Source organism: Rhizobium sp. MHM7A, assembly GCF_005862215.1.
Taxonomy (GTDB): Bacteria; Pseudomonadota; Alphaproteobacteria; order Rhizobiales; family Rhizobiaceae; genus Rhizobium; species Rhizobium bangladeshense.
Genome location: NZ_VCHT01000017.1, coordinates 113,956 through 164,893, shown reverse-complemented (window position 1 = coordinate 164,893; position 50,938 = coordinate 113,956). Strand labels below are relative to the sequence as shown.

The 50,938-nt window shown below is 60.4% G+C and carries 46 protein-coding genes and 1 pseudogene (1 of these 47 cut by a window edge); 16 read left to right on the top strand and 31 right to left on the bottom strand.

Annotation, left to right across the window (positions count from 1 at the left end):
• Positions 1–478: 478 nt before the first annotated feature.
• The 3 genes from nuoH to FFR93_RS34760 are packed head-to-tail and all read left to right on the top strand — an operon-like array spanning position 479 to position 2,543.
• Entirely contained in the window at positions 479–1,480 is a 1,002-nt protein-coding gene (gene nuoH / locus FFR93_RS34770) for an NADH-quinone oxidoreductase subunit NuoH (protein ID WP_064706077.1), read from the top strand.
• Between the two features lie 10 nt (positions 1,481–1,490).
• Positions 1,491–2,057: an NADH-quinone oxidoreductase subunit I gene (locus tag FFR93_RS34765; RefSeq protein ID WP_064706076.1), complete on the top strand. Its 567-nt coding sequence runs from the start codon at positions 1,491–1,493 to the stop codon at positions 2,055–2,057.
• Positions 2,058–2,102: 45 nt separating this feature from the next.
• Complete coding sequence (locus FFR93_RS34760) at positions 2,103–2,543, top strand: CBS domain-containing protein (protein WP_064706075.1); 441 nt, start codon at positions 2,103–2,105, stop codon at positions 2,541–2,543.
• A gap of 74 nt (positions 2,544–2,617) precedes the next feature.
• Here FFR93_RS34760 and nuoG read toward each other — a convergent pair whose 3' ends face one another.
• From nuoG to FFR93_RS34685, 15 genes are all read right to left on the bottom strand, one after another.
• On the bottom strand, positions 2,618–5,197 hold the full coding sequence (gene nuoG, locus FFR93_RS34755; protein WP_138396510.1) for an NADH-quinone oxidoreductase subunit NuoG: 2,580 nt from the start codon (positions 5,195–5,197) through the stop codon (positions 2,618–2,620).
• Positions 5,198–5,230: 33 nt separating this feature from the next.
• Entirely contained in the window at positions 5,231–6,496 is a 1,266-nt protein-coding gene (nuoF, locus tag FFR93_RS34750) for an NADH-quinone oxidoreductase subunit NuoF (RefSeq protein WP_064693253.1), read from the bottom strand.
• A gap of 4 nt (positions 6,497–6,500) precedes the next feature.
• Positions 6,501–7,010 carry an NADH-quinone oxidoreductase subunit NuoE gene (gene nuoE, locus FFR93_RS34745; RefSeq protein ID WP_064693254.1) on the bottom strand — a complete coding sequence of 170 codons (510 nt, stop codon included), beginning with the start codon at positions 7,008–7,010 and terminating at the stop codon, positions 6,501–6,503.
• Between the two features lie 16 nt (positions 7,011–7,026).
• Entirely contained in the window at positions 7,027–8,241 is a 1,215-nt protein-coding gene (gene nuoD, locus FFR93_RS34740) for an NADH dehydrogenase (quinone) subunit D (protein ID WP_064693255.1), read from the bottom strand.
• 29 nt (positions 8,242–8,270) lie between these two features.
• Positions 8,271–8,807 (bottom strand): NADH-quinone oxidoreductase subunit C, encoded by a 537-nt coding sequence (locus FFR93_RS34735; RefSeq protein ID WP_138396509.1) that lies wholly within the window; start codon positions 8,805–8,807, stop codon positions 8,271–8,273.
• Positions 8,804–9,307, bottom strand: coding sequence for an NADH-quinone oxidoreductase subunit B (locus FFR93_RS34730; protein WP_064693257.1), 504 nt, complete (start codon positions 9,305–9,307; stop codon positions 8,804–8,806). Before FFR93_RS34730 ends, FFR93_RS34735 begins: the two co-directional genes overlap by 4 nt.
• Positions 9,295–9,660 (bottom strand): NADH-quinone oxidoreductase subunit A, encoded by a 366-nt coding sequence (locus FFR93_RS34725; RefSeq protein ID WP_064693258.1) that lies wholly within the window; start codon positions 9,658–9,660, stop codon positions 9,295–9,297. Before FFR93_RS34725 ends, FFR93_RS34730 begins: the two co-directional genes overlap by 13 nt.
• A gap of 128 nt (positions 9,661–9,788) precedes the next feature.
• A complete protein-coding gene (locus FFR93_RS34720; protein WP_138396508.1) occupies positions 9,789–11,228 on the bottom strand; it encodes an NADH-quinone oxidoreductase subunit N in 1,440 nt (479 codons plus the stop codon).
• Positions 11,225–12,700 (bottom strand): NADH-quinone oxidoreductase subunit M, encoded by a 1,476-nt coding sequence (locus FFR93_RS34715; RefSeq protein WP_138396507.1) that lies wholly within the window; start codon positions 12,698–12,700, stop codon positions 11,225–11,227. The genes FFR93_RS34720 and FFR93_RS34715 overlap by 4 nt, the downstream gene beginning before the upstream one ends.
• Positions 12,701–12,708: 8 nt before the next feature.
• Positions 12,709–14,484 (bottom strand): Na(+)/H(+) antiporter subunit D, encoded by a 1,776-nt coding sequence (locus tag FFR93_RS34710; protein WP_138396506.1) that lies wholly within the window; start codon positions 14,482–14,484, stop codon positions 12,709–12,711.
• A complete protein-coding gene (locus FFR93_RS34705; RefSeq protein WP_138396505.1) occupies positions 14,477–14,731 on the bottom strand; it encodes a hypothetical protein in 255 nt (84 codons plus the stop codon). Before FFR93_RS34705 ends, FFR93_RS34710 begins: the two co-directional genes overlap by 8 nt.
• Positions 14,728–16,191 carry a monovalent cation/H+ antiporter subunit D family protein gene (locus FFR93_RS34700; RefSeq protein WP_138396504.1) on the bottom strand — a complete coding sequence of 488 codons (1,464 nt, stop codon included), beginning with the start codon at positions 16,189–16,191 and terminating at the stop codon, positions 14,728–14,730. The genes FFR93_RS34705 and FFR93_RS34700 overlap by 4 nt, the downstream gene beginning before the upstream one ends.
• A gap of 5 nt (positions 16,192–16,196) precedes the next feature.
• Positions 16,197–16,499 carry an NADH-quinone oxidoreductase subunit NuoK gene (gene nuoK / locus FFR93_RS34695; protein WP_064693264.1) on the bottom strand — a complete coding sequence of 101 codons (303 nt, stop codon included), beginning with the start codon at positions 16,497–16,499 and terminating at the stop codon, positions 16,197–16,199.
• Entirely contained in the window at positions 16,499–16,999 is a 501-nt protein-coding gene (locus FFR93_RS34690) for an NADH-quinone oxidoreductase subunit J (RefSeq protein ID WP_064693265.1), read from the bottom strand. The genes nuoK and FFR93_RS34690 overlap by 1 nt, the downstream gene beginning before the upstream one ends.
• Positions 17,000–17,520: 521 nt before the next feature.
• Complete coding sequence (locus FFR93_RS34685; protein WP_138396503.1) at positions 17,521–19,839, bottom strand: membrane-bound PQQ-dependent dehydrogenase, glucose/quinate/shikimate family; 2,319 nt, start codon at positions 19,837–19,839, stop codon at positions 17,521–17,523.
• Between the two features lie 249 nt (positions 19,840–20,088).
• Between FFR93_RS34685 and FFR93_RS34680 the strand changes: the two genes are divergently transcribed.
• Positions 20,089–21,198, top strand: coding sequence for an acyltransferase (locus tag FFR93_RS34680; protein ID WP_064706174.1), 1,110 nt, complete (start codon positions 20,089–20,091; stop codon positions 21,196–21,198).
• A 352-nt stretch (positions 21,199–21,550) separates the two neighbouring features.
• Here the strand turns inward: FFR93_RS34680 and FFR93_RS34675 are convergent, their stop codons facing one another.
• The 3 genes from FFR93_RS34675 to FFR93_RS34670 are packed head-to-tail and all read right to left on the bottom strand — an operon-like array spanning position 21,551 to position 23,674.
• Positions 21,551–22,573, bottom strand: coding sequence for a glycosyltransferase family 2 protein (locus FFR93_RS34675; protein WP_064706059.1), 1,023 nt, complete (start codon positions 22,571–22,573; stop codon positions 21,551–21,553).
• Positions 22,570–22,731: a hypothetical protein gene (locus tag FFR93_RS41110; RefSeq protein WP_171049305.1), complete on the bottom strand. Its 162-nt coding sequence runs from the start codon at positions 22,729–22,731 to the stop codon at positions 22,570–22,572. The genes FFR93_RS34675 and FFR93_RS41110 overlap by 4 nt, the downstream gene beginning before the upstream one ends.
• 31 nt (positions 22,732–22,762) lie before the next feature.
• Positions 22,763–23,674 carry a glycosyltransferase gene (locus FFR93_RS34670; protein ID WP_138396502.1) on the bottom strand — a complete coding sequence of 304 codons (912 nt, stop codon included), beginning with the start codon at positions 23,672–23,674 and terminating at the stop codon, positions 22,763–22,765.
• Positions 23,675–23,982: 308 nt separating this feature from the next.
• Here FFR93_RS34670 and FFR93_RS34665 point away from each other — a divergent pair, with 308 nt between their 5' ends.
• Complete coding sequence (locus FFR93_RS34665) at positions 23,983–24,282, top strand: hypothetical protein (protein WP_064706056.1); 300 nt, start codon at positions 23,983–23,985, stop codon at positions 24,280–24,282.
• Positions 24,283–24,470: 188 nt separating this feature from the next.
• Here the strand turns inward: FFR93_RS34665 and FFR93_RS34660 are convergent, their stop codons facing one another.
• The 5 genes from FFR93_RS34660 to FFR93_RS34640 form a co-directional block, all read right to left on the bottom strand.
• On the bottom strand, positions 24,471–25,937 hold the full coding sequence (locus FFR93_RS34660; RefSeq protein ID WP_138396501.1) for a hypothetical protein: 1,467 nt from the start codon (positions 25,935–25,937) through the stop codon (positions 24,471–24,473).
• A 122-nt stretch (positions 25,938–26,059) separates the two neighbouring features.
• A complete protein-coding gene (locus FFR93_RS34655) occupies positions 26,060–27,439 on the bottom strand; it encodes a polysaccharide biosynthesis/export family protein (protein ID WP_138396500.1) in 1,380 nt (459 codons plus the stop codon).
• 4 nt (positions 27,440–27,443) lie between these two features.
• Positions 27,444–28,466 (bottom strand): glycosyltransferase, encoded by a 1,023-nt coding sequence (locus FFR93_RS34650; RefSeq protein ID WP_138396499.1) that lies wholly within the window; start codon positions 28,464–28,466, stop codon positions 27,444–27,446.
• The gene (locus FFR93_RS34645; RefSeq protein ID WP_138396498.1) at positions 28,463–30,211 is read right to left on the bottom strand and encodes a tyrosine-protein kinase domain-containing protein; all 1,749 of its coding nucleotides are present in this window, start codon (positions 30,209–30,211) and stop codon (positions 28,463–28,465) included. The genes FFR93_RS34650 and FFR93_RS34645 overlap by 4 nt, the downstream gene beginning before the upstream one ends.
• Positions 30,212–30,329: 118 nt before the next feature.
• Complete coding sequence (locus FFR93_RS34640; RefSeq protein ID WP_138396497.1) at positions 30,330–31,040, bottom strand: sugar transferase; 711 nt, start codon at positions 31,038–31,040, stop codon at positions 30,330–30,332.
• Positions 31,041–31,498: 458 nt separating this feature from the next.
• Between FFR93_RS34640 and FFR93_RS34635 the strand changes: the two genes are divergently transcribed.
• The 5 genes and pseudogenes from FFR93_RS34635 to FFR93_RS34615 all read left to right on the top strand — a co-directional run bounded on the left by FFR93_RS34635 (position 31,499) and on the right by FFR93_RS34615 (position 37,257).
• Entirely contained in the window at positions 31,499–32,236 is a 738-nt protein-coding gene (locus FFR93_RS34635; protein WP_064706051.1) for a Crp/Fnr family transcriptional regulator, read from the top strand.
• Positions 32,233–33,581 (top strand): annotated as a pseudogene (locus FFR93_RS34630) (glycosyltransferase family 4 protein). Before FFR93_RS34635 ends, FFR93_RS34630 begins: the two are co-directional and overlap by 4 nt.
• On the top strand, positions 33,578–34,822 hold the full coding sequence (locus FFR93_RS34625; protein ID WP_138396495.1) for a glycosyltransferase family 4 protein: 1,245 nt from the start codon (positions 33,578–33,580) through the stop codon (positions 34,820–34,822). The pseudogene FFR93_RS34630 and the gene FFR93_RS34625 overlap by 4 nt, the downstream one beginning before the upstream one ends.
• Positions 34,823–34,897: 75 nt before the next feature.
• On the top strand, positions 34,898–36,379 hold the full coding sequence (locus FFR93_RS34620; protein ID WP_138396494.1) for a lipopolysaccharide biosynthesis protein: 1,482 nt from the start codon (positions 34,898–34,900) through the stop codon (positions 36,377–36,379).
• A 50-nt stretch (positions 36,380–36,429) separates the two neighbouring features.
• Complete coding sequence (locus FFR93_RS34615; RefSeq protein ID WP_138396493.1) at positions 36,430–37,257, top strand: glycoside hydrolase family 16 protein; 828 nt, start codon at positions 36,430–36,432, stop codon at positions 37,255–37,257.
• 21 nt (positions 37,258–37,278) lie between these two features.
• Here FFR93_RS34615 and ugpC (FFR93_RS34610) read toward each other — a convergent pair whose 3' ends face one another.
• The 6 genes from ugpC (FFR93_RS34610) to FFR93_RS34585 all read right to left on the bottom strand — a co-directional run bounded on the left by ugpC (FFR93_RS34610) (position 37,279) and on the right by FFR93_RS34585 (position 43,347).
• Positions 37,279–38,358, bottom strand: coding sequence for a sn-glycerol-3-phosphate ABC transporter ATP-binding protein UgpC (ugpC, locus tag FFR93_RS34610; protein WP_138396492.1), 1,080 nt, complete (start codon positions 38,356–38,358; stop codon positions 37,279–37,281).
• The gene (locus FFR93_RS34605; RefSeq protein WP_138396491.1) at positions 38,355–39,284 is read right to left on the bottom strand and encodes a PfkB family carbohydrate kinase; all 930 of its coding nucleotides are present in this window, start codon (positions 39,282–39,284) and stop codon (positions 38,355–38,357) included. The genes ugpC (FFR93_RS34610) and FFR93_RS34605 overlap by 4 nt, the downstream gene beginning before the upstream one ends.
• Positions 39,285–40,307 (bottom strand): SIS domain-containing protein, encoded by a 1,023-nt coding sequence (locus FFR93_RS34600; RefSeq protein ID WP_138396490.1) that lies wholly within the window; start codon positions 40,305–40,307, stop codon positions 39,285–39,287.
• Positions 40,304–41,149 carry a carbohydrate ABC transporter permease gene (locus FFR93_RS34595; RefSeq protein WP_138396489.1) on the bottom strand — a complete coding sequence of 282 codons (846 nt, stop codon included), beginning with the start codon at positions 41,147–41,149 and terminating at the stop codon, positions 40,304–40,306. Before FFR93_RS34595 ends, FFR93_RS34600 begins: the two co-directional genes overlap by 4 nt.
• The gene (locus tag FFR93_RS34590) at positions 41,149–42,033 is read right to left on the bottom strand and encodes a sugar ABC transporter permease (protein ID WP_138396488.1); all 885 of its coding nucleotides are present in this window, start codon (positions 42,031–42,033) and stop codon (positions 41,149–41,151) included. The genes FFR93_RS34595 and FFR93_RS34590 overlap by 1 nt, the downstream gene beginning before the upstream one ends.
• A 75-nt stretch (positions 42,034–42,108) precedes the next feature.
• The gene (locus FFR93_RS34585) at positions 42,109–43,347 is read right to left on the bottom strand and encodes an extracellular solute-binding protein (RefSeq protein ID WP_138396487.1); all 1,239 of its coding nucleotides are present in this window, start codon (positions 43,345–43,347) and stop codon (positions 42,109–42,111) included.
• A 228-nt stretch (positions 43,348–43,575) separates the two neighbouring features.
• On the opposite strand from FFR93_RS34585, the gene FFR93_RS34580 reads away from it, so the two are divergent.
• The 5 genes from FFR93_RS34580 (at position 43,576) to ugpC (FFR93_RS34560) (ending at position 49,559) form a co-directional block, all read left to right on the top strand.
• Positions 43,576–44,781 carry an ROK family transcriptional regulator gene (locus FFR93_RS34580; protein WP_138396486.1) on the top strand — a complete coding sequence of 402 codons (1,206 nt, stop codon included), beginning with the start codon at positions 43,576–43,578 and terminating at the stop codon, positions 44,779–44,781.
• Positions 44,782–45,144: 363 nt separating this feature from the next.
• Positions 45,145–46,500, top strand: coding sequence for an extracellular solute-binding protein (locus FFR93_RS34575; protein WP_064711665.1), 1,356 nt, complete (start codon positions 45,145–45,147; stop codon positions 46,498–46,500).
• 127 nt (positions 46,501–46,627) lie between these two features.
• Positions 46,628–47,512, top strand: a complete 885-nt coding sequence (locus FFR93_RS34570) for a sugar ABC transporter permease (RefSeq protein ID WP_138396485.1) — start codon at positions 46,628–46,630, stop codon at positions 47,510–47,512.
• Between the two features lie 10 nt (positions 47,513–47,522).
• Positions 47,523–48,437 carry an ABC transporter permease subunit gene (locus FFR93_RS34565; protein ID WP_138396484.1) on the top strand — a complete coding sequence of 305 codons (915 nt, stop codon included), beginning with the start codon at positions 47,523–47,525 and terminating at the stop codon, positions 48,435–48,437.
• A 12-nt stretch (positions 48,438–48,449) separates the two neighbouring features.
• A complete protein-coding gene (gene ugpC, locus FFR93_RS34560; RefSeq protein ID WP_138396483.1) occupies positions 48,450–49,559 on the top strand; it encodes a sn-glycerol-3-phosphate ABC transporter ATP-binding protein UgpC in 1,110 nt (369 codons plus the stop codon).
• 71 nt (positions 49,560–49,630) lie between these two features.
• Here the strand turns inward: ugpC (FFR93_RS34560) and FFR93_RS34555 are convergent, their stop codons facing one another.
• Positions 49,631–50,104: a cupin domain-containing protein gene (locus FFR93_RS34555; RefSeq protein ID WP_138396482.1), complete on the bottom strand. Its 474-nt coding sequence runs from the start codon at positions 50,102–50,104 to the stop codon at positions 49,631–49,633.
• An 89-nt stretch (positions 50,105–50,193) separates the two neighbouring features.
• Between FFR93_RS34555 and FFR93_RS34550 the strand changes: the two genes are divergently transcribed.
• Positions 50,194–50,727, top strand: a complete 534-nt coding sequence (locus FFR93_RS34550) for a hypothetical protein (protein WP_138396481.1) — start codon at positions 50,194–50,196, stop codon at positions 50,725–50,727.
• Here the strand turns inward: FFR93_RS34550 and FFR93_RS34545 are convergent.
• Positions 50,724–50,938: the final stretch of a TIM barrel protein gene (locus tag FFR93_RS34545; RefSeq protein WP_138396480.1), read on the bottom strand. The gene runs 556 nt beyond the window's last position; only the last 215 of its 771 coding nucleotides appear in the window; its start codon lies off the right edge, out of view — the gene reads right to left on this strand; the stop codon is at positions 50,724–50,726. The two genes, FFR93_RS34550 and FFR93_RS34545, sit on opposite strands and share 4 nt — an antisense overlap.

Genomic DNA, 50,938 nt, shown 5'->3' with positions numbered 1-50,938 from the left:
CATCAGGGGCCCGCAAGGAGGCAAAGCCGACGCCGCGGGACAGAAAAACCCTCAAATCCTCCACCGCAACCAATCAACTTGCAAAGTTACCGACGCAAGTCGCTTGACAGAAAGCTCCTCGACGTAAACCTCGAGGAGCTTTTGCGTTTCTGCAGGGTGTTCAACTCCTCGGATGACGCCAGCTGACCTGCCACGGACCTTTCATCCGGCGCGATGAGAGCCTCTGCGGTCTTTGATACGCAATATGGCCGGTGTGCACCGGCGAAAACGCGCAGCCTTCATCTTGCACGGCGAACTACTCTTCTTGAAACTTCCTGCCCGAACGCATCATGCCCAGCGAGGGCATAACGGCGACGGCATTGTATGAGGTGCGTCGCCGTTGTACCATGTAGCCTGACAAGTGCGCGCAGTGCTCATTGTAGAGCCGGAGCCAAAGCCCGGTCGCGCGCTTCAACCCGATGAATAAGTAGCCCGGATCATGGAACTTATCGTCGCCCTTGGCCTGATCGTCTTGAAGGTCGCATTCCTGATTGCGATCCTGCTGTTGCTACCCTTGCCGCTCACCTGGCTGGAACGCAAGGTCGCCGGGCACATGCAACAGCGGATGGGGCCGATGCGCGTGGGATGGCACGGGCTGTTGCAGCCGCTTGCGGACGGAATCAAGCTCCTGACGAAAGAGGATCACATACCGGGCGAGGCCGACCGGTTCCTGTTCAAACTGGCGCCGATCCTGGCCCTCGTCCCGCCGTTTGTGGTGTTCGTCGCGATCCCCTTCGGCGAAACTGTCTCGGTCCTCGGCCACGGGATCACGCTCTACGTCTCCAACATGAATGTGGCGCTCCTTTTCGTTTTCTCGGTGATCGGGATCGAGGTTTATGGCGTCATCTTCGGCGGCTGGGCCTCGAACAGCAAATACGCTGTCCTGGGCAGCCTCAGAACCTGCGCGCAGATGATCAGCTACGAAATCCCGATGGGGTTCGCGGTCATCGGCGTGGTCATGCTGGCGCAATCCATGAGCCTTCTCGAGATCGTGCGGGCGCAGGCCGATGTTTGGAACATCGTCTACCAACCGGTCGGATTCTTCGTGTTCTTCGTCGCCGGATTGGCCGAAGCGCAGCGCATTCCCTTCGACCTCGCGGAAGCGGAAGGCGATCTAGGGGCCGGGTTCCATACCGAATACAGCGGTATCCGCTTTGCCTTTTTTATGGTCAGCGAATATGCCATCGTATTGCTTCTGTCGGTCTTGATGGTGATCCTGTTCTTCGGCGGCTGGAACGGCGTTCTGATTCCCTTGCCACCGCTCCTGTGGTTTGCTCTCAAGGTCGCGTTCTTCGTCTATGTGTTCATCTGGTTCCGCTTCACTTTCCCCCGCTACCGCTACGACCAGTTGATGGCGATCGGATGGAAAGTCTTGCTTCCTCTGTCGATGGCGAACATAATTATAACTGGCGTACTTTTAGGGGCCTTAACGGCTCCATAGCGAGGCGGCGATGTCGCGCGCGCAGGACAGAGTTGGAACATGGATTGGCTGGGCGTTCTTCGCCGATCTGGCGAATGCCTTGGCTCTGACCTTGGGATATCTGTTCGCCAAATCCGTGACCATGCAGTATCCCGACAACGAAAAATGGTTGCCCTACTCGCGTTACCGCGGGCATCACTTTCTGAAGCGTGATGAGGAGGGCGAGATCAAGTGCGTGGCCTGCGAACTCTGCGCGCGGATCTGTCCCTGCGACTGCATTGAAGTCGTCCCGTACGAGGACGAGAAGGGCAACCGGCACCCGGCGAAATTTGAAATCGACACAGCACGCTGCCTGTTCTGCGGGTTGTGCGAGGACGCCTGCCCGGCGGATGCAATCGCGCTCGGGCAACAATACGAATTTTCCAGTTTTTCTTCCGCGGACCTGGTGATCGGGCGCGACGATCTGCTCGCCAAGCCGGGTAAGGCGGCAACCGGCGGCGGCGTGGTTGCCGCGCGCCTGAATACGAAGAAGGACGTACTTGTCGAGACGAAAGAGACGCAGGGCTACAACTGGTGGCGGAATATCCGGCGAACATGAACGCGCGCCAGCCATCAAACCGAAGCGCTCAAACAGGAGGCTCAGATGTTTGTCGGTGAAATCATGAAGAACAAGGGTGTCGGTGTCATCGCAGTCGCCCCCGATCAGACGATGGTGGAGGTACTGAGGTTGTTTCGAGACAACAATATCGGCTTCGTCGTCGTGAGCCGCTCAAACAGCAAATACCTCGGTACACTGTCGGAGCGGGATTGCTGCAATGCGATGGCGGAATACGGGGCCGCGGCGGCGGCGATGCGGGTCGCGGACATCATGAACCGCAACGTGGCGACGTGCTCGACACAAGATTTGCTGCCCATTGCGATGGGGATCATGACCCAGCGGCGTACGCGCCATGTGTTGGTCACGGATGGAGGCAACGTTGTCGGCGTGGTCAGCATCGGAGATGTGGTTAAGCACCGGCTCGACGAAGCGCAGCGTACAGAGCAGGAGCTGCAGGATTACATATGCGGGGCCAGGTATCACTGACACCGCCAACTCGATGTGATGACGCTGGGGTGGGCAGCTTGCCCGCGGAGCCTTGCGGTGCCGATCCCAACTCTTCAAACCCCGCGCCAGATCCGGCCTGGGTGGTCGACGTCAAGAGTGGCATGCGCCTTCTGGACTTCCACCGCGCATGGATATTCGCCCCGACGCAGTAGGCTGTTGAGACGCAAGGCTCTATAGTTTTCCGGAACGAAGACGAGACCCTTGGGAAACCGCCTGTCGACCTTGAGCTGCGCTGTCAGTTCGCCCTGGCCGGAACGCACGGTTACCTGATCGCCATCCGAAAAGCCAAGCTCCGCAGCATCCTGCGCGCTCATTGTGACATAGGGATCGTTGGCGACCGTGTTCAGCATGTCCGACCGTTCGGAAAGATATCCGTTGTGGAACAGGCAGTCGCCGGTGATCAGCATGAGCCGGTCGGCTGCTGTTGGAACGGATGGCGGCGCAAGGAACACGCCAGCCGATAATGTTGGCACCGCCCTGGTGAATGCGCCGTCGGCGCCAAGTCCGTCCTGCGTCAACCCTTGATAGGCCGGAACGAGCCGGGCAATCTCGTTGAAAATTTCGCCTTGCGTCGATGGCCGCAGCGCCTGGTTGCGTAGCGCCGCGACGAAGTCGATAATCGCCAGATTGCCTCGCGCCTCGAAAACGGGCTCACGGAATTTGCGAACATTCTGGATCCGGCCCTCGTTGTTGGTGAACGTTCCGGATTCCTCGCCATAGCCCGCCGCGGGCAAGACGACCTCGGCCATGCCCGCCGTATCCGTGAGGAACGCGTCCTGCACGATCAGGAGATCAGCTGTGCCAAGCGCCCGCGTCACAAAGTCCCGGTCGGGATAGGCGACCAGAGGGTCGGTTCCAACGATGTAGAGCGTGCCCATCCGGCCACCGACGCAGAGCTCCAGCATGGCGTCGAGATTCGCGCCGGGTTCAGACGGGATTTGGGCGCCCCAGTTTCGTGCAAGAGCTGCGCGCGCTGCATCATCGGCGACCGCCCGCAGCCCCGGCAGAGCCGCCGGCAAGACACCCATGTCCCATGCGCCCATCTGGTTGGCACGGTCGAAGAGAAACTGCATCGCCGGGCCCTTGTCTAGCAGGCGCAGAATCTGCAGCAGGTTGTTGAGCTGCAGCAGCGTCGCGCGCGCTTCAGGTGATCTCAGGAGGTCGACGCTGACAAGCACGGTGGCGCTACGGGCTTCCTTGAGCGCGGTGGCCAGACGATCCGCCCCGTCGCTGCCGGTGCCCGCTGCCGGCCTGCCGATCGTCGCACCGATGTCCGCAAATGCGTCGCCCGGCAAGGTCTGACCGGCCGCCGCCATGAGCGCGGTTACCACCGCCGCAAGGCTCGCCGCTTCTCCGCCCGGCGGCACGCGAACCACCACCCTGGCATCGGCGTCCAGACGCGAGGGCCGCGCCGAAAGCATCAGCAATCCGGCCCGCCGCCGCCGCACGGCGTCTCGCAGCAGGTATTCGGGGACGGGATTCTCCTCGGTCACGTTGCCGCCGACGACGAGCATGCAGTCGTTGCCGATTACATCGTCCAGCGGGGTGCGGCTGTAGAAAGTTCCCAATAGCGGACCGAGCATGTCGAAGGGCGCGGCCCAGCGTGACGAACAATCAATGTTGTTGGTCCGGAATACTGTTCGCATCAGCTTCTGGAACTGATAAAGCACCTCGTTTGGCAGGCGAGGCGAGGCCAGCCCGCCGGCATCCTTGCTCTCGACAGCCACCAGTCGCCGGCGCAGATAATCCCCCGCTTCGTCCCAGGAAACCGGAACCAGGGCGCCATCCTGACGGATCATTGGCTGCTTGATCCGGTCCCGGCTTGCAACGAAATCGAGGCCGAAGCGTCCTCGCACGCAGAGAGTTTCGTGGTTGACGCCGTCGTCCCACTTCGAGCGCACCCGCATGAACTCGCCCTTGCGCGTGCCCACTGTCAGCTGGCAACCGGTGCCACAATGCGGGCAGATCGTGTCGGTCTCTACGAGATCCCATGGGCGCGCCTTGTAGCGGTAGGGAAAGCTCATCAGCGCGCCGACCGGGCACACCTCGACGCAATTGCCGCACTGGTCGCAACTCGCCAGACTGCCCTCGAAGCCCGTGACGGCGGTATCCATGCCTTTTTCGACGGTACCCAGCGCCACCGCGCCGACGACTTCCTCGCACATACGGACGCAGCGCTGGCACTGGATGCAGCGGTTGACGTTCATGATGATAACCGGGCTCAGGCGAATGTCCTCGGAGTGGAACACACGTTTGTCATCGCGGAACTGGCTTTCCCGGGGCCCATAGGCCATCACCATGTTCTGAAGCTCGCATTCGCCGCCCTTGTCGCAGATCGGGCAGTCAAGGGGGTGGTTGGCGAGCAGCATGTCGAGCATGGAAGAGCGCGTTTCCTCGATCAGAGGCGTATTCGTCCGCACGACCATTCCATCGGTGACCGCAGTGGCACAGGACGGCTGCAGCCGCCGCAGGCCCTCGATCTCCACCAGACACATGCGGCAGGAGGCCAGCGGCGGCAGACGCTTCAGATAGCAAAAGGTCGGGATATCAGTGCCCAAACGCCGGGCGGCCTGCAACACTGTCGCGCCAGCCTCAACTTCCAGCGTTTGTCCATCGATCGTGACTTTAAGCATGGTTTCCTCGCAACTCTGATCCAGCACACTCCTTCAGTGGAACGGGCACCTCCGCTCCTCGACATGGGCGACGAATTCATCTCGGAAATGTGCAAGTGCCGCCCGCAATCCCATCGCTGCACCGTCACCCAAGGCACAAAACGTGTTGCCGAATATGCCCTTGCAGAGCATATCCAGCTGCTCCAGATCGCCGGGTGCGCCATCCCCGCCTTCAACCCGGCGCAGGACCTTCACGACCCAGTTCAATCCTTCCCGGCAGGGCGTGCACTTGCCGCAGGACTCATGGTGGAAGAACTCGACGATCCTGGTGGCGACCTTAACCATGCAGGTGCGATCGTCGATCACGATAACGCCAGCCGAACCGAGCATCGAGCCGGCGGCAGCCAGCGAGTCGAAATCCATCCTCACCTCCAGGCCGTGCTCAGGGATGACCGGCGCTGAGACCCCGCCTGGGATCACTGCCTTGATTTTGCGTCCCGGCAAGGCTCCGCCGGCATGTTCCTCGACCAGCTCGCGGAGCGGTATGCCCATCGGCAACTCGTAGAGGCCGGGTTTGCGCACCTGCCCACTGAGGCAGTAGAGCTTCGGGCCGGGGCTCTTGTCCGGGCCGATACCCCGAAACCAGTCCGACCCCCGCATAACGATGTGCGGCACGCAGGCCAGCGTCTCGACATTGTTGATCACAGTCGGGCTAGCGTAGAGCCCGGCCACGGCCGGAAACGGCGGCTTCAATCGCGGCTGCGCCCGCTTGCCCTCGAGCGACTCGAGCATTGCAGTCTCCTCGCCGCAGATATAGGCGCCGGCGCCGCAGTGGATGTGTACCGCGAAATTGAAATCCGAGCCCAGAATGCGCTTTCCGAGATAGCCCTTTGCGTGGGCCTCGGCGATCGCTTGCTCCAGACGACGGATCGCCGCCACATATTCTCCGCGAATGTAGACATAGGCGGTTTCGGCCCCAATCGCGTAGGCACTTACCGCCAGCCCCTCGATCAGTTGATGCGGGTCGCGCTCCATGATGATCCGGTCCTTGAACGTGCCCGGTTCACCCTCATCGGCGTTGCAGCACAGATATGTCGGCTTGCCGGTGCGCTTCGGCACGAAGCCCCATTTCATGCCCGTCGGGAATCCGGCACCGCCGCGACCGCGCAGGTTGGACCGTTTGATGAGGTCGATAACCTCGTCAGGCGTGTACTCGCGCAGCGCCTTCGCCAGCGCCTGATAGCCGCCGCCAGCCTCGTAGGTCGACACCAAATGACCATCCGCAACATCGACATTTTTGAGAAGAACCGGCTCGAACATGGCGCTACTCCCAAGGCACCCGCGCAGAGGCGCGCTCGACGCTCGCGGCTCCCGCTATCGCCCGCAGACGGTCCAGCAGTGCGTTTATCCGCATCACATCAAGGTGGGCGTGGTAATCGTCGCCGACCTGCATCACCGGCGCCATCTCGCAGGCGCCGAGGCATTCGACCGTCGAAAGCGTGAACAGCCCGTCCGGGGTGGTGTCGCCTTTCCTGATCCCCAGCACTGTTTCCAGATGGCCCAGCAGGTCCTCCGATCCGCACAGCATGCAGGAAACATTGTTACAGAGCTGCAAGTGGAACATCCCCACCGGTTCGGTATGGAAGAGGGTATAGAAGGTCGCCAACTCGTAGACCCAGATCCGCTCGACTCCGAGAATATCGGCGACCTCTTCCAGCACTGGCCCAGGCAGATGGCCATGTTCTTCCTGGGCGATCAGGAGCGCGGGCATGATCGCAGAGCGCTGGTCGGGATACCGCGCCGCCGCCTCTTCGATCTTTTCACGCATGGTCATCGCATTCAAATCCTTGCTACTTGTCCACCTCCGCCATCACAGGGTCGAGGCTGCCGAGCACGGCGATCATGTCCGCCAGATAGCGGGCGTTGGTGACCCCGAAGAGGGCCTGAAGATTGACGAACGAGGGGGCCCGCACCTTCATGCGGAACGGTTTTGGCGACCCGTCACTGATGATGTAGAAGCCAAGCTCACCCTTTGGCGCCTCGATTGCCGAATAGACCTCGCCCCTCGGCACCTTGAAGCCGTAAGCCGAAAGGTCGAAATGCTGGATCAGCGCCTCCATCGAGCAGTGCACCCGATCCTTGTCCAGCGGGAAGGCGATTGTCGGCATGTCGATCTGGAACGGCCCCTCAGGCATCTGGTCGATGCATTGTTCGATGATCCCTATGCTCTCGCGCATCTCATCGACACGGCATCGCCAGCGTGCATAGCAATCGCCCTCGTCACGGGTGATGACGTTGAACGCGAGCCGGTCATAGATCTCGTAGGGCTCGTCGCGGCGGATGTCCCAGTCGACACCGGAAGCACGCAGGTTCGGGCCGCTGAGGCCGAGATCGACGCCATCCTCTGCGGAGATCACGCCGATCCCCTTCGTGCGATTGAGAAACACGCGGTTATCTTCGAGCAGTCGCTCATAGTCGCGGATCCGGTTCGGGAAGATATCGCAAAACTCCCGGATCTTGGGGAGGAACCCGTCAGGCAGGTCCTCGCGCACCCCGCCGACCCGGCAGAAGGACGTGTGCATGCGCGCACCGGTTATCATTTCCAGGAGATCCATGATCATTTCGCGCTCGCGCATGACGTAAAGCAGCGCGGTCATGGCGCCGAGATCCATCGGCAGCGCGCCGGTGATCAGGAGGTGACCGGAGATCCGTGCGAGCTCGGCCATCATCACGCGGATATATTGCGCGCGGATCGGCGCTTCTATGCCGAGGAGTTTCTCCACCGCCAGCGCGAAGGCGAGGTTGTTCGAGGGCGGACAGAGATAGTCGAGCCGATCCGTCAGCGGGAAAATCTGGGTATAGGTGAAGCTCTCCGCCAGTTTTTCGGTGCCGCGATGGAGATAGCCGATATGCGGATCGACGCGCTCGACGAACTCGCCGTCGAGTTCGAGGACGAGCCGAAGAACACCATGGGTGCTGGGGTGCTGCGGACCGAGGTTGAGAAGCACTTCCCTGGTATTGAGCGCTTCACCCTCGGGCCTGCTGAGCTCGGTGACTTCAGTCATCTCAACGTTCCGGCGTAGAACGGCCTCCCTTACGGAATGTCCCTGGTGGCAAGGTCGGGCTGCGTTGGCGGCGGACCCTCGGCACCGAAGGGGTTCAACTTGTCCTTATAGCCCCTGAGGGGGAAATCCTTGCGCTGTGGGAAGCCCTCGAAGCCTTCCCACATGTAGATCCGGCGCAGATCGGGATGTCCCTCGAACCGGATACCATACATGTCCCAAGCCTCACGTTCATGCCAGTTGGCGGTACGCCAGACTGCCATGACCGAAGGCACTTCAGGAGGATCGCCAAGTCGGCACTTGATGCGGACCCGCCACCTGTTGGGCAGCGAATAGAGGTGGTAGACCGCCTCGAACCGCGGCGTTTCGGGATAATGATCGACGCCGCAAATGTCCGAGAGGAAATTGAATTGCAGCGCCGGATGCTCTTTCAGGAGCCGGCAGAACTCGACGATCATCCCGGGCGGAACGGCAAAAGCGTCGATACCGTGGGCAGTGCCGAGGTCCTCGATCGTTTCTCCGAAGCGCTCCATGATCGGAGCGCGATTGAGGGACGGCTCCACACTCATGACGCTATAACCCGATCCAGAGGTGTGCCCGCGAGCGCCCGGGACCGCTTGATCTTTTCTTGAAGCAGGAGGAAGCCGTGCATCAACGCCTCGGGCCGTGGCGGACAGCCAGGCACATGCACATCGACGGGCACGAAGGTTTCCGATCCCTGCACCACGGCATAGGTGTTGTAGACCCCGCCCGAAATAGCGCAGGTGCCCATGGCGATCACCCAGCGCGGTTCCGGCATCTGGTCATAAAGTCGCCGCACGACGGGCGCGAATTTCCGAGTCACGGTGCCGGCGATGATCATGACGTCGGATTGTCTCGGCGAAGGGCGGAACACCACGCCGAACCGGTCGAGATCGTAGCGGGCGCAACCGGCCGAGATCATCTCGATGGCGCAGCAGGCAATGCCGAAGGTCTCCGGCCACAGCGCCGATCTCCGGCTCCAACCGATGATGCTGTCGGCGGTGGTGAACAGCACGCTGTCGCGGATCGCGTTGTTTACGCTTCCCATTCCAGCGCTCCTTTCAGCCAGGCGTAGGCGAAGCCCACGAGAAGCAGCAATATGAAGATGAACATCTCGATATAGCCGACCAGCCCGATCTCTTTCAGGACGACGGCCCAGGGAAAGAGGAACATCGCTTCGACATCGAAAACGACCAGCAGGATCGCGAGGATAAAGAACGGCACCCTGAAGCGGCCCGCCGCCGCCTCGCCTGCTGCGTCCATGCCGCATTCATAAGGCATGTTCTTGGCGGGATAGGGATTGGATGGGCGCAGCAGCGAGGAAACGAACAACGTCACGCCCGCCACCAGAACGACTCCGGCGATCATGAAAAGAACCGGCAAGAATTCCATTGCAGTCATATCACTGCACCGGTTGCCCGCCGACCTCATCCCGAACGGGTAAGTCGATCACGCCACGGCGCGACTGGGCAATCCTTTCTCTGCCTCCAAGTCTATTCCGTCGGTGTGATCATTGCAAATCCAATCGCTCACCCGCCAAGGACCGAATCTTGGGCAAGCTTCAGGAACCACGACGGAAATAGGCCGATGCCGATGGTACCGGCGGCGGTGACGGCGAGTGTCGCGCCCACCAGAGGCGTCAGCGCCGGGGCGAACGCCCTCTTCGGCTCGCGCATGTAGATCACCATGACGATGCGGATGTAGAAATAAGCAGCGACGGCGCTGAGCAGCACGGCGATTATCGCCAGCATGACGAAACCATGCTCGACGAGGGCGACCAATATGTAAAACTTGGCGAAGAACCCGGCGGTCGGCGGAATGCCGGCCAGCGAGAAGAGATAGAGCAGCATCAGAAGCGCCAGCCCCGGATGTGACTTGGCGAAACCCGCATAGTCCTCGATGACCTCGCCCGAGAAATCGCCGTTCCGCATCATGATGACAGCGCCGAAAATGCCTAGATTCATGATTGCGTAGATCAGCAGATAGAGCATTACGCTGGCGATCCCATCGGCGCCGCCAGCGGCTACGCCGAAAATGGCGAAGCCGGCATGGGCGATGCTGGAATAGGCCAGGAGACGCTTGAAATTGTCCTGCACCAGCGCCACCAAGCTGCCGAGCGCCGTCGTCGCCACCGCAATGACGGCAACGATGATCCAGACGTCCGAGGCTGCGACCAGAGGGTTGAGGAACACCCGCAGGATCACCGCGAACCCCGCCGCCTTGGGGCCTACCGACATGAAGGCAGTGATCGTCGTTGGCGCGCCTTCATAAACGTCCGGCAGCCACATGTGGAAGGGAACCGCGCCGACCTTGAAGACCAGCCCCGCGACGATGAAGACCACTGCCAGCAACAAACCTGGATCGAGCGGATCGCCAGTCACGGCCGCAGCCATCCCGTCCAATTGCGTTGTGCCGGTGAGCCCGTAGACCAGCGAAACGCCGTAAAGGAAAATCCCGGTCGAGACCGCGCCGAGGATTACATATTTCAGCGCTGCTTCGTTGGACCGCCGCTCAAGCCGCAGGAAGCCGGTCAGCACATAGGTGCAAATCACCATCAGTTCGAGGCCGACATAGATCGACAGGAGATCGGTCGCCGAGGCCATGATCATCATGCCGGAAAGCGCAAAGAGCAGCAGGACATAATATTCGCTGCTGCCGATCCCTTCGATATCGGCATATTTTAGCGAAAGGAGGAATGTCAGAACGGTGGCTAGGTAGAAAACGAACTTGAAGAAGACCGAGAAGCGGTCGGCGACGAACATGCCCGTGTAGGCCGGCCGTACCTCGCTTGCCAGCATGAGTGTCGCCAAGGCGGCAATCAATACGATCGCGACAGACGCCCAGACAAGGAAATGTTCCTGTCCCCTTCGCACAAACTGTCCCAGGATCAGCAGGATGCAGGCGCCGGTGATCACCACGATCTCGGGCAGGCTCGCCAGGGCCGACTGTAAAAGCGCGGCGGCGGTCATGGGCTGCTCCCCCTACTATGCACGTGCGTCAGCAGATGCTTCACCGAGGCATCGATGATGTCGAGAAACGGTTTCGGATAGAGCCCAACCCAGAGGACGAAGACGGCCAGCGGAAGGATCGCAGCCATCTCACGGGCGTTCACGTCGCGTGTCTTCAACCGGGTACCGACGCTGGCCGGGCCGAGCGCGATTTTCCCGTACATGCCGAGCAGATAGGCAGCCCCGAGTAATGCACCCAAAACGGCGGCCGAGCCGGCGACCATGTTGGCCGCAAACCCGCCTGACAGCACCAGCAACTCGCCGACGAACGAATTCGTTCCCGGCAGCGCCATCGATGACAGGGTAAACAGTGCCAGAAACGTCGTGTAGACCGGCGCCACCTTCATCAATCCGCCATATTCGGCGATGCTGCGGGTATGGGTCCGCTCGTAAATCAGCCCGACGAACAGGAATAAGGCGCCTGTCGTCACGCCGTGATTGAACATCTGCAGGATGCCGCCCTCAAGCCCCCGGAGATTCAGCGCAAAAATCCCCAGCGTCACGAAGCCCATGTGGCTGATGCTGGAATAAGCCACCAGCTTCTTCAGATCGTCCTGTGCCAGCGCGAGCAACCCGCCATAGACGATCGCAAGCCCCGAAAGCGCCAGCATCAGCGTCGAATAATACATCGATGCCTCCGGCAGCATCGGCAGCGAGAACCGCAGGAATCCGTACGCGCCCATCTTCAGAAGCACTCCGGCAAGAATTATGCTGCCTGCCGTCGGCGCCTGCACATGGGCGTCGGGCAGCCAGGTATGGACCGGCACCATCGGCACCTTGACCGCAAAGGCGATCAGGAAGGCGAAGAACAGCCAGGACTGGATCCGGAACGGCAAGTCCTGCTCTGTCAAGGCGAGGATATCGAAGGTCCTGCCACCGTAGAAATAGAGCACGATGACACCGATGAGGAACAGAAGGCTGCCCGCCAGCGTGTAGAGGAAAAACTTGATCGCCGCATAGACCCGACCCTCGCCGCCCCAAACACCGATGATGAGGTACATCGGGATCAGCATCGCCTCCCAAAAGACGTAGAAAAGAAAGAGATCGAGCGCGCAGAAGACACCGAGCATCAGCGCTTGCATGATGAGCAGGCAGATCATGAATTCCTTCACCTTGCGGTCGATCGCGACCCAGGAGGCGAGCACGCAAGTCGACCCCAACAGTGCGGTCAGGAACACGAAGAGCGCGCTGATTCCGTCGATGCCAAGCGCATAATTGATCCCAAGCGCGGGCACCCAGGGACGCGTCTCGGTGAACTGCATTGCATGGGTCATGGTGTCGAAGCCGACCAGCATGGCGATGCAGAGAGCAAGGTCGAGGACGGTGAAGGAGAGCGCAGTCCACCGCACCGCATCGTCACCGCGCAGGAACATCAGAACCGCGGCCCCGACAACGGGTGTGAATATGATGAGGCTGAGCAGCGGGAAGCCCATTGCACCCCCTACCGCCACGCCACGACGAAGACGGCGGTGGCTGCGATAAGACCGACGATCATCGCTAGCACGTAATGGGTCACGACACCCGTCTGGAGCCGCCTGAGCCGCCCGCCGCCGTACAGGATCGAGCGGGCAATGCCATTCACAACGGCATCCACGCCGGCAAGATCGAGTCGGAGTCCTGCCCGCGCCGCGCCGCGCAGCAAGGGCAGCGCCGCGGTCTCGGAGACATTGCTCACCACCTGCTCATAGCGCGCCAGCGGCCGTTCGGCGAGCCACATGAAGGCCCGCGCACCCTTGCGGTAAAACCAGTCGGTGTCGAGGCTGATCGTGTTCTCGGGATCGAGGGCCCAGAGGAACAGCACGAACCCCAGGGCGGTGAACATCAGCAGCCCGAGGCTCTCCGTGACGTGCGAACCCGTATAGGGTTCGAAATCCACCGGATAGGGCAGAAGCGCATAAAGCGGCTGAGGGAACACCCCGATCGCAATGCAGAGCACCGCCGCCATGCCCATGGCAATCAGCATGTTGCGCGGCGGCTCCCGCGCCTCCAGTTTCCGGTCCGTTCCGAAGAACATGTAATAGGGAAGCTTGAGGCCAGTGTGCAGGAAGGTCCCGGACGATGCCATGGTCAGCGCCAGCACCACCAGTGCGCGGTGATCCGCTCCTGCAGCCGCTATCACCATCGATTTGGTGACGAACCCCGAGAAGAACGGGAAGGCCGAGATCGCGAAAGCGCCGACCATGTAAAGCGCCACGGTCAGCGGCATGGTCTTGTAAAGCCCGCCGAGCTCGGTGAGCCTGCGTCGCCCGGTGACGTAGATGACTGCACCGGCACCCATGAACAGCAGCGCCTTGTAGAGGATATGCGCGAAGGCATGGCTGGCGGCTCCGTTCACCGCCATCTCGGTGCCGATGCCGATACCCGCGATCATATAGCCCACCTGGCTGACGATGTGATAGGCGAGAAGCCGCCGGCAATCGTTCTCCAGCACTGCGTAGATGACGCCGTAGAGCGCCATGATGGTGCCAAGCCAGACAAGGAGCTCGGTCCCCGGAAACGCACGCGCCAGCACATAGACGGCGGTCTTGGTGGTAAACGCGCTCATGAACACCGCCCCGGTGACGGTCGCCTCCGGATAGGCATCGGTCAGCCAGGCATTGAGCGGCGGCACGGCCGCGTTGAGGATGAAGCCGGCGAGGATCAGGTAGTCGCCGACCCCCATTCCTCCGTTGGTGAAGGCCCCCGCGATCGGGCCAAAAAGCAGTGAACCGGTGGCGAGCCCGTGGGAAATGATGCCGCCGAGCAGGACGACGCCGCCGGTGATATGGACCATCAGGTAGCGGAACCCGGCCCGGATCGCCGGCCCACCACGCTGCGCGAAGACCAGATAGGCGGAGGCGAATGCCATGCCCTCCCAGAACAGGTAGAGGGTCAGGTAGTCACCGGCAAACACCACGCCAAGTGCGCTGCCGACATAAACGAATGCCGCCACGTGCTGGCCGGCATCCGTCAGATGCAGCGCGTAGACCATGCCGATCAACGCCATGATGGTGAAAACGCTGGCGAAGACGATGCTGAGCTTGTCCACCTTCGCGATCAGGATCTCCTGTCCGATGAACCGCGCTTCGCCGTAGCTGCCCGGCTCCATCGCAACCACGGCAAGGATTGCCAGCGCAGGGATCAGAAGCAGATAGGCCTTGCGGACCGAGCCGCTGAGGAAAGGGATCGGCAGGGCACCAAGAATAAACAGCAGAGCTGGATGAATGAAGTCAGTCATAATAGTCCTCGCGCCGCATCAGCCCGACCCGATGGCCGAGAAACTTGGAAACGAAGATAAGCAGGACGCAGGAGACGAAGCCGTAGAGGGCGGACCAGCCCGGCAGGCGGTCCCACGGATATTCGGCGTGTTCGCGAGAGACCAGAAAGTCGGCGACAACGATCATGACGAGCACGAGGTAGAACAGTCGGCGGCGCGGCCCCGCATATTGCTCGGCACCAAAGAAGTCGACGACACGCTTGATCATCGGATCACTCCATCTGCCAGGAAGAGAAAATAGCCGGGAAAAATCCCCATCAGCACCGACAGGATCGCCGTCGCGACCAGCGGAATCGTCACCAGTGGAATTTCACGGACCTTCGCCCGGCTCTCCTGCTTCTCCGCCTGGAAGAAGGCGGCATAGCTGACTGGCAGGAAATAGGCGGCGTTCAGGACTGAGCTCACCAGGATGACGACCAGGAACGCGGTCTCTCCCGCCGCCACGGCGCCCTCCGCCAGATACCACTTACTGACGAAGCCGGCGGTCGGCGGTATGCCGATCATGCTCAGCGAAGCGATGAAAAATGCCCCCATCGTCCAGGGCAGCCTGCGGCCGATACCGGCCATGTCGCTGATGTTGCGCTTGCCCGAAGCGCAATAGATCGAGCCGGCGCAGAAAAAGAGCGTGATCTTGGAGAATGCGTGCGCCGCGATGTGGATGATTCCGCCGACCATCGCGACCGGCGACAACAGAACCGCGCCTAGCACGATGTAGGAGAGCTGGCTGACCGTCGAATAGGCAAGCCTGGCCTTCAGGTCATCCCGCGTCAGGGCGTAAACCGACGCCATCAGGATCGTGAACGAAGCGAGATAGGCCGTGGCGATGCCGAGGCTCAGCCCACCCACCAGCCCCGTGCCGAAGACATGGAACACCACTCGCAGCACGCAGAACACGCCCATCTTGACCACTGCCACTGCATGCAAAAGCGCGCTGACCGGTGTCGGCGCGACCATCGCGGCGGGCAGCCACGCGTGCATCGGCATCACAGCGGCCTTGGCGAAGCCGAAAAGATAGCAGAAATAGACGACCGTCAGCAGCGCCGCCGAGGCATCACTCCCCGCCAGCAGCCCCCCCGCGACAAAGTCGAGCGACCCTGCAATATGGTAGGTCAGCGCCAGTGCGGCGAGCAGCGCGCTTTTCGAGGCGCCCATCAGATAGACGAGGTACTTGCGGCCGCCCCTCCATCCCTCCTCGTCCTCGTGGTGGTAGACGAGCGGATAGGTAACCAGACTGAGCACTTCGTAGAAGATCACCAGCGTAAACAGATTGGCGGCGAACGCGCCCCCGGCGGCGGCGGCAAGACTGCTGGCGAAGCAGGCGAAGAACCGGGTCTGCGCATGCTCGTTCAAATGCCGCATATAACCGATGGAATAGATCGCCGCCACGATCCACAGCAGCGACGAGACGGTGGCAAACACCATGCCGAGCGCATCGACCCGGAAACCAAAGTCGATCCCTGGCAGAATCTCGAACAGGCGCAATTCGACCGTTCCGCCCGCCAGCACCGTGGGCGCCATCGACAAGACAATCGCGAGCATGGCGATCGCGGCCAATGGCGAGACCAGATCGCGAAGTCTCTCGCGGTTATTCAAAAGGAGAACTGCGAGGGCCGCCAGACCGGCGACGGCGATGGCAAGCAATGGCCGGATCGATACAACCGGGTCCAAAGCCGTTATCCTTTCATCACCGTCACGTCGTCGATCTTGAGGGTGGATTTGTTCCTCACGAGGGCAACCAGGATACCGAGGGCGACGGCAACTTCCGCCGCGGTGATTGCGATGACGAAGATCGCGAAGATCTGTCCGCGGAAATCGGCGTGGTAACGCCCGAAAGCGATGAAATTGATGTTGACCGAGTTGAGCAGCAGCTCCAGCGACATCAGCACGATGAGAATATTGCGCCTGAGCAGCACGCCCGCCGCTCCGATCACGAACAGGACCACTCCGAGCGCAATATACCACCAGAGCGGAACCATCACCCCTGCTCCTTCCGCGCCAGCATGATGGCGCCGACCAAGGCCGCCAGCAGGATTACGGAGGCGGTTTCAAACGGCAGGAGATAGTCGGCGAAAAGTGCTGTGCCAAGCTGCCTGACGTCATCGCCGCCGCGCATCGCGACGGGCTCCATGACCGAAAAGCGGTTGCTCCAGAGCACCAGCACGAGCATCTCGGCCCCGAGCAGGACAAGCAGTACCAGAGCCGGGAGGTTGCCGCCTGGCAAGAACCGCTGCAACACCGCTTCGCGCACATCGATCATCATGATCACGAACAGGAACAGGACCATGATCGCGCCGACATAGACGAAGATCTGGATGACCGCGAGCAACGGTGCCTGGAGCAAGACGAAGATTGCCGAGACCTGCAGGAAACACGCCATCAGCGCCAATGCGCTGTGAACCGGATTGCGCGCCAGGACCACCGTCAGGGCCGTGATCACGGATACCGCAGCGAACAGAAGAAAAAACCCCTGATCCATCGACGCCGACCCTCCGACGCGAACTGCCACTCGGCGCGAGACGGCCGGATTCGAGACTGCGCCGCAACTTCAGATGCCTTCGCAAATTGTGCCCTAGTATCGGATTTTTCACAAGATTATTGTCATCGGGGAGTAAGATCGAGTCGGCCCGGATGTGGCGAAGGTCGCTTGCCCAGCGCGCTTTCGATAGGGTCGTACCGATTTTACTGTTCCATAGGCAAATGGGGCTTAGCCGGTTCGGTACTGACGTTTTGTTACGGCGTAGCGGGAAATTTCTTCCAAATAACACCGGCTGTTCCGGCCGAAGTTGCAAGTCTCTCTGCTATCAGGCCCCGCAACCGATTCTCAAAAACTCCCTCCAAAGCCCGCCAGGGGCTTGGCGTTAAGCCGCGCTGGCAATAGCTCGTCGCACAGGATCTTAAGGGACAGTCTTCGCAAGCGGATCAGCCACATGCTTGAGATGCCCGGGATCGCTCCTGGCACGACCAAGTCGCGTCATGTGGCTTCGTGTGATCGGCCGACTAATCCCCGTCTTTCAGGGAAAAGGCGAGCACATAGTCGCCGACTTCAGTCGAATTTGCTGCTCCGCCAACCGAGACCAGAACATATTGTTTGCGTGTCTTCGGTGAGACGTAGGTCATCGGCGTCGCACTCGAGCCGACCGGCAGAGGATATTTCCAAAGCTCGTTGCCGTTCTCGGCGTCATAGGCGCGGATGTAATAGTCCTGGAAACCGGCAAAGAAGACGATACCGCCCGCAGTCGCCGATGTGCCAGCATAGGTCGGCAATCCCATCGACATCGGTAAATTCATCTTTACCTTGAATGGCCCGAGCTGTTCGGCAGTACCGGCCGGCACCTGCCATGCGATCTTGCGCGTGTTCAGATCCACTGCCGTCACCGTGCCCCATGGCGGTTGCGTGCAGGGAATGCGCAATCGCGACGTCCATTTCTCGGTCGTCATTCCATAGGGCGTGCCGCGCTGCGGGGCGGAGGGACCGTGCGCGGTCGTGACGAGGGCGAAATCGACGTAATCGGCCCGCGGAACGAGCGCGAAGATGCTGGGTACGCGGATATCGTTCAAGAATACGCGGTTGTTGGGGAGGTCGAGCGAGACGCTTCCCCAGTTGAGGCCGCCCAGATTTCCCGGCTGCTGAATTGCAGGATGGGTGCCGATGGGGGTGAAATCACCGTCGTAGCGCATCTTGCGAAAGGCGATGCGGCAGGCCAGCTGATCGAACATCGTCAGGCCCCATGCCCTCTGCTCCGTGATGCGTTCCGCACCGATCGTCGGCATGCCGACGGAATAAGGCTGCGTCGGCGACAGTTTCTCTTCCGGCGCGCCTCCCGTCTGCGGGACCGGCTTTTCCTGAACTTCGGCGAGGGGAAGGCCCGTCTGACGGTTGAGCAGGAAAAGCTGCCCACGTTTGGTGGTCTGCAAGATAGCCGGCACGGTGGCGCCATTGCCATCCGGCAGGTCGATCAGCAGCGGTTGGGCCGGCAGATCATAGTCCCAGATATCGTGATGCACGGTCTGGAATTTCCATCTCTCCCGGCCTGTCGTCACATCGAGGGCCACCAATGTCGCGTTATACTGATCGGCGAAAGCCGGGCGATTGGCGCCATAATAATCCGGCGTAGTATTGCCGAGCGGGGCATAGATGAGGCCGAGCTTGTCGTCGAAGGCGGCTGTCGTCCACATATTGGGCGTGGCGCGCGTATAGGTCTGGCCTTCCGGCGGAAGCTTTGTGATCGCAGGATTGCCGAGGTCCCATGCCCATTCGAGCTCGCCGGTCACCACATTGAATGCGCGGATGACGCCTGACGGCTCGCCGACCTCCTGATTGTCCGTGACCCAGCCTCCGATGACAATCAGGTTGCGGGCAATCAGCGGAGCCGATGTCTGGAAATAGTAGCCCGTCTTGATTTCACCCATGCCCTGAGAGAGCTGCACGGTGCCGTTGTCACCGAAGCCCGTACATGGTGCACCGGTCTTGCTGTCGATCGCGATGAGGCGCGCATCGATCGTCGTCTGTATCAGGCGCTCATTGCATAGGCCGTCGGGCGACCGGCTTTGCTCCGGCATCTTGTAATAGCCAAGGCCGCGGCAGCGCTGCCAATAGGGCGCCGACGCCTTGGGATCGAAGGTCCAGCGGGGTTTTCCCGTATCGGCATCAAGGGCTGCGATCACATCCGTCGGTGTGCAAGTGTAGACCGTATCGCCGATCTGCAAAGGCGTGTTCTGATCGACGCCGTCGCCTCTTCCAGTGCGATATGTCCAGGCAAGATCGAGCCTGGCAACATTGCCGCGATTGATCTGATCGAATGGGGAATAGCGATCACCCGCGGTACTGCGGCCATAAGACGTCCAATCGGAGGGTGAGTTGTCGCCTTTGGCCGTCTTGTAGGCAGGAGTGTCGCCGGAGGGGCGGATCACCTCGTGGGGCGTGAAAGCAAGGCTGAAGCCCGCAGCAAACAGAATGGCGGCAAGCAGAGCGCCGCCGTGGAAGAGCTTTCGGTTGGCGGTCGGCAACCGCGCTGGTGCGAAGAGAAGCGCAAATCCCGCCACCGCGGTGGGGGACATCAGGCGTGCGAAGAGCGCCCAGAAATTGGTGCCAGACTCCCATATTGCCCAGGGGAGAGTGAAAACGGCGACAAGCAGGATAAGGAGTGCGCCCAGTGGCTTCCGGCGCCATAGCAGAACTGCGGCTACAAAGTAGGCAATTCCTGTGATTGCGTAATAGGGCGAGCCGCCGAGGCTGAGCAGCAAAGCGCCGCCTCCCGTCAAGCCCAATCCGATAAAGGCGAGAACGATACAGTATAGAGCGGCCAGATGTTTCATCGTCTCCTCATCCAATTCGCTACCCGAGCGCCTGCATTCGTCTCCGACCATCGAGCGTCGCCTCGGGCAGCACGGGGCGATTGGAGCGATGGTCAGGTATTCGTCCTGAAGAGGGGCAGTCTCCTCAAATTATTCCTGATGTAGCTGTGGTCACTGACACGTGTCCCTGAGCCGGCAATGATGCTTGAGATGGTCGGCGGCAAAAGCTTGCGATTTGCGATTGCGTCAAAACTTCCGAAAGGGGCACAGATGGTACTCGGCGAAAAACTTGATTTGGCGAAGGGGCGGCCGACAGGATTCGATTACATGCGATTGCTGTTGGCCTTTTCGGTGCTTTGGATACACACGGCTCGCGTCACCTATGGAGATGATCTGTTTTTGTGGGAAACGCCCCTGCGTCCGTTTATCAAGTCTGTGCTGCCGATGTTCTTTGCGCTGAGCGGGTTCCTGGTTGCTGGCAGTCTCGTGCGGTCGAAGACATTGATCTCCTTTCTTGGCAATCGATTTATCCGTATTTACCCCGCTCTCGCAGTGGAAGTGTTGCTGGCTGCTTTTATACTGGGAGCGATCTATACCGAGTATGACCTCAGTAACTACTTCACCGACCCCAAGTTTTTTACATATCTGCTGAACGTCACCGGGCACATTCACTTCAATCTTCCGGGGGTGTTCCTGAGCAATCCTGACGCCGCGATGGTGAATGGGCAGCTCTGGACCGTGCCTTTCGAGCTTGAATGTTACGTCGCGATCGCCGTGCTTTTCCTGCTCGGCGTGGTCAGGCGGCGCGTGATTGCGCTTGTCGCGACGACGGCGTTGATCGTGGGTTTTGGGCTTGCAAGATACTGGAAGCATGAAAGCAACTGGGCATCCATGCCTACGACCGCGTCGGGGAATCTACTGATCGGCTCCTTCCTCGTGGGTGTGACCATCTATCTCTACAAGGACAAGATTCTGTGGGACGTGCGCATCTTCATCGCTTCTGTTGCCGTCGTATTGTGGGCTTACTGGTTCACCCCGTTTGGAGATTTCATTGCCATTCCGGCTATTGGATATGTAACGGTCTTTCTCGGCCTCACCTCGCCCCGCAAGCTCGCACTGCTTCAGGGGGCGGACTATTCCTACGGCGTATTCCTCTACGGCTATCCCATCCAGCAGGCCTTCGTCGCGCTCGGACCCTGGGCGCATAACTGGTGGCTGAATGGGATCGTCTGCAGCATCATTGTCACTTGTTTTGCCGCCCTTTCGTGGCGATTCATCGAAAAGCCGGCGTTGGAATTGAGGAAGCAGGTGACCTGGCTCGAGAACCTCTACCTGCAACGCGGCACAAGACGGGAATTGGCCGGCGCGGTTTCGAAATAGGTTTTTCGCCCGCCCCTCCGGTACTTTGACCCTTGAGCGAGGGTGCCTGACCGGCAGAGAGATATCGGGATTCGCGGCCTCGAGCCCTGGTGGCCGATGCGGTGCAATTATCACAGATGAAAGGCTTCGCCGATCGCATGATGCCTCAACCATTTAAACTGGTACGAAGCGGAGAGCAGCCTCTCCCTTAGGGCTTCGCCTCGAGAATGAAAGCGGAGCGGCGGAAATTCCGATGGAGCCGGCATCGGTAGCGTTGAGGCTTGGTCCGGATGGCCGCGCAAGGGGGGCAGGGTCGAAGCCCGTTCTCATGCTTGTTGCTGCGCCGAACCGCTGCCTATTTTGCCTGGATTGTTTAGATTTCGCTCCCGGAGATGTTTTGCCAGTATTTCCAGCCTTCGCCCTGGATGAGCCCGTGATCGGACAAGTCCTTCCAGCCTGTGTAGGTGCCCGTATCGTTACAGACGAAGTCGCCCATGTCCTTATCGGAGGAGTAAACGGTATATTCTTCCGTATGCTGAGAACGGTGCGCGGCATCGGCAACCTTGTGCACGAAGGTCGACAGGAATTTGAAATGGAGAAGGGCGCCGGATACGCTGAGCGCGCCGCGCATGTTGCCCAGATTCAGCGAGAGCGGCCAGACCTGGTGCGATGATTTGAGAAACAGCCGTTCACCTGTCACATATACGAGAGGGATCTTGTTGAGCGCCGGTCCGTCCCAGAGCCGATCGCGAAAATAGATGCGTCCGCGGACGCCGCCTTTGATCCATATCGTCCCGTTGCGTTCGTCAAAATGTGCGACATAGCCGGATCTGTCGAAAAGATTGCAGACTTCGAGCGGGTTGCGGCCGGGTTCACATATATTTTCGAGAACGGGACGCGGGCTGTACATGTCGATCATGACCGAGCGGAGGGAATGGCCGCCAGTGGATTCGATATAGGCGGTCAACTGATCGATTGGGCGGGTGTCGCAATGCGGATAGACCAGAAACTCGTCTGCATCGACATAAAGGACCCATTTCTCCTGACAGTGCCGGTTGATGACCCCGTTGATCCAGTCATTTCCGAATCTTGCCGCCTTGTAGGAGCCATGTGCCGAAAGAAGCGAGACATCATCGAAGCTGGACAGCAATTCGGCCGTTCCATCCGTCGAGCCGTTGTCGATGCAGATGAAGTGCTCGAATCCGAGATCGCGATAATATTGCAGGAAAAATGCCAGCCGGTGGCCTTCGTCACGGATGACGCAGATGACGACGTGACGCGCCTGCCGGAGCCCGCTACGCATCAGGTCGTAGCGCACCTGCCGAGCCTTCAGCGACCGACGCAGGCGAGCTTTTGCATAATGCGAGATACTGGCGACCGAAGCCCGATAACTCATGATCCGTCCTGAATATTGTCCATTCCCGGAATGAATAGCCTTGCTTCGATAAGTCCGACGGAAGCAGCGCGGACCAATTCCCGCTGGCGGTGGGGGACCGCGCGGGAAGCGACGATATCGATTTTCAGGTCGATCTGGCTGGGTTCGATAACGCGCATCTTCATTTTCGGGTCGGACCAATATGCGTCATCATACGGCATAATCGCCAACCAGCAGGCTCTGCACTCGCGGATGGGGGCCGCTCTTCTCAATCGCATGCTCGATGCGTGCCCGTATCGATCGATATTTATAGAGTATCTTCCGATCGAAGCTTATCCCGCGATAGAGTGCGTTGTAAATCGGATGCGCTTTGCGCAGATCGACATAGACTTGGCTTTCCCGATCGGTCCATGGAAAAAAGGTCCCATGCCATGGCTTCGGATGCGCCATATAGTGGACGATCGCCAGTGACGACATGTTCACCAGATGCAGAAACTGCTTCGGAAAGTTCCAACGGTTGGACACAAGTATGAGCGATGAACCGCAAACGTAGTTCAATGCACCCTGATCATGTTTACCCTCGCAAGCCTCGGGATTTCTGGCAAAAAGCTCAAGCGCCTCCTGTCCGATCCAGCCGTTGCGATGGAATTTCAGAACTCCTGCATTGAAGTAGTGGTTGTCTTTCCCAGTGTTGAGGAAGTCCTGGATTGCGGTGTAATCGCGAGCCGCGAAAAACCGGCCCTCAGGCACGGTGGCGTTTTCGAGTTTGCGGAGATCGCTGACGATCTGGGTATCGCCATCGAGATAGATGATCTGGGTGTAATTGGCGGGTAGGATTTCGCAGAGGACCAGTTTCGCCATCGTGCTGACGCTGATGCGCCCCTGAAAATGCGAGCTGTCGAGCTTGCCGAGCGAGTCCCGCAGTGCGTCGGTCGCATCGGCCAATTCGACGCCGCTGGCGGCGAGTAAGGCTCTCAACTCGTCGAAATTTTCGAGACGTTCAGACATCAGCACGCAAACATCGGTTCCGCGGCTTGCCGATTTGCGGGCTTGAAGCGCTGAAAGAATAGTCGGAAACGAATATTCGACATCCGTGACATAGGCAATGCACTGGTTGTTCATGTCATCACCCTTCGGGTTGTCTTCAATCCGAGTGAATTGCTGCTGTTTTCAGGCCTGAGCGAATAGTTTTTGATTGGCCCGGCAGACCTGTCGTAGGACGGTCCTGTGCTGTATATATTGTGGAACGCCCGGCCGCTTGTTTGTTGAAACAGCATCCGGCCGTCGGCGGTTTTTGTGTGTTCCATTGTTGAGATGCTCATCATGAAGAATGCCGTGCCTGTGACAGGGCTGTGTTTCGACATATTGAACCGCGGCAGGACGATTGGCGCCGGGGACCTTGTCGAGGTGCAGAGGGAAGGAGGATCGTCATGCTGATCATGACCTTGGTGGCTGCAGTGGTATCGACAGCCGCCGGCGCTGCGATCCGCGCCTGGGCCTTTGCGATTTTCGCAATCCTTGTAGCAATCGGCTTCGGCAGCGTGGCTTTCGCCGACGGGTCTTCGCTGATCGGCGCGTTCGCTTCGGGTATCGCTTTCCTCGTGCTCATGGAGATAGGCTATCTGGCAGGCGTGTTCCTGTCGGGTTTTGCGCGGCGTAGCGCCAGGCTGCGACAAAACAGTTCCGCCGCCGATAGTGTCGCAGCCACCAGCGAGCGCCGGCAGGGCTGACGCCGAAACAGGATCGGCCGCCCGTCCTTCCCGGGAGGCGCTTGCGGAACCGCGTTCCGCCGACTTTTTCGCACCAGCATTTCCAAACTTTTGCGACGCCGGCGATTGCCGGCCAACCCAACTGGGCAGCTGCATGACCGCAACGGCGTGCCGCCCTTGGCTTCGAATGAAGTTCGCGACTGAGCTCATTACGCTGCAAACACCGGCGCTCTCCTGAGAGATGCCGATGTCTCCGGGGGAAGCCGATTTGCACCGGGCCGGCCCACCCGATGCTGCGACACATAGGGAGTGGCGAGGCAACCGGCGGCCAAACCCGCCGTGGTGCTGAACAGCAGGCCGAGATCGGTGCCGCTTCCTGAAATCGCCGCAGAGGCGATCTGTGAGATCGATGCCATGATGGCGGCATTTCCTATCGCGTGCGTCTCACGATCTCCCGAGGCCTGCCGGCTGGAGGCTCTGACAAGGCTGTACAGGAAGGCGACGAAGAGAAGCGTGCCGGTCAATCCGACGTTGGACAGCAAAGCGGCGACGAAACTCGATGCTCGAACCGTTCCAAGTCCGGCGCCGAAGGTCGCGGTATCGACGAATGCAATCAATGCCAGCGTGTTCCACGCGGTGCGCTCTTCGCCGGATTGCGATTGGAGCTTGTCCGATACGGTGGTGTTAAGGAGGCTGGTGATGGAATCCCACGTATCAGGAACAAGGCTGAGAGCGACGATGGCGCAGGGGACCAAGAAGAGGGTTATCGCCAGGAACGTAACGTGCGAGGTCTTAGCCGATCCTGCGATCATACGTTTGCAGCAGAAGAGCACGAACATACAGACAACGAAAAGCCCGGCAATATAGGCGGTTGTCGACGTGCAGAGCAGGATCGTCGGGCCGATGAAAAGCGTTGCTATGCCGGCCATGCGGCTTTGAACACGCTCCAGCCAGAGCAGAAGAGTGAACGAGAAATAGGCCAGTGCGACCGTCCCATATATGCTTGCTTCGGGAAAGGCGCCGACAATGCGTTTGAAACCGCTGATCGTCTCGGCCGTATGCATGGTGTAATTCGCGTTTCTGATGACATCGAGCAGGTACGACTGGCCGGTCACGAACGTTCCGATATCAAGCAACGCCAAGGCAAAACAAGCGATTGAAGCGACGATCAGCTGCTGTGCGATGAAACGCTGATATCCGAGCCTCGCGAGCCCCGAAACCACGGCAAAGCAGGCGAGGTCGCCAAGCAGATAGACAGATTGGCTAAGGTTGGACGAGCCTGGTGACAGGGGAGCGGCGACAGTCGACATCATGCCGGTCGCATCTCTCGCAGAGGAGTAGACGAGGGTCGCACCTGCAAAAATCCGCGGCAGGAAAAAGGAGGATACTACCGAAAACAGGATATAGGCGGCAAACCAGAAGCCGGGACCGGGATAAGAAATGCTCGCCAGCGCCGCTTGCGTCTGGACTGGACGCACCAGGGTGGCGGCGACGACAAACAGGAGCAGAAGATGGCTTGGCTGGATGCTGCTGCCGCCGAGTGCAGGCAATTGGAGAGCGGCCGCTGCACCCAGCAGCGTCAACAGGCATAGGGTCGCAACTGCAAAACGCGCGCCGTTGACCATGGCGAGGAGGCCAAGCAGGAGAACGATGAAACCGAGCGGCTCTATCGACATGCGTCCAATCCTGACCTGAACAAACAGCTGAAATAGTGATTTGGCAAAACGCGGACATCCAGAAGCCGATATGATAGCCGAGGCGAAAGCCGCCAGCTGTCGTCGCTGATCATCATCGCCTCCTAATTCGATCCCGTCTGGGATATCCAGCCGCGGCCCGCTCGATTATCCCCGGCCACATCAGAAGACGGGAGCGTCGAGCTCTGTGTCTGGCGTGCGGGCTGCAGCGGCGAAGTCGGCGCCTGAAGGTTCGTGTCCAAACCGACCTCGACGAGATCATGCGGCAGCAATGCGGTTTGCTCGTCGGCCACGATGGTGCTGTAGGTCCCGTCGCTATTACGACGCACAATCCTGTAGTTCTTCTGCGCTCTGCCAACACCCGGCGTGTCCATGTTCACCTGAGCGAGTTGAGCGTCGTACCCCGCCTGTTCCCCCAGAAGCTGAGCCACCTGGATATCGATCGCGGCCCTGCCGATCGCAAGATTGACCTGATTCAGCAGGTCCTGGTTTTCGCTGTTCTGCCTGTTGACGATATTGATTTTGGAACGGTTGGCCTCGCTGAGGCCCTGGCGAGCCGTTGTCAAGGCAACTTCGAGATCGATCAGGGTACCTTGTGCATCCGCAACCCAGCGGTCGACAGACACCTGACGGGAATTGCTGACTAACCCCTTGCTCGCCAGGCTGTTGACGTTGTCCAGTTCCTTTTGGGCGAGCTCAATCTGCCGCTTCTGCGAGCTGATCTTCGCCTCGAGCGACTCGACCTGCTGACCATAGAGGCGGGTGAGGTCGTTCGCCGCTTCGATCTGGCTGTCGATATCGATACGGCGCAGCCGCATCAGGTTCAATTCCTGCGCCTTCAGCTTGTCCACTTCGGCCGTTCCGACGAGTTCGGCAGGAATCTCGAAATCCTGCCCGCCGGCGATTTCCGCCCGCAGCCGCGCCTGCCGCATCAAAAGATCGCGCCGGTTGAGGACGGCCGTTCGAAAGGCGCCGGCTGCCTGGATCCGATCGCGCTCGAAGTAAGTGTTGTCCTCGCGTTCCCGCAGGAAGCCGCCAGCGATGCTGATGGCCTTCATGACAGTCATCCTCGATTCAAAAGGATAGCGCCCCGGGGTTTGAACGGTCCCGGTCACAAAAATCGGCGCATGCTCCGCAACCTCTAGGGCGATGTACGGCTTGCCAGGAAGTGCCGCCTTTTCAGCGAGAGCGCTGGCGATGGCGTCGGCGATTTCTTCAGTTGTTTTTCCGGAGGCCTGTACATGGCCGGCGATCGGGATCGACAATTCGCCAGTGTCGTCGATGGTGTAGACGCCATCGAGAGCTTCCCAGCTGGCATAGCGGGAATCCGCAGAACGCCATTCGACGACGCGCAATCTTACCTTGTCTTCAGGCACGAGCGTGAATGTTTGCGCGTGGGCGACGCTCCAGCTCGCCATGCAGCAGAAAACCAGCAACGCGAGTGCCGCGGAGATGACGCGATCGGACAAGAGTGTGGGCTGCATTGATCTATCTCCGTTTCGTTGCGATCGGCGGCGACGGCATTGTGCGGGACGGCGGATTGGCGAATTCGAGAATGCGGGACGGTGCGGCGCGGCCGGAAAGAAGATCGGCGAGCGCCAGCAAATTGCCATTCAAGCGTCCCCGTCGGTCGACCAAGCGGTCGTTGAACAATATGCCCGATGCGTTCGCCAGAATGTTGCGGCCGATCTGCGCTATCGCACGACTCTTCGACATCGTGCCCTTCCGGATCAGGTAGACCGGATTGGCAACCTGCGAATAGCCAAGTCTCCGGCCGGGCTGCCGTCCGGATCTGACGCCGAGATGTACTCCGCAGGCGCCTTCGACGCGCACGGATCTCCCGTAGTGGGCGATGGACCTGCTGAAATCGACATCCTCGAGCCAGCCATACAGCGGCAGCTGCTCGTCAAACGCCAGCGAGTGTTCGAGAATGGGCGCAAGGCGAACCGCCATATTGCATCCGTAGGCATTATAGATATCCGTCACCCGCTCGGACCCTTCGCCGGCAGTGTGAAGAACCTCCAGGGCCGCCGACATGTCGAGCCCCCCGTCGAGGACGCCGTCGGCGAGCACTTCACCGGTGGCGATTGCAACGTCGGGTCTTTCTGCAAAGACCGCCGCCATTCGTGAAAGGAAGGTTGCGGCGGGAATGAAATCGTCGTCCAGGAAGATCAGAAGGTCCGTATCGGCCGCGGCCGCCCGGATGATGCTGTTGCGCTGAGAGGTCAGACCACGGCTCCCGACAATGACTTCCACGTCGATGCGGTCTACGAGCCCGGCGGCATCGTCGATGCCCGGCACGCAGACGATTAAACGGTGTGGCTGGTCCGGCAGGCCGACAAGATAATCGACCGTTTCCAGCAGGATCGAAGGGCGGCCCGCCGAAGCAATTCCGATGGCGATCCGCAAAGGCTGGCTCCCGCGCCGCGCCACGGCTTTCGCGTCGCAAGAAACAAGCACCGGTCCGCCCAAGACTTCCCGCCTGTCCGTCTTTGCCGAATGCGCGATCATGACTGCATGCTCTTCGGAGCGTGGTTGATGACGGCGCCGAGGATTTCCGCGCCGACATTGCGCATCGTCTGGATGACACGGACGGCGTCGTCGATCGAAGTGCTTCCGTGCGAGGCGACCATGAGAACGCCGTCCAGCTCCGGCGCGATCGCATTGGCATCCGGCGAAGCGGAGAATGCGGAAATGTCGACAAATATGGTGTCGAACTCCTTTTTCAGCTCGGCGAAGCTCAATTGCGTGCGGCGCGAACTTAGACGAATTGCCGGCGTCACGGTGTCGACCTGGCCGAGCGGAAGGAATTTCAGCGTGGGGCTGAGGGGCAAGGCCGCGGTCTCAATCAGTTCGCCATTGTCGAGAACGTCGACGAGGCCGCTGAGACTATGGGGTGCGATCGTCTTGCTGAGCGATGGATTCTGCGCGGCCGCATCAATCAGAAGCGTCTTCGCTCCAGATACCGACGACAGCACAGCAAGTTCGCTTGCGATGGTCGATGCTCCGTTGCCGCGATTGACGGCGACCACTCCGATGACGACCCGGCGTTTGCGCCGAAGCGCGACGACCGTTGCGCTCAGCTCTGTCATGCCTGGGATGGCTATACTGCCGTCCGTACCGGCGGCGAAGAAAGGCGCCGGCTGGCCGTCGCGTGTCCTTTTTGACGTCGCCAGCACGGTGACGAAGGACAGGCCACAGCTTTCAGCGATCTGATGCGGGCGGACGAGCCGGCGGTCGCTGGCATGTCTTATCATTGCGAGTGCGAAACCGGCCCCAAGGCCGACCGCGGCCGCAAAGGCGGCGATGAGAGTGCTGCGCGGTCTCGCCTTCGAAAGAGGCAGCGTAGCTCGCGAGACGATCGTGGCATCGGACATCGGGTACGTGATGCGCTGCTTTGCTTCGGTCAGCTGGTTCAAGGTGTTTTCATAAAGAGTGCGGCGGGCATCCGTTGCGCTCTGCAGCTCCGCAAGCTTGAACTGGTCCCGCGGATTGCTCGTGAAGCTGGCCAGGGCGCTAGCGGCTTCCGCGAGCCCTCGCTGTTGCTCGGCTATGAATTTCGCCAGCCAGTCGCTGTATTGGCGGGCGGCGTTGGCCTTCATCGCGATATTCTTCTGGATATACTGCCCGGCGAGCGTGTCAGCAATGTCGACGGCCTTCTGAGGGGTCGATGCCGCAGCCGATATCTCGATGATCGTCGAGCTTCCGATCCGGCGGATGTCCATCATGTTCAGCAGTTTGGCGGTTGCCCAGTCGTGGAGCCGCTCATCCTCCGTCTGTGGTTGCGCTTCGCTCGCTCCCTTGCCTGCCGCGTCCTGCGATGGAGTATCCGCTTGGGGTGAAAGCCCCATCAGCCAATTCTTCGCTCTGTCCTGCAGCGAAGGCGTCTGGTCGACGAACTCGGGATCATGAACGAGATCGAGCGCCGCTACCGTTCCACCGACGACATCGCTCGATCTGGCGATCTCCAACTGTCCTTCGATGAATGCATCTTCCGCGAAAGCCCTCTGCGTTTCAGAGCCGCTCACCTGGGGAAAGATCACAAGCTGCGTGCTGGCAACGTAAGTCGGTTCGGCGGTCAGCAAATAGGTTCCGGCGATCGCCAGGAAAGCGATGGTCGTCGCGACGATCCAATGCCAGCGCATTCTCAAAAAGAAGAGCATACCCCGCAGGGTCAGCGGCGAATTGCCGCCGCCTGTAGCTTCTGGAGCCAGGGATATGGGAGAGACACCACTGAAGATCGTGCTGGAGGTCATGTCGTCCTAATCCGGAATGGGAAATCAATGAATAGCCAGTTAATGGCAGCTTGGAGGGGACGGTGGAGAAGCGCATCTTCCGATCTCGAACACGGTCGGCGGTCTCCCCATTGAACGCTCAGTACGACCCGCGCTGCGAAAACAGCGCAGGAATGGTCTTGGCGATGATGACGAAGTCTCGGACGAGCGACCAGTTGTTGAGGTAATGGACGTCGAGAGAAACCCGGTACTCGTAACTGACATCGTTGCGCCCACTCGTCTGCCATTGGCCGGTCAGCCCCGGGCGAACCGCCATATAGGCCCATACGTGTTCGCCGTAGCGTGGCAGTTCTTCGGCTGTGACCGGGCGGGGTCCGACGAGGCTCATTTCGCCACGCAAGATGTTGATCAGCTGGGGAAGCTCGTCGATGCTCGAGCGCCTGAGGATATCGCCGACGGCGGTGATCCTCGGATCGTTCTTCAACTTACGGGTCATTTCCCATTCGCTGCGGGCCGCCGGGTTGTTTTGCAGCAATTCCGCGAGCTGAGCACTCGCATCGGTCTTCATCGTCCGAAATTTGAGGCATCCGAACGGCGCTCCGCCGAAGCCAATGCGCGTATGGGAATAGAAGACAGGGCCGCCGTCGGAGAGTTTCACGATCATCGCGACGATCAGCAAAAGCGGAGAGAGCAGGATCAGCGCGATGAACGCAACAAGAAAATCTATCGCACGCTTTGACGACCGGCCGGCTGCACGAGGCCTGGAGTCGCGCAACGAGTCGCGCAAGCCGCCCTTAGCGGCCCGTCCGATGCGAGACCAAGCCTCAAAACTATGTGCTTCCCATGTCATCGCGGTCTCCAAAACATTGGACGTCAAGAACCGTTCAAAGCTTGCTGCGCCGCACCCAGATTGTCTGTTACCAAGGTCATAATCGTTAATTAATTCTTTATGCTACGAAGATGGCTAGAGATTTCCAGATATAGCCATGCGTCATCAATTCTTTTAAGCGGATATATAAGCTGCTTTGAATGATCATCTTGAGCAGAATCCATCGTAATTTTGATGTTTTCATCTCTAATTATGATGATTTCTCATTCATTAAGTCTTTTATATAAGCACATATCGGAGCTACTGCGAGGAATTCCTAGATATATTAGACATTTTGATTTTACTAGACGATTTAGTTTTTAATGCGACACCGAAGTAAACTTGAATTTTCTGTTATCATGCGCTGATGTTATTTGACTAACGTATTAATCCAATATAAATGACGCGGTGCAGCATTCTAGTACTAGGAGTGAAATTGCATGGACGGGATCACGCACGCCTCAGATCGCAGGGTCGGCATCAGCAAGGCCGCGATCTCGGCTAACGGCGGCATTCACCTCAACAGTCGTATCGTCATCGATGATGAATTTCTTTCCTGCCGCTCGAGCGTACGGCGTTTCCGTCGTGGTGAGATCATTGCCGGGGCCGGCGTCCTCGTCGATATGTTCGCTCGCGTGCATTCGGGGTTGGTCAGTGCAAGTACGATGCTGCCCGACGGCAGGGAATTCATCGTTGAAATTATCCCGAAATCAGGCCTGATCGGCGAGCTTGAAGTCTTGCGCCGGCAGACAATGAACCTCGAGTACCGTGCCGCTTCCAATTGCGAGCTGCATTTTTTCGAGGGCCGGCTGCTGCGCGACATGTATGCCAGCGATCCGTGTTTCCGCGAAAAAGTGTTCTCGAGGGCCCTGGCGCGTATTTCGGAGCTTGAACACAGGATTATCGCCAATGCGGCGTCGAGCCTGCAGGCAAGACTGGCGAGCACGCTGCTGCGGCTCGCGGCGGTTTACGGAAAGGATGCCGCAAACAGCGGCAACGAGCTGATTATCTCGCAAAATGATCTGGCCGCAACGCTGCCGGCGTCCCGCGAGAAGGTCAATCAGTGCCTGCGGCGTCTGCGGGAATTCAAGATTATCGACGGAGGGCAGGGCAAGATCCGGATTCTCAACCGCAAGGCGCTCGAGGCCTGTGCGAATGGCGCCTTTTCGGTGAAGTGATGCACTTGCCGCTTCCCCACGCCCTGCGACCCGCCTCCATCGTCAGCCGCTTTCCCGGCCACGGTTCGAAGAGGATCGATCGCGTAGTCGTCATCGACGACTATTCTGTAGCGAGGGGCGGGGCGACGGGGCTCGCGGTGCTGTCGGCCAAGCTTTTCCGCGGCCTGAATCTTCCCGTGACCTACATTTGTGGGGATGATGCCGCCAATGCGGAGCTTGCTGCTCTCGGGGTCACCATGATCGGATTGAACAGCCGCGACCTGCTTAGCGCCGAGCGTGCGAAGGCCTTCGTGACCGGGATTCACAATGGTGCGGCCGCCCGTATGGTCGCGAACTGGATTGCCGCAAAGGATACAGCGAATACCGTCTATCACGTGCATGGTTGGCATCAGATCCTTTCTCCCGCGCTTTTCAGGGCCCTGGCTCCGGTCGCGGGACGATGCGTGGTCCACGCGCATGACTTTTTCTCCGCCTGTCCCAACGGCGCCTTTTTCGATTACCAGGCGCAAGAGATCTGCCTTCGGCGTCCCCTCGGTGCGGGCTGCATTGCGACGGCCTGCGACAAGAGAAGTTATTCGCACAAATTGTGGCGAGTCGCCCGCGGCTCGAATGTCCTCCGGCTACTCAGGGCTGAAGCGGATTTCGGCCGGATAATCCTGCTGCATGAGAAGATGGCCGGCTTTCTCGTAGGCGCCGGCTATCGGCCCGATCGACTGACGACGATCCGCAATCCCGTTGCCCCCTTGTCGACACAACGCATTGAGGCGGAGGCGAATGATGAGTTCGTCTTCATCGGACGGCTCGACGAGGAAAAGGGCGTGGAGGACGCCGTGGCCGCCACACGCAGAGCCGGCGCCAGGCTCTGCGTGATCGGGGACGGTCCGCTGATGCCCTTGGTCGCGGCGTCTGGCGATCACGTCAGGGCCGTCGGCTGGCAGTCGCATGCGGAGATCGGCACCACCATCCGCAATGCGCGCGCCCTATTGATGCCCTCGCGTTATCCCGAGCCATTCGGCCTCGTGGCGATCGAAGCAGCCATGAGCGGCCTGCCCGTCATCATGTCGCGCAGCGCCTTTCTTGCCGAAGAAATGGAGCAGGCCGGCATGGCGTTTGCGTGCGACACGGCTGATGAAACCGCCTTTGCCGACACATTGACGCGATTGAGCCAAATGCCGAGGCACGAGATCCGCGCCATGAGCGAGCGGGCCTTCCTGATGTCGCCTGATCTCGCCTCGACGCATGAGGAATGGCGCGACGCGCTCCTTGCCGAATATTGCAGCCTGCTTTCGACGAATGCGGTTCCGAGCTGACAGACGGTGTGGCGACACAAGGAGTATTCCGTTGACCTTTAAAGCAACAACCTCTCTTTCCGACGCAAGGGCATTTCTCGGCGATGCGCCCGTGATGGCGAAAAGACGCGCGGCCGAGGCGGGAAGCGTCAAGGAAACCAGGCAACTGCGCGTCGCGATCGTGCATTACTGGCTCGTCTCAATGCGCGGCGGCGAAAAGGTCGTTGAAGAATTGTGCCGCATGTTTCCGCAGGCCGACATCTTCACCCTCGTCTGCAATCGGGATCGCATCAGCGATTTTCTAAAAACGCGGAACATCCGTACGTCCTTTCTGCAGAAGATACCCGGCGCGCAGCGGCATTACACCAAAATGCTGCCGCTGATGCCCTTCGCGCTCGAGCAATTCGATCTACAGGACTACGATCTCGTTTTGTCGAGCGAATCCGGGCCTGCAAAGGGCATTATTACCCGCGCCGACGCTCTCCATGTCTGTTACTGCCATTCGCCGATGCGCTACATCTGGGATCAGTTTCACGTCTATCGCCATGGCCTGCCATGGGTGGGGCGTGCCTTAATGTCGATCACCGCGCCGATGCTGCGTGCCTGGGATGTGACGACGTCTTCCCGTGTCGACGTATTCGTCGCCAATTCCGATTATGTGGCAAACCGCATTCGCCGCTTCTACGATCGGGACTCCATCGTCATCCACCCGCCGGTTGCCACCGACGATTTTTCGGTTGGGAAGGGGAAAGGCGAATTCTATCTCTATGCCGGCCAGCTGACGGCCTACAAGCGGCCGGATATCGCCGTTCGCGCCTGCACCGAGGCCGGGCGTAAGCTTGTCGTAATCGGAGAGGGAGAACAATTGCCCTATCTGAAATCGATCGCCGGACCGACCGTGCAATTCCTCGGCCACCAGCCGTTCAATGTTCTGCGGGACCACCTCTCGCGATGCCGCGCCCTGCTGTTTCCAGGCACGGAAGATTTCGGCATCCTGCCGGTAGAAGCCATGGCATCAGGGCGGCCGGTCCTCGCTTTCGACGCCGGCGGCGCCAGGGAAACCGTTTCTTCGCCGCAGGTCGGTTTTCGCTTCGCTGAGCAAACCACCGAAGCCCTGCTGGAAACCATGGCGGCTTTCGAAGAGGTGGAGGACGATATCGATCCGCATGCGATCCGCGCGCATTCGCTGAAGTTTTCCTCCGCCGTCTTTCGCGACCGGATGGCCGGACTCGTCGAGCAACAGCTCTCCACCCATGCCGATCGATCAGTCGATGGCTTCAATAGACGACCGGTCTAAAACAAAAACTGGAGCTGCCTGTCTTGCTGCCGCGATCGAAACCGTCTCAAGCTGCCGACGAGGAATAGACAGATCATGTCAAGCCTATCTCAGAGGACGGCAATGGCGAGCATCTGGACGATCAGCGGAAAATTCCTCGCGCGGCTGCTTGATTTCGTCAGTCTGCTCGTCCTGGCAAGATTGTTGAGTCCTGCGGATTTCGGATTGGTCGCCATTGCGACGTCGGTTCTGGTCATCATCGAGTCGATCCTGGATCTGCCGTTGACACAGGCGCTTATGCGCCAACCATCGCCTTCGGAGGAGATGTTTGCGACGGCTTTCACGCTCAGCCTGCTGAGAGGGTTGGCCATCAGCCTGCTGATGATGATCATTTCCTGGCCGATGGCCGTGATTTACGACGATTCCCGGCTTTTTGCGCTTGTCGCCGTACTTTCAATCGCGCCGGCCATGCGCGGCATGATCAGTCCGCGCATGGTGATTTTCATGCAGCGTTTCGATTTCAGACGCGAGTTCGCGCTCGACCTCATCACCAAGGGATCGACCCTGCTGTTCGGGGCAGGTGTTGCCGTGGCGACGGGGAGCTATTGGGGGCTTGCGGTCGGGGCCGTTGCCGGCCCGACTGCGGCGATGATCACCTCCTATGTCCTTGCGCCGATGCAGCCGAAATTCTGCCTGTCAGAATGGAAGCGTTTTCAGGATATGATCAGCTGGAATACGGTGTCTCAGGTGCTGAGCGCAATTAATTGGCAGCTGGACCGGCTGCTTTTGCCCCGTTTTGCCGGGCTGTCGACGTTTGGCGCCTTCAGCGTCGCCGACAATATCGCCGGCATTCCCTATCAGACCTTTGTGGGGCCATTGCTGCGCCCGCTGATGGCGGCGTTCTCCACTGTCGAAGATCGTCGCAACCTGGTTGCCGCCTATTTGAAGGCAACGAGTGCAATCACCTTCGTCGCGGCGCCCATTCTCATTGCGCTTGCCTTTCTGGCTGAGCCGACGGTGCGTATCCTCGTCGGCGAGAAATGGGCATCCGCCGCGCCAATTTTGCAATGGCTGTGCATGGTGAGCCTGCTCGGTCTGCCGACGAACATAGTGCCAGCATTGGCTATGGTCATGGACAATACTCGTTCCCTCGCCTTGCGGATGTTTGCCGAGTTCGCGGTCAGAGTCCCGGTCACCATCCTCGGCATCGTCTATTTTCAGGTGGCGGGTGCGCTCGGCGCGCGTGTGGTGGCGGTTCTCGTCGCTTATGCCGCCTCGCTCGTCATCACCAAGCGGTTGATCGGGGCGAGTTTTGCCGCGCAGCTGAATTCATTTGGCAGGCCTCTGGCCGCGAGCCTGCCGATGATCGCTTTCCTGCTCTGGATGGAGCCGAATCTCGCCACCATGCCTGCCGGCTTTAGCCTGATCGTCAGCCTAGCGCTTTGCGGCGCGGCGGCAGCGACAATCTTCTGGGTCTTCGCGCTGTTGTTATGGCAGATTCTGGGAAGGCCCGACGGCATCGAGACCATCGTTGTTCACAGGCTCATGCCGCGACGCAACAGAGTTGTCATTTCATGAGAAAGACCCGTGTAGTCCAGCGATTGTTTTGGCGGTTTTGGAGGAGCGCAATGCGTTACGGCATATCTTCTAAGAGTCTGGGTTTGCTCGTTGTTCTCGGACTGGGGGCGTTGCCGAGCCAGCCTAGCGTCGCCCAGGAACCGATCAACATGAACGCCTATCAGCTGACGTTCGAGGAGAATTTCGACAGCCTCGATGTCTCGGCGTGGGGAGAGAGACGTTCCCGCTGGATCGCTCACACGCCCTGGAACGGCGATTTCGGCGACGCCCGTTTCACGGATCCGGCGCCCGGATTTCCGTTTACGACCGATCAGGGAATCCTGAAGATCGAAGCGCGGAAGGGCGAGGAAGGAACATGGCGTTCAGGCCTGCTCTCGGCGGTCAATCCGAAAGGCGAAGGTTTCTCTCAGCAATTCGGCTATTTCGAAGCGCGGATGAAGCTGCCGCCGGGCAAGGGTGTGTGGCCGGCCTTCTGGCTCATCGGACTCGACCGGTCGAAATACACCGCCGAGATCGACGTGCTGGAATATTATGGCCGGGCGCCCTACGAGTTCAGCATGGGCTTTCACATCTGGCGCCAGGCCCATGGAGGCCAAAACTCTACTGGCGGCTACTGGAAGACTGTTCAGGATGGAATTCTGAACAGCGAGTATCATACCTACGGCGTCGATATCCAGGCCGACAAGACGACCTTCTATCTGGATCGCCAGTACCTGTGGAGTTTCGACACACCGAAGGAGTTCCATATGCCGTTCTATCCGCTGGTGAACTTGGCGCTCGGCTCGGGCTGGCCAATCGATGAAACGCCGAACCCTTCCATCCTGCTCGTCGACTATATTCACGTCTACCAGCGGAAGCCGGCCGACGCGGCGAATTGAACGAGCGGCCGTTTGAGCGACCTATTGCTCGCGGAGGCAACTGATACCGGTTTGCGCATCGAAGAGATGAATTGCCTCCTCGTCGAAGAAGAGGGTGAGTTTTTCGCTGTCTCGGAACGGCGTGCGCGGCGGCAGGCAGGCCGTCAGCCGTTGGTTTCCCGCCAGGGCGGTGACGACGAGCTCGGGGCCGGTCAACTCCGCAACCTCCACGCCTGCCTCGAGCGACGGCCCGGATCCAGCCGTGCGAAGGGCCTCGGGGCGGATGCCGAGGACGAGGTCGCGACCATTGGCTGCCGCCTTACCGAAACGGACGGGAAGAGGCAGGCTGACGTCGGAATCCGGGAGCACCAGTCGATTGTCTTGGACCGATGCTTTCAGCAGGTTCATCGGCGGCGCGCCGACGAAGGTCGCGACATAGAGCGTCGCCGGACTGTTGTAGATCTCTTCCGGCGTGCCCAACTGCTCGATACGGCCGTCGCGCATGACGGCGATGCGGCTCGCCAGCGTCATAGCCTCGATCTGGTCATGGGTGACATAGACCACAGTGGTCTTCAGCATCTGGTGCAGCCGCTTGATTTCGGTGCGCATTTCCATGCGCAGCTTGGCGTCCAAATTGGAAAGCGGCTCGTCGAAGAGGAACACCTCCGGCTTGCGCACCAGCGCACGGCCGATCGCGACGCGTTGCCGCTGGCCGCCGGAAAGCTGGCTCGGCTTGCGATCGAGCAGATTTTCGATCTGCAGGAGCTTTGCCGCATCGCGCACGGCCTTGTCGCGCTCCGGCGCCGGAACTTTGCGCATTTCCAGGCCGAAGCCGATGTTCCTATGCACCGTCAGGTTGGGATAGAGCGCGTAGGATTGAAAGACCATTGCGATGTCGCGGTCCTTCGGATGCACGCGAAGCACCGAGCGGCCGCCGATTCTGACGTCACCGCTCGTTGCCTCGGCAAGGCCGGCGATGATGTTCAGGAGAGTGGACTTGCCGCAGCCGGAGGAACCGAGCAGCACGAGGAATTCGCCGCTTTCCAGGGAAACATCGATGCCTTTCAGCGTCTCGACGTCGCCATAGGTCTTGCGAATATTTTCGATATCGAGCGCGCTCATGACCGTGGTTCCTGAGGCGAGGTCGGGTCGCCATAGCTGCGGGGAATGGTGGAGATGGCGCGCGAGGCGACTTCGGTTCCCGCTCTCAGGCAAGACAACAAAGGCTCATCCTTTGCCAGCGCTGCGAGGAAGGCGGCATTGAAGACATCGCCGGCGCCGATGGTATCGACGACCGCGACAACGGGCGCTGCCACCGAAACCAGCTGCCCGTCTGGTCCGATTGCGATTGCGCCATCGGGGCCGCGTTTGACAACGACGATCGCACCGTCCGGCATATGCAAGCTGATGTGCCGGGCGGCTTCGATCGGATCGGCGACGCCGGCAAGCGTCGTCGACTCGACCTCGTTGAGCAGCGCGATGCCGCTGCGGGAAAGCCAGGCGCGTGTCGCAGCGCAATTCTGCTCGGTCCAGCCGTCGAGCGGCCAGCCGGTGTCAAGTGCGACGGTGATGTCATGGCTCTCGGCCCAGTCGAAGAAGGCTTCGTACTGGCGGGTCAGATCGTCGGTCAGGAAGCCGCCGCAGAGAAGTGCATAGCCGCCGCGGAGCCGTGCGCCGTCGACGACGGCGAAGACGTCGGCGAGGCTGAAGCGTGGCAGGTGGCCTCGAGTGGTGAAGAACGTGCGTTCACCGTCGGGGTGGGTGATGCCGACGGAGAGGGTCGTTTGTTCAGGACGCACCGGCCATTTCTCGGAACGGCGGCCGAAGGCCTCGGCCAGCCAGCGGCCAAACTGGTCGCTGCCGATATTGGCGGCTATCTCGAATTCGATGCCGAGCGCCTGCCATGTGAGCGCGCTGTTGCCGGCCGACCCGCCGACCCTCAGTTCGTCATGATCGACAATGATTTCCGTCCCGGCCTTGGGCCAGGGGGCGGCCGGTCCGAGGATCAGGTCGACATTGACGTTGCCGATGACTGCAAGCGGCCGCATTCATTCGCTCCGTGTGATCTTAGTGGATCGAACGGGCGTTCCGGCATTGTCCACCCGGGCTTCGGCAAAGCCGACCATCAGCTGCTGGGCGACCGGCAGCATGGCGAAGATCACGGCAAGACCGGTGGCCGGGGCAAAGCGGATCGTCACGGCGCCGGCGACCGGCGACAGTCCAGATGCGTCGAACAGAATGACGGGCGCGCCGCTCTCCACGGCGGAGATCGCCATGGCCGTTACGAGGGCGGCAGTTTCGTCCAGACCGCGGAACAGAACGACGCCGATTTCCGGTCCGAGCATCTCCATCGGCCCATGACGCAGCTGACCGCCTTCGAGCGAGAAGCAGGGGCGGCGCGACAATTCGGTCAATCCCAGGGCCAAGGCCTCGGCAATGCCCTGCAGACGGCGGCCCGAAGTCACGACCGTCGCGACGTTTTCGAGCGCGGCCAGCGCGGCGGCGATGTCATGGTCTTCGGGCCCGTCAAGGACTGCAAGTGCTGCGGCGGGATCCTCGCCGAGGGCGGTAAGGATTGCCAGATGCAAAGCAAGAGTCACCGTCAGACTGCGAGTGGCTGCGAAGGCGAGCTCGGTGCCGCCGCTGCCAACAAGCGATGGGGTGGTTCTTGCAAGGAAGGAGCCGGCTTCAAGCGTCAGGCCGAAAGTCTCCGGCGTGCCGCCGGTCTCGTTGAACCAGCGCACGACCTCGGCGCTTTCGCCCGATTGCGAGGTGACGAAGATCGTCCTGCCCGCGATCGGCAGTGGCTGTCCGAGTTGCTCGGACAGCGGTATTGCTATCGCGTCGATGCCGAGACCACGGTAGAGCGGTTCGACGGCGCGGTTGACGGCATGTGAGCCGCCCATACCGATCAGGAGCAGCCGGCCGGTCTTCTTCAGCGAAGCGGCTGCTCTTGCCGCCATCGGCCCTGCCGCTTCGTAGGAGGCGATCGCATCAGCGTGCTGGCGGGCCATTTCGCGGTCGATTGCCACAAGTCCGGCAGGCCGGTTTGTTTTCGTTGTCATGTTCATCCCTTGACGCCGCCGCTGGTGAGGCCCGAAATCAGGGCGCGTTGCATGATCAGACCGATCAGCACCGGGGGCAGGGCGGCGAGCACACCTGCCGTGGCGATCAGTCCGTAATCGGAGACGCGGCCGCCGGCGAGATCGGCGATGGCGACGGTCAGCGTCTTGGCGCGCTGGTCCGAGGTGAAGAGCAGCGCGTAGAAGAATTCATCCCACGCAAGAAGGAATGCGAAGAGGCTCGAGGTCGCGACCACGGGGGCGGCGAGCGGCAGCGTGATGATCCGGAGCGTCTGGAACAGGCCGGCGCCGTCAATCATCGCGGCGGATTCGATCTCGCGTGGGATGGAATCGAAGCCGGATTTCAACAGCCAGGTGGTGAAGGGGGCCAGGATCGTCAAATAGACGAGGGCGAGGCCGAAGACGTTGTTCAGCATGCCGAGATGGGAGAGGCCGATATAGAGCGGTACGGCGAGTGCCACGGGCGGCAGCATGTAGGTGGCAATCACCATCGACAGCGACCAGCCGACGGAGGGCGTGCGCGACACGGCCCAACCGGCCGGAATGGCGAGCGCGATGGCGGCGATCGTCGCCATGCCCGCCACCTCGATGCTGTTGCGCAGCGACGAAGTGAAGGCAGCGCCGGCGCTGTTTTCAATTGTCGACAGCAGAAGCTGGTATCGCGAGAAATCAACGGCCTGCGGCCACCAGCGCAGCGGCTTTGCGGCGAGATCAGCAGCCGGCGCGATGCTCATGATGAAAAGCCAGAGGATCGGCGCCAGGATGACGGCGGCGAGCAGCAGGGCGCAGAGGTGAATGAAGGCTGAGAAGAGCGGGCTCCGGCGTTCCATCAAGCGGCACTCCCGGCGGTCTTGCGCACAAGGGCCGCGTATCCAACGGCCAACAGCGTCACCAGTAGCGTGACAATCAAGGCCAGCGATGCGCCCGAGCCCGCGCGCTGGAAGGAAAAGGCTTCCTGGTAGACGAGGATCGAGAGCGTGCGCGTGCTATTGGCCGGCCCGCCGCGGGTCATGACCCAGATGATGTCGAACACCTTGAATGCTTCGATCGTGCGGAGCACGAGCGCCACCATCAGCGGGCCCGCGAGATAAGGCAGGATGACGAAGCGGAAGCGGGCGAAGGGACCGGCGCCGTCGACCAGCGATGCGGCGGTGATATCGCGCGGCACGGCTTGGAGCGCTGCGAGCGCGATCAGCGCCACCAGCGGGAAATTCTTCCAGCAGTCGGCGACGATGAGGGCGGCGAGCGCCGTGCCTGGTTCACCCAGCCAGGAGCGGTAGGCGTCGAGCAGGCCGAGCTGCGTCAGTGCGGCGTTCAGCGCGCCATATTCCGGATTGTAGATCAGCCGCCAGAGGGTGGCGTTGACGACGGTCGGCAGTGCCCAGGGCAGGATCATCAGGGCGCGAAGAGCGGTGCGGCCGCGGAATTGCTGGTTCAGCAGGAGGGCGGCAAGGACGCCGATCACCATTTCGGCGGCGACCGAGACGATGGCGAACCATGCGGTGGTAATGAGTGTGCGCTGGAAATTCGAGCCGGAGAGCATCTTCACGTAATTATCGATGCCGACGAAATTGCCCTGCGTGCCGACGAGCCTGGCATCGGTGAAGGAGAGGTGGACGGTATCGACCAGAGGCCAGCCGATCACCGAGATCATCACCACGAGAAGCGGCAGCATTAGAAGCCACGCGCGGGTTGTCAGCCAAGTGCCCGACATCGAGGCGACCCCTTTTCATTCATAGGTTCTGGAGGAAGGGCGACGACGGGCGCCGCCCGGGCTTTCATGCGGGGCTCAGAGACCGCTATTGTCGGCCGCCGACTTCAGTGCGTCCTCGGGAGTGGACTGGCCGAGCAGCGATTCCTGGATCGCCTGCTGCAGGGCTGTCGAAAGCTCCTGATACTTCGGCGTCGTCGGACGTGGATACATGGCGGCGAGGCCGACCTTGGCGGCGGCGATCAGCTCTTCCTGCCCCTTGGTGACGGCGGGGTCCTCATAGGAGGATGCCCAGATCGGCAGGCTGAGCTTGGCGTAAGCGTTCTGCGTAGCCCGTGAAGTCATGAAGGTAATGTACTTCCAGGCCTCATCGGGATGCTGGCTGGCGGAGGTGATGCCGAGGCCCATCGAGCCATTGACGGCAGAAGCCTCGCTCTTGCCGGCAACGCCCGGTGCAGGCACGACGCCGACCTTGCCCGCAACCTTGCTGTCCTTTGGATCGTTGGCCATGTTGTACATGTAGGTCCAGTTCAGCGCGAAGGCAGCGTCGCCGTTCTGGAAGACCTTGCGGACGTCTTCTTCCAAAAATTCCTTGGAGTTCGGATTGGTCAGGCCCGATGTATAGCTCGCGACCATGTATTTCAGCGCATCGAGACCGCCGCCGGTCTGGAAGGCCGGCTTGCCGTCCTTGAGGAAATCGCCGCCATAGGCGCTGACGAGCGTGGTGTAGTCGCAGATGGCGGCTTCGGCCTGCGACCAGCTCCAGGCGATCGGTGTGGCGAGCAGGCCCTTGTCCTTGATCGTCTTTGCCTGCTCGGCCAGCTCGTCCCAGGTCTTCGGCGGTGCCTCGATGCCGGCCTTCTCCAGGATCTCCTTGTTGTAGAACAGGTATTTGGTGTCCAGGATCCATGGCATGCCGTAATATTTGCCGTCATACTGAACCGTGGTCCAGGCGCCCGGCAGCACGCCCTTCTTCATCTCGTCGGTGATGCGCGAGGAGACGTCGACCAGCACCTTGTTGGTGGCGTATTCAGCCGGCCAGATCACGTCGAAGAGGACGACGTCGTAGCCGCCGCCCGACCCCTGCGCCAGCACCGTCTTGTCGTGCAAGCCTTCGTAAGGCACAAATTCGAGGTTGACCTTGATATCGGGGTTCGCCTTGGCGAAAGCGTCGGTCATGGCGCGCACATCGGCCTCGCTATAGGCAGCCTGCGCCATGAAAAGCGCGTTCAGCGTCGTTTCGGCGAAAGCATGCGGGGCAAAGGATGCACCGATCAAGGCCGCCCCCAGAAGCGTCTTGTTAAGAGATTTCAGCATTGCAGCCTCCAGTTTTTGACATTTACGCATGGCCGAGGGCGGTTTTTCCGCCATCGGTTTTCGAGAAGGCACGCGGGAAATACAACGTGCCGGTTCGTTATCTCGGAGCGTCGTTGGAGGCCCTGTGCGGCTTCCTGCGTTCCCTGGAACTCTCCGGTCCCTTATTAAGTCAAATGTCTTGACTTATTACTTCGCCAACATTCTACTGGAGTCAAGAGGCAATTGCACATGAATGACGTCAGGCCGATCCGGGCCAAGAGCGGCACCAATCACGAAGGCACCAGTGCGCATAACCGGCGCGTGATGATCGATGCCTTGAGGATCAACGGAGCACTCTCGCGCGCCGATCTGGCGCGGGCGACGCGGCTGACCAAGCAGACGGTGTCGAATATCATCGAGGAGCTCGAGCGCGATGGTCTCGTCAGCTCGCAGGAGGCGGTGCGGAAAGGCAGAGGTCAGCCGTCGACACCTTATGGCCTGGTGCCTGAAGGCGCTTTCGCGATCGGCCTGCAGATCGACCGGCATGTGACGCGGGCGGTCGCCGTCGACCTCGTCGGCAGCGTGCTCGTTCGCGCGGAAGCCGGCCTGCCGCCCGGAGGTCCGTCGACCGGAGCGAAGGTCATTCTCGATCTCGTCGCCGGCGTGCGTTCCAGGCTTGCCAGGATCGTTCAGCAGTCGGAGAAACGTCTGGTCGGCCTCGGCGCCGCGATGCCTGGCCCGTTCGGGATGGAAGGCAGCGGCGATGATCCCTGGATGATGGAGGCCTGGCAGAAGTTTCCGCTGTTGGAAACGCTGAGCGCCGGCACCGGTCTCGATGTCGGCCTTCAGAATGATGCGGCGGCGGCTGCGACCGCCGAGCGAATGGTGGGAGCCGCTCATGGTGTCGATCACGCCGTCTGCCTCTTCGTCGGCTACGGCATCGGCGCCGGCCTCATCCTGAACGGAGAGCTCTATCGCGGCGCAAGCGGCAATGCAGGCGAGATCGGCATGGCGCTGCTCTTTGCCGATGGTAAAACGACGCCGCTCGAACATCGCGCCTCGCTCGCCTCGCTCTACCAGCACCTATCAGTCGATCCGGCTGATCCAGATCTCCATGCGCGCATCAATGCGCTCGCCTCCAGCGGCGATCCAGGTATCCAGTCCTGGATCGAGGCGGCGGCGGCAGACTTGCGCTGGAGCATTCATCTCATCGAAACAATCTTTGATCCGCAGACGGTGATCCTCTGCGGCAGCGCGCCCGAAGCGCTGGTGAACAGCTTGATTGCGGCGATCGGCCCGCTGCTGCCCTCGATCGCCGAAAGGCGCGGCCGGACGCTGCCACGCTTGCAGCCCGGCATGGCCGATCCATGGTCTGTGGCGCTCGGAGCGGCCGCCGGACCAATCAGCCGTGCATTCGATCCGCGCTTTGCTGCAATTTTGAAGGATTTCCTGTGATTTGGGGCTGAAACCAGGCGTTGCACAGCAGTGCAATGATAAAAAATTCGAATGCTTTTGCAAGTTTCGTCGTCACCGGGCGTGCGAATAGAGACGACTTCCTGTAATATAAGTAAATATTACTGACCCTAGAAAATAACGGTAATTCGAATATAAACGCAAATATCCGACAACATATTTGAACTTTTTGCGAATTTTCTCGAAACACTTCTCCTAGCGTCGCGAATAACGATTGTATGTCAATTTCGTGACAACTAGAATTGGAACCATTCATGTCATGTAATATTCATTGGCAGCGGCAATTTGAACCAGCTAAATGGGCGGGCGCTGAAAGTGCGCGTCCTTTTTTCGTTCGAGGTTCTCATGCAAGCCAAGCTTCTCGGCGCCGTTGGCGCCCTTCTCGCTACAGCGTTTCTTGCTGGTCCCGCTGCCGCCGCCGAAAAGACCAAGATTGACTTCTGGTTCGGCAATTCCGGTGACATCGCAAAGCGTGTCCAGGAACAATGCGATCGCTTCAACCAGTCGCAGGCCGATTACGAAGTCGTCTGCACCAGCCAGGGCAGCTACGACGCTTCCCTGCAGAACACTATTGCCGCCTTCCGTGCCGGCAAGCAGCCGACCATCGCCCAGGTTTCCGACGCCGGCACGCTCGACATCATGCTCTCCGGCGCCTACTATCCGGCCAACAAGCTGATGGCCGACATGGGCTATACCGTCGACTGGAACGACTACTTCTCGGGTATATCAGGCTACTATGCCACGTCGAAGGGCGAGATGTATTCCTTCCCCTTCAACTCCTCGACCGCTCTGCTCTACTGGAACAAGGACGCCTTCGCCAAGATCGGCAAGGATCACGCTCCGGCGACCTGGAAGGAAGCGGGCGAAGACTTGAAGGCCCTGAAGGACGCCGGCTATGCATGCCCGCTCGCGTTCGATATCTCCAACAACGAAGTCTGGCAGTACATCGAGCAGTTCGAAGCCGTCAACGGCGAACCGATCGCGACCAAGAAGAACGGCTTTGAGGGCCTCGACGCCGAGCTGGTCTTCAACAAGAACCCGCTTCTCGTCAGCTACATCAAGGACCTCAAGTCCTGGTACGACAGCAAGCTGGCCATCATCAAGAACAAGGCCGTTGGCCAGACCTTCGTCGAAGCCTTCGCCGCTGGCGATTGCCAGGTCATCCTGACCTCCGTCGGCGATCACGGCAATATCGGCCGCACCGCCAAGCAGGGCATGAACTGGGGCGTTGCAATGCTCCCGACCTATGGGGACGCAACCCGTCACAGCTCCTATGTTGGCGGCGCTTCGCTCTGGGTTCTGAAAGGTCATTCCGACGCCGAATACAAGGCTGCGGCTGCCTTCTTCAACTTCATCGCAAAGCCGGAAGAAGCTCTCACCTGGTCGACCGTTACCGGCTATATCCCGGTCCGTAACTCCGGCTTCGAATATCTCAAGAAGCAGGGCTTCTACGACAAGGCTCCTTACGCCGGCCGCGAACTGGCGATTCAGAGCCTGACCGCTTCCCCGGCCGGCGACGCCGCTGCGAAGGGTATCCGTCTCGGCGGCCTGCTGCAGGTCCGCACCGAAATCGCCAACGGCCTGCAGGCGATCTTCGTCAACAATGCCGACGTCCAGGCTTCGCTCGACTCTGCTGCTGATCGCGGCAACCAGCTCCTGCGCCGCTTCCAGCAGACCTACAAGAACGTTCAGCTTCCCTGATCGTCCAACATGAGCCGCACCCGGCCTGCCTTGTGCGCCGGGTGCGTCTTTGTAAGCTCTTCCCAGTTAGTTGCGGATGCGAACTCGCCGCCCGCGCCTAAACGAAACCAGGCGAAAACGACCACCCATGGAAAAGCGCGTCACTTTCTCCTCGACCACGATCGGCCTCCTCTTCGCATTCCCGATGTTGCTGCTGATCTTCGTCTTCTTCTATTGGCCGAGCGCGCAGGCGCTTTATTGGGCTTTCACGCTCGAGCAGCCATGGGGAGGCGGCAACGCCTGGGTCGGCTTCGACAATTTCAAACTCCTGCTCAGCGATCCGATCTATTGGGAATCGATCAGCCGCAGCATAGTCTTCGGCCTCAGCTCGACGATCATCGCCATGGGGCTGGCACTCATCCTGGCGCTTTTGACGGATCGTGAACTGCGCGGCCATAAAATCTACCGGTCGGTCTTCATCTGGCCTTACGCGATCGCCGCGCCTGCTCTCGGTCTCGCGTTTCGCTTCATCCTGGCGCCCGAAGCCGGGCTTCTCTCGGTCATCAATCACGTCTGGCCCGACCTCTGGAACCCGGCGCTTGACGGCAAGGATGCGATGATCGCCGTGATTATCGCCTTTTCCTGGAAATATATCGGCTATAATTTCATCTTCTTCCTCTCGGCTCTCCAGGGCATCCCCCGCTCCTTGATCGAGGCTGCGGCCATGGACGGCTCCGGACCGTTGCGCCGCATGTGGGATCTCCAGCTGCCGCTGCTCACGCCGACTTTGTTTTTCCTGCTGGTGATCAACATCACCGAAAGCTTTCAGGATTCCTTCGGTATCGTCGATGTCATGACGCAGGGTGGGCCGGCGCGCGCGACGGAACTCATGGTCTACAAGATCTATTTCGACGGCTTCCGGGGCCTCGATTATTCGGGTGCGGCTGCGCAGTCCATCATCCTGATGCTGCTCGTCGTGCTGCTCACCATCTTCCAGTTCCGCTTCATCGAGCGGCGCGTGCACTACAAGTGAGGTCGCTGATATGATCGAACGCACGCCGATATTCAACTTCATCTGCTATACGCTTCTGGCGCTCGGCATGGTGATCGCGCTTCTGCCTTTCGTCATCGTCGTCATCGCGTCGACACTCGATCTGGAGACGGTCAATCGAGTACCACTGCCGCTGATGCCGGGCTCGCATTTCTGGGAAAACGCCAGGGAAGCCTGGGTGCGCGCTGATCTCGGCAACAAGCTGCTCCACAGCATCATCTTCGCCACGGCGGTCGCTGCCGGCAAGGTCATCCTTTCCGCCATGGCTGCCTTCTCGATCGTCTACTTCCGCTTCCGCGGCCGGCATCTGATTTTCTGGATCATCTTCATCACGCTGATGCTGCCGCTGGAAGTGCGCATTGTCCCGACTTATTCGATTGCGGCGAACGCCCTACAGCCGTTCCAGGCAATCCTCGACGCCCTCGGCATCAGCTGGCTTGTCGCACAGACCACCGGCATTCAGATCAAGCTCGAATGGGGGCTGTTGAACTCCTATACCGGCCTCGTGGCGCCGCTCGTCGCCACTGCGACTGGCACCTTCCTCTACCGGCAGTTCTATCTGACGGTTCCCGATGAGCTTGCGGAGGCCTCGAAGATGGATGGGTCAGGCCCGGTGCGGTTTTTCTGGGACGTTCTGCTGCCGCTTTCGCGGCCAAACATGATCGCGTTGTTCACGATCATGTTCGTTTGGGCCTGGAACCAATATCTCTGGCCGCTTCTGATCACCACCGATCCGAGTTTCGGCATTGCGGTGACGCAGCTCAAGACGCTGATCCCGTCCGAATTCGGCCTGCCCGACTGGAATGTCGCCATGGCCGGTACGCTTATCATCATGTCGCCGCCGCTGGTGCTCGTCATCCTGATGCAGCGCTGGTTCGTGCGCGGCCTTATCTCCACCGAGAAGTGAAGGAACAGTCCAGTGGCACCGATCTCAATCCGTGATGTGAAAAAGAGCTACGGCAAGCATCCCGTCGTCCACGGCGTCGACCTGGAGATCCAGTCCGGCGAGTTCATCGTCATCCTCGGCCCGTCCGGCTGCGGCAAGTCCACGCTTTTGCGCATGATCGCCGGTCTTGAGGAAATCAGCGGCGGCGAAATCGCCATCGACGGCCGCGTCGTCAACCAGCTGGAGCCGCGCGAACGCGGCTGCGCCATGGTGTTTCAGAACTATGCGCTTTATCCGCATATGAGCGTCGCCGAGAATATCGGCTATGCTTTGAAGGTGGCGGGTGTTTCGAAGGCCGAGCGCAACCGACGCATCGCCGACGTCGCCAGGGCCCTCAGCCTCGAGCCTTTCCTCGACCGCCGGCCGGCCGCCCTTTCCGGCGGCCAGCGCCAGCGCGTGGCAATGGGGCGCGCGATGATCCGCGAACCGAAGGTGTTCCTCTTCGACGAGCCGCTTTCCAACCTCGATGCAAAGTTGCGCATCGCTATGCGCGCCGAAATCCGCCGCCTGCACCGCCGCCTCGGTGCCACGTCCATCTTCGTCACCCACGACCAGAACGAGGCCATGACGCTTGCCGACCGCATCATCGTGATGAACGCCGGCAATGTCGAACAGGTCGGCACGCCGGAAGAGGTCTATCACCATCCGGTCTCCCGTTTCGTCGCTGGTTTCGTCGGCACGCCGGCGATGAACCTGCTCGAAGGCACGATCAATGATGAGGGAATTTTCGTCTACGACCAAAGCCGCAAGATTGCGTTGCCGCGCGAGCGCGCCAGCGCTCTGAGAGGCAAACGCGTCGTGCTCGGCATGCGCGCCGAAGCCGCCAGGCTGGTGGCCTCTGATGCGCCCGAGGCACTAATCGCAACGGCCGATTTCATCGAAGAGCTCGGCGCGAGCCGCATCGTTCATGCCGACTTCGACGGGCTGCCCTTCGCAGTGGCGCTGACCGAGGCGGTGACGGTGAAGTCGGGCGATCCAATCGGCATCGCGATCGATCACAACGCGGTCCACCTCTATGCTGCCGATAGCGGGCGGATGATCGAACATACTGCAATGAGTGGAGCCGGCGCCGTTCACGCCTGAAGGCCCGTCGCGGGCTGCGCCCCTTGCGGCGCGCCTCTCACCAAGGCGTTGCTGGCGGCGGGAGACAGCCCTCAGCGGTGGATTGGATCGATCCAGGGAACGTCTTCCGGTTTCTCGACCGGCTCAATGTTGAGATTGACAACGACGGGCTCCTGACCCGAGCGGACGAGCACGCATTCCAGCGTCTCGTCACGGCTGGCGTTGATCTCCTGATGCGGCACATAGGGCGGGACGTAGATGAAGTCGCCCGGGCCGGCCTCGGCGGTATATTCCAGATGATCGCCCCAGCGCATGCGGGCCTTGCCCTTGACAACGTAGATAATGCTTTCGAGATCGCCGTGGTGATGGGCGCCGGTCTTGGCATTGGCATGGATCGTCACCGTCCCGGCCCAGATCTTCTCGGCCCCGGCCCGCGCATTGTTGATCGCAGTCGCGCGGCTCATGCCCGGCGTCTGCGCCGTGTTCGGGTCGAGCGAATTGCCGGGAATGACCTTGACGCCATGTTCGCGCCAGTCGATGTGAGAATGCTCGTGGTCGTCGCTTATGCCCAGCCTCCGCTCGATCGGACCAATCTAGGCGGGAGTTCGGCGACGGCCAAGCAGATTTACTTCGTGCATCAGAAAGGGCGCGCCTGATGAGCCACCTGCCACAGATCGATTACGACAGTGCTTCACCAGAGGTTCGTGCGGCGCATGACGAGGAGGTCAGGCTGCGCGGGCGCATGACCAACATGAAGCGGACGCTGTTACATTCGCCGGTCGCTCATCGCATCTATGCCGAATGGTTCACGCTGCGGGCCGAGCTCGATCCTGTCATCGGCGACCGCGAGATCTGGATCTTCTCGCATGCGATCTCGAAGGCCGCGAAATCGAAGATCGCCATCACCTTCTTTCGCCGAGCCTTGATCAACAAGGGCTTCGATCCCGACGCATTGCAGCTTTCCGAAGCGGAGGCACTGCTCGACGCCTTCGGCAGGGCTGTTGTCACCGATTCCAACGCCGTTCCGGTCGAGCTCTGGGCAAGGCTGAAGGACCGCTACGAGACCAAGACGCTCGTCGACCTCATCGCCTTTGCCGGCATCATGCTGGCGACGGCCGTGTTCAACAATGTGGTCGAGGTCGAGCTCGACCCTGAGCTCGAAGCCTTCGCGGAAGCCGGCTCAGCCTAGGCGCCAAGTGAAGCAATGGCGGCCCTGACCGCGTCTGCGCCGGATCTGGTCGGCCGGTATTCCAGGCCGACGGCGCCGGCATAGCCGTTGGCGAAGATCCAGTCGAGGCGGCGGGCAAGGTCGATGCTGCCGGAGCCCGGTTCGTTGCGACCGGGATGATCGGCGACATGAACATGGAAAACCCGATCCAGACGGCCGTCCAGCACCTCTT

Bases quoted from the DNA above. Each gene is read 5' to 3' on its own strand.
- FFR93_RS34730 (WP_064693257.1), bottom strand. From the start codon at position 9,307: ATGGGAAGCGTAAACAACGCGATCCGCGACAGCGTGCTGTTCACCACC.
- FFR93_RS34725 (WP_064693258.1), bottom strand. From the start codon at position 9,660: ATGACTGCAATGGAATTCTTGCCGGTTCTTTTCATGATCGCCGGAGTC.
- FFR93_RS34580 (WP_138396486.1), top strand. From the start codon at position 43,576: ATGAATGACGTCAGGCCGATCCGGGCCAAGAGCGGCACCAATCACGAA.
- FFR93_RS34570 (WP_138396485.1), top strand. From the start codon at position 46,628: ATGGAAAAGCGCGTCACTTTCTCCTCGACCACGATCGGCCTCCTCTTC.
- FFR93_RS34585 (WP_138396487.1), bottom strand. From the start codon at position 43,347: ATGCTGAAATCTCTTAACAAGACGCTTCTGGGGGCGGCCTTGATCGGT.
- FFR93_RS34710 (WP_138396506.1), bottom strand. From the start codon at position 14,484: ATGACTGACTTCATTCATCCAGCTCTGCTGTTTATTCTTGGTGCCCTG.
- FFR93_RS34605 (WP_138396491.1), bottom strand. From the start codon at position 39,284: ATGCGGCCGCTTGCAGTCATCGGCAACGTCAATGTCGACCTGATCCTC.
- FFR93_RS34685 (WP_138396503.1), bottom strand. From the start codon at position 19,839: ATGAAACATCTGGCCGCTCTATACTGTATCGTTCTCGCCTTTATCGGA.
- nuoD (WP_064693255.1), bottom strand. From the start codon at position 8,241: ATGACTGAAGTCACCGAGCTCAGCAGGCCCGAGGGTGAAGCGCTCAAT.
- nuoE (WP_064693254.1), bottom strand. From the start codon at position 7,010: ATGACCATGCGTGAAAAGATCGAAGAGGCGGCGGCGCGGTATCCCGAC.
- FFR93_RS34760 (WP_064706075.1), top strand. From the start codon at position 2,103: ATGTTTGTCGGTGAAATCATGAAGAACAAGGGTGTCGGTGTCATCGCA.
- FFR93_RS34705 (WP_138396505.1), bottom strand. From the start codon at position 14,731: ATGATCAAGCGTGTCGTCGACTTCTTTGGTGCCGAGCAATATGCGGGG.
- FFR93_RS34670 (WP_138396502.1), bottom strand. From the start codon at position 23,674: ATGAACAACCAGTGCATTGCCTATGTCACGGATGTCGAATATTCGTTT.
- FFR93_RS34575 (WP_064711665.1), top strand. From the start codon at position 45,145: ATGCAAGCCAAGCTTCTCGGCGCCGTTGGCGCCCTTCTCGCTACAGCG.
- FFR93_RS34765 (WP_064706076.1), top strand. From the start codon at position 1,491: ATGTCGCGCGCGCAGGACAGAGTTGGAACATGGATTGGCTGGGCGTTC.
- FFR93_RS34635 (WP_064706051.1), top strand. From the start codon at position 31,499: ATGGACGGGATCACGCACGCCTCAGATCGCAGGGTCGGCATCAGCAAG.
- FFR93_RS34565 (WP_138396484.1), top strand. From the start codon at position 47,523: ATGATCGAACGCACGCCGATATTCAACTTCATCTGCTATACGCTTCTG.
- FFR93_RS41110 (WP_171049305.1), bottom strand. From the start codon at position 22,731: ATGCGCGTTATCGAACCCAGCCAGATCGACCTGAAAATCGATATCGTC.
- FFR93_RS34595 (WP_138396489.1), bottom strand. From the start codon at position 41,149: ATGGAACGCCGGAGCCCGCTCTTCTCAGCCTTCATTCACCTCTGCGCC.
- FFR93_RS34550 (WP_138396481.1), top strand. From the start codon at position 50,194: ATGAGCCACCTGCCACAGATCGATTACGACAGTGCTTCACCAGAGGTT.
- FFR93_RS34600 (WP_138396490.1), bottom strand. From the start codon at position 40,307: ATGAACATGACAACGAAAACAAACCGGCCTGCCGGACTTGTGGCAATC.
- FFR93_RS34675 (WP_064706059.1), bottom strand. From the start codon at position 22,573: ATGAGTTATCGGGCTTCGGTCGCCAGTATCTCGCATTATGCAAAAGCT.
- nuoH (WP_064706077.1), top strand. From the start codon at position 479: ATGGAACTTATCGTCGCCCTTGGCCTGATCGTCTTGAAGGTCGCATTC.
- FFR93_RS34655 (WP_138396500.1), bottom strand. From the start codon at position 27,439: ATGCAGCCCACACTCTTGTCCGATCGCGTCATCTCCGCGGCACTCGCG.
- FFR93_RS34650 (WP_138396499.1), bottom strand. From the start codon at position 28,466: ATGATCGCGCATTCGGCAAAGACGGACAGGCGGGAAGTCTTGGGCGGA.
- nuoK (WP_064693264.1), bottom strand. From the start codon at position 16,499: ATGGTTCCGCTCTGGTGGTATATTGCGCTCGGAGTGGTCCTGTTCGTG.
- FFR93_RS34640 (WP_138396497.1), bottom strand. From the start codon at position 31,040: ATGACATGGGAAGCACATAGTTTTGAGGCTTGGTCTCGCATCGGACGG.
- ugpC (WP_138396492.1), bottom strand. From the start codon at position 38,358: ATGAGCGCGCTCGATATCGAAAATATTCGCAAGACCTATGGCGACGTC.
- FFR93_RS34660 (WP_138396501.1), bottom strand. From the start codon at position 25,937: ATGTCGATAGAGCCGCTCGGTTTCATCGTTCTCCTGCTTGGCCTCCTC.
- nuoG (WP_138396510.1), bottom strand. From the start codon at position 5,197: ATGCTTAAAGTCACGATCGATGGACAAACGCTGGAAGTTGAGGCTGGC.
- FFR93_RS34715 (WP_138396507.1), bottom strand. From the start codon at position 12,700: ATGGGCTTCCCGCTGCTCAGCCTCATCATATTCACACCCGTTGTCGGG.
- FFR93_RS34665 (WP_064706056.1), top strand. From the start codon at position 23,983: ATGCTGATCATGACCTTGGTGGCTGCAGTGGTATCGACAGCCGCCGGC.
- FFR93_RS34735 (WP_138396509.1), bottom strand. From the start codon at position 8,807: ATGAGTGTGGAGCCGTCCCTCAATCGCGCTCCGATCATGGAGCGCTTC.
- FFR93_RS34620 (WP_138396494.1), top strand. From the start codon at position 34,898: ATGTCAAGCCTATCTCAGAGGACGGCAATGGCGAGCATCTGGACGATC.
- FFR93_RS34690 (WP_064693265.1), bottom strand. From the start codon at position 16,999: ATGGATCAGGGGTTTTTTCTTCTGTTCGCTGCGGTATCCGTGATCACG.
- FFR93_RS34645 (WP_138396498.1), bottom strand. From the start codon at position 30,211: ATGACCTCCAGCACGATCTTCAGTGGTGTCTCTCCCATATCCCTGGCT.
- FFR93_RS34615 (WP_138396493.1), top strand. From the start codon at position 36,430: ATGCGTTACGGCATATCTTCTAAGAGTCTGGGTTTGCTCGTTGTTCTC.
- FFR93_RS34590 (WP_138396488.1), bottom strand. From the start codon at position 42,033: ATGTCGGGCACTTGGCTGACAACCCGCGCGTGGCTTCTAATGCTGCCG.
- FFR93_RS34720 (WP_138396508.1), bottom strand. From the start codon at position 11,228: ATGACCGCCGCCGCGCTTTTACAGTCGGCCCTGGCGAGCCTGCCCGAG.
- nuoF (WP_064693253.1), bottom strand. From the start codon at position 6,496: ATGTTCGAGCCGGTTCTTCTCAAAAATGTCGATGTTGCGGATGGTCAT.
- FFR93_RS34680 (WP_064706174.1), top strand. From the start codon at position 20,089: ATGGTACTCGGCGAAAAACTTGATTTGGCGAAGGGGCGGCCGACAGGA.